47 protein-coding genes and 3 pseudogenes (1 of these 50 only partly in view) are annotated in these 57671 nt (G+C 63.0%); 20 read left to right on the forward strand and 30 right to left on the reverse strand.

The window, feature by feature from the left end:
* Together F8O05_RS10385 and F8O05_RS10390 are read left to right on the forward strand one after the other, a co-directional pair.
* Window positions 1-921, forward strand: the 3' portion of a protein-coding gene (locus F8O05_RS10385; protein WP_225735850.1) for an ABC transporter transmembrane domain-containing protein. It extends 909 nt beyond the left edge of the window; the window shows 921 of its 1830 coding nt (coding positions 910-1830); the start codon falls outside the window, past its left edge; the stop codon is at window positions 919-921.
* 168 nt (window positions 922-1089) lie between these two features.
* Window positions 1090-1386 (forward strand): DUF503 domain-containing protein, encoded by a 297-nt coding sequence (locus tag F8O05_RS10390; RefSeq protein ID WP_158052680.1) that lies wholly within the window; start codon window positions 1090-1092, stop codon window positions 1384-1386.
* Window positions 1387-1563: 177 nt separating this feature from the next.
* On the opposite strand, the gene F8O05_RS10395 is transcribed toward F8O05_RS10390, so the two are convergent.
* Together F8O05_RS10395 and F8O05_RS10400 are read right to left on the reverse strand one after the other, a co-directional pair.
* Complete coding sequence (locus tag F8O05_RS10395; protein ID WP_225735851.1) at window positions 1564-2286, reverse strand: SCO1664 family protein; 723 nt, start codon at window positions 2284-2286, stop codon at window positions 1564-1566.
* A gap of 123 nt (window positions 2287-2409) precedes the next feature.
* Window positions 2410-3048: a histidine phosphatase family protein gene (locus F8O05_RS10400; protein ID WP_158052682.1), complete on the reverse strand. Its 639-nt coding sequence runs from the start codon at window positions 3046-3048 to the stop codon at window positions 2410-2412.
* A gap of 380 nt (window positions 3049-3428) precedes the next feature.
* Between F8O05_RS10400 and F8O05_RS10405 the strand changes: the two genes are divergently transcribed.
* Both F8O05_RS10405 and F8O05_RS10410 read left to right on the forward strand, forming a co-directional pair.
* Window positions 3429-4931, forward strand: coding sequence for a sigma 54-interacting transcriptional regulator (locus F8O05_RS10405; RefSeq protein WP_225735860.1), 1503 nt, complete (start codon window positions 3429-3431; stop codon window positions 4929-4931).
* A gap of 5 nt (window positions 4932-4936) precedes the next feature.
* Complete coding sequence (locus F8O05_RS10410; RefSeq protein WP_225735852.1) at window positions 4937-7144, forward strand: vWA domain-containing protein; 2208 nt, start codon at window positions 4937-4939, stop codon at window positions 7142-7144.
* Here F8O05_RS10410 and F8O05_RS10415 read toward each other — a convergent pair.
* From F8O05_RS10415 to F8O05_RS10425, 3 genes are all read right to left on the reverse strand, one after another.
* Window positions 7141-7845 (reverse strand): response regulator transcription factor, encoded by a 705-nt coding sequence (locus F8O05_RS10415; RefSeq protein ID WP_158052683.1) that lies wholly within the window; start codon window positions 7843-7845, stop codon window positions 7141-7143. The two genes, F8O05_RS10410 and F8O05_RS10415, sit on opposite strands and share 4 nt — an antisense overlap.
* A 54-nt stretch (window positions 7846-7899) precedes the next feature.
* Window positions 7900-9318, reverse strand: coding sequence for a sensor histidine kinase (locus F8O05_RS10420; RefSeq protein ID WP_158052684.1), 1419 nt, complete (start codon window positions 9316-9318; stop codon window positions 7900-7902).
* A gap of 99 nt (window positions 9319-9417) precedes the next feature.
* Window positions 9418-9906 carry a hypothetical protein gene (locus F8O05_RS10425; protein ID WP_158052685.1) on the reverse strand — a complete coding sequence of 163 codons (489 nt, stop codon included), beginning with the start codon at window positions 9904-9906 and terminating at the stop codon, window positions 9418-9420.
* Window positions 9907-10098: 192 nt separating this feature from the next.
* On the opposite strand from F8O05_RS10425, the gene F8O05_RS10430 reads away from it, so the two are divergent.
* From F8O05_RS10430 to F8O05_RS10440, 3 genes are all read left to right on the forward strand, one after another.
* A complete protein-coding gene (locus tag F8O05_RS10430) occupies window positions 10099-10725 on the forward strand; it encodes a hypothetical protein (RefSeq protein ID WP_158052686.1) in 627 nt (208 codons plus the stop codon).
* Window positions 10726-10899: 174 nt separating this feature from the next.
* On the forward strand, window positions 10900-13233 hold the full coding sequence (gene purL / locus F8O05_RS10435; protein WP_158052687.1) for a phosphoribosylformylglycinamidine synthase subunit PurL: 2334 nt from the start codon (window positions 10900-10902) through the stop codon (window positions 13231-13233).
* Between the two features lie 243 nt (window positions 13234-13476).
* Window positions 13477-13929, forward strand: a complete 453-nt coding sequence (locus F8O05_RS10440; protein ID WP_158052688.1) for a flavodoxin family protein — start codon at window positions 13477-13479, stop codon at window positions 13927-13929.
* Between the two features lie 76 nt (window positions 13930-14005).
* Here F8O05_RS10440 and F8O05_RS10445 read toward each other — a convergent pair whose 3' ends face one another.
* The 9 genes and pseudogenes from F8O05_RS10445 to F8O05_RS10490 all read right to left on the reverse strand — a co-directional run.
* Complete coding sequence (locus tag F8O05_RS10445; protein WP_225735853.1) at window positions 14006-14290, reverse strand: HigA family addiction module antitoxin; 285 nt, start codon at window positions 14288-14290, stop codon at window positions 14006-14008.
* A gap of 402 nt (window positions 14291-14692) precedes the next feature.
* Complete coding sequence (locus tag F8O05_RS10450) at window positions 14693-15193, reverse strand: hypothetical protein (protein WP_158052690.1); 501 nt, start codon at window positions 15191-15193, stop codon at window positions 14693-14695.
* Window positions 15194-16038: 845 nt separating this feature from the next.
* Window positions 16039-16686, reverse strand: coding sequence for a DUF4143 domain-containing protein (locus F8O05_RS10455; RefSeq protein WP_192497132.1), 648 nt, complete (start codon window positions 16684-16686; stop codon window positions 16039-16041).
* Between the two features lie 763 nt (window positions 16687-17449).
* Window positions 17450-18052: a nucleoside deaminase gene (locus tag F8O05_RS10465; protein WP_158052692.1), complete on the reverse strand. Its 603-nt coding sequence runs from the start codon at window positions 18050-18052 to the stop codon at window positions 17450-17452.
* 279 nt (window positions 18053-18331) lie between these two features.
* Window positions 18332-19441: pseudogene (gene zapE / locus F8O05_RS15250) on the reverse strand (cell division protein ZapE).
* Window positions 19442-19523: 82 nt separating this feature from the next.
* Window positions 19524-20774, reverse strand: coding sequence for an ATP-binding protein (locus F8O05_RS10475; protein ID WP_158052693.1), 1251 nt, complete (start codon window positions 20772-20774; stop codon window positions 19524-19526).
* A gap of 169 nt (window positions 20775-20943) precedes the next feature.
* Window positions 20944-22233 carry a dihydrolipoamide acetyltransferase family protein gene (locus F8O05_RS10480; RefSeq protein ID WP_158052694.1) on the reverse strand — a complete coding sequence of 430 codons (1290 nt, stop codon included), beginning with the start codon at window positions 22231-22233 and terminating at the stop codon, window positions 20944-20946.
* Between the two features lie 11 nt (window positions 22234-22244).
* On the reverse strand, window positions 22245-23231 hold the full coding sequence (locus tag F8O05_RS10485; protein ID WP_158052695.1) for an alpha-ketoacid dehydrogenase subunit beta: 987 nt from the start codon (window positions 23229-23231) through the stop codon (window positions 22245-22247).
* 24 nt (window positions 23232-23255) lie between these two features.
* Window positions 23256-24125: pseudogene (locus F8O05_RS10490) on the reverse strand (thiamine pyrophosphate-dependent dehydrogenase E1 component subunit alpha); the annotation flags it as partial.
* 249 nt (window positions 24126-24374) lie between these two features.
* Between F8O05_RS10490 and F8O05_RS10495 the strand changes: the two are divergent.
* Genes F8O05_RS10495 through F8O05_RS10505 form a run of 3 tightly spaced genes read left to right on the forward strand, consistent with a single transcriptional unit; the run spans window position 24375 to window position 27149 of the window.
* Window positions 24375-25226: an ABC transporter permease gene (locus F8O05_RS10495; RefSeq protein WP_158052697.1), complete on the forward strand. Its 852-nt coding sequence runs from the start codon at window positions 24375-24377 to the stop codon at window positions 25224-25226.
* Between the two features lie 52 nt (window positions 25227-25278).
* Window positions 25279-26325: an ABC transporter substrate-binding protein gene (locus tag F8O05_RS10500; protein ID WP_158052698.1), complete on the forward strand. Its 1047-nt coding sequence runs from the start codon at window positions 25279-25281 to the stop codon at window positions 26323-26325.
* 35 nt (window positions 26326-26360) lie between these two features.
* Window positions 26361-27149, forward strand: coding sequence for an ABC transporter ATP-binding protein (locus F8O05_RS10505; protein WP_158052699.1), 789 nt, complete (start codon window positions 26361-26363; stop codon window positions 27147-27149).
* 194 nt (window positions 27150-27343) lie between these two features.
* Here F8O05_RS10505 and F8O05_RS10510 read toward each other — a convergent pair whose 3' ends face one another.
* From F8O05_RS10510 to F8O05_RS10530, 5 genes are all read right to left on the reverse strand, one after another.
* Entirely contained in the window at window positions 27344-28696 is a 1353-nt protein-coding gene (locus F8O05_RS10510) for an FAD-binding oxidoreductase (RefSeq protein ID WP_225735854.1), read from the reverse strand.
* 560 nt (window positions 28697-29256) lie between these two features.
* Entirely contained in the window at window positions 29257-30126 is an 870-nt protein-coding gene (locus tag F8O05_RS10515) for a sugar phosphate isomerase/epimerase family protein (protein ID WP_158052701.1), read from the reverse strand.
* Window positions 30123-31349, reverse strand: a complete 1227-nt coding sequence (locus tag F8O05_RS10520; protein ID WP_158052702.1) for a DUF993 family protein — start codon at window positions 31347-31349, stop codon at window positions 30123-30125. Before F8O05_RS10520 ends, F8O05_RS10515 begins: the two co-directional genes overlap by 4 nt.
* Window positions 31349-32548 (reverse strand): Gfo/Idh/MocA family protein, encoded by a 1200-nt coding sequence (locus F8O05_RS10525; protein ID WP_158052703.1) that lies wholly within the window; start codon window positions 32546-32548, stop codon window positions 31349-31351. Before F8O05_RS10525 ends, F8O05_RS10520 begins: the two co-directional genes overlap by 1 nt.
* 142 nt (window positions 32549-32690) lie before the next feature.
* The gene (locus F8O05_RS10530; protein ID WP_158052704.1) at window positions 32691-33737 is read right to left on the reverse strand and encodes a LacI family DNA-binding transcriptional regulator; all 1047 of its coding nucleotides are present in this window, start codon (window positions 33735-33737) and stop codon (window positions 32691-32693) included.
* Between the two features lie 104 nt (window positions 33738-33841).
* Between F8O05_RS10530 and F8O05_RS10535 the strand changes: the two genes are divergently transcribed.
* Complete coding sequence (locus tag F8O05_RS10535; protein ID WP_158052705.1) at window positions 33842-34960, forward strand: glycerate kinase; 1119 nt, start codon at window positions 33842-33844, stop codon at window positions 34958-34960.
* A gap of 151 nt (window positions 34961-35111) precedes the next feature.
* Here the strand turns inward: F8O05_RS10535 and F8O05_RS10540 are convergent, their stop codons facing one another.
* The 6 genes from F8O05_RS10540 to F8O05_RS10565 all read right to left on the reverse strand — a co-directional run bounded on the left by F8O05_RS10540 (window position 35112) and on the right by F8O05_RS10565 (window position 43413).
* Entirely contained in the window at window positions 35112-36674 is a 1563-nt protein-coding gene (locus F8O05_RS10540; protein WP_158052706.1) for a GMC family oxidoreductase, read from the reverse strand.
* A 67-nt stretch (window positions 36675-36741) separates the two neighbouring features.
* Window positions 36742-38220 carry an aldehyde dehydrogenase family protein gene (locus F8O05_RS10545; protein ID WP_158052707.1) on the reverse strand — a complete coding sequence of 493 codons (1479 nt, stop codon included), beginning with the start codon at window positions 38218-38220 and terminating at the stop codon, window positions 36742-36744.
* A 2-nt stretch (window positions 38221-38222) separates the two neighbouring features.
* Window positions 38223-40529 (reverse strand): choline BCCT transporter BetT, encoded by a 2307-nt coding sequence (gene betT / locus F8O05_RS10550; RefSeq protein WP_225735855.1) that lies wholly within the window; start codon window positions 40527-40529, stop codon window positions 38223-38225.
* A gap of 161 nt (window positions 40530-40690) precedes the next feature.
* Entirely contained in the window at window positions 40691-41611 is a 921-nt protein-coding gene (locus F8O05_RS10555) for an SDR family oxidoreductase (protein ID WP_158052708.1), read from the reverse strand.
* A 38-nt stretch (window positions 41612-41649) separates the two neighbouring features.
* Entirely contained in the window at window positions 41650-42324 is a 675-nt protein-coding gene (locus tag F8O05_RS10560) for an FHA domain-containing protein (RefSeq protein WP_158052709.1), read from the reverse strand.
* Window positions 42325-42480: 156 nt separating this feature from the next.
* Complete coding sequence (locus F8O05_RS10565; RefSeq protein ID WP_158052710.1) at window positions 42481-43413, reverse strand: DMT family transporter; 933 nt, start codon at window positions 43411-43413, stop codon at window positions 42481-42483.
* A 51-nt stretch (window positions 43414-43464) separates the two neighbouring features.
* Here F8O05_RS10565 and F8O05_RS10570 point away from each other — a divergent pair, with 51 nt between their 5' ends.
* Window positions 43465-44145, forward strand: a complete 681-nt coding sequence (locus tag F8O05_RS10570) for an alpha/beta fold hydrolase (protein ID WP_192497134.1) — start codon at window positions 43465-43467, stop codon at window positions 44143-44145.
* Between the two features lie 160 nt (window positions 44146-44305).
* A complete protein-coding gene (locus tag F8O05_RS10575; protein WP_158052712.1) occupies window positions 44306-45805 on the forward strand; it encodes a CoA-acylating methylmalonate-semialdehyde dehydrogenase in 1500 nt (499 codons plus the stop codon).
* 142 nt (window positions 45806-45947) lie between these two features.
* Here the strand turns inward: F8O05_RS10575 and F8O05_RS10580 are convergent, their stop codons facing one another.
* The gene (locus F8O05_RS10580) at window positions 45948-47465 is read right to left on the reverse strand and encodes a PucR family transcriptional regulator (protein ID WP_225735861.1); all 1518 of its coding nucleotides are present in this window, start codon (window positions 47463-47465) and stop codon (window positions 45948-45950) included.
* A 124-nt stretch (window positions 47466-47589) separates the two neighbouring features.
* Between F8O05_RS10580 and F8O05_RS10585 the strand changes: the two genes are divergently transcribed.
* The 4 genes from F8O05_RS10585 (at window position 47590) to F8O05_RS10600 (ending at window position 52125) form a co-directional block, all read left to right on the forward strand.
* Entirely contained in the window at window positions 47590-48915 is a 1326-nt protein-coding gene (locus F8O05_RS10585) for an aspartate aminotransferase family protein (RefSeq protein ID WP_158052714.1), read from the forward strand.
* A gap of 75 nt (window positions 48916-48990) precedes the next feature.
* Window positions 48991-49308, forward strand: coding sequence for a helix-turn-helix domain-containing protein (locus F8O05_RS10590; RefSeq protein ID WP_158052715.1), 318 nt, complete (start codon window positions 48991-48993; stop codon window positions 49306-49308).
* A 2-nt stretch (window positions 49309-49310) separates the two neighbouring features.
* A complete protein-coding gene (locus tag F8O05_RS10595; RefSeq protein ID WP_158052716.1) occupies window positions 49311-50534 on the forward strand; it encodes a type II toxin-antitoxin system HipA family toxin in 1224 nt (407 codons plus the stop codon).
* A 208-nt stretch (window positions 50535-50742) separates the two neighbouring features.
* Window positions 50743-52125: an aspartate aminotransferase family protein gene (locus tag F8O05_RS10600; protein WP_158052717.1), complete on the forward strand. Its 1383-nt coding sequence runs from the start codon at window positions 50743-50745 to the stop codon at window positions 52123-52125.
* Between the two features lie 151 nt (window positions 52126-52276).
* Here F8O05_RS10600 and F8O05_RS15305 read toward each other — a convergent pair whose 3' ends face one another.
* Complete coding sequence (locus F8O05_RS15305) at window positions 52277-52576, reverse strand: hypothetical protein (RefSeq protein ID WP_192497135.1); 300 nt, start codon at window positions 52574-52576, stop codon at window positions 52277-52279.
* Here F8O05_RS15305 and F8O05_RS15310 point away from each other — a divergent pair.
* From F8O05_RS15310 to F8O05_RS10610, 3 genes and pseudogenes are all read left to right on the forward strand, one after another.
* Window positions 52523-53137, forward strand: a pseudogene (locus tag F8O05_RS15310) (FAD-dependent oxidoreductase); the annotation flags it as partial. The gene F8O05_RS15305 and the pseudogene F8O05_RS15310 overlap by 54 nt on opposite strands.
* A gap of 53 nt (window positions 53138-53190) precedes the next feature.
* A complete protein-coding gene (locus tag F8O05_RS15065; protein WP_225735864.1) occupies window positions 53191-53715 on the forward strand; it encodes an FAD-dependent oxidoreductase in 525 nt (174 codons plus the stop codon).
* Window positions 53716-53854: 139 nt separating this feature from the next.
* Complete coding sequence (locus F8O05_RS10610) at window positions 53855-55012, forward strand: FAD-dependent oxidoreductase (RefSeq protein ID WP_158052719.1); 1158 nt, start codon at window positions 53855-53857, stop codon at window positions 55010-55012.
* Window positions 55013-55027: 15 nt separating this feature from the next.
* On the opposite strand, the gene F8O05_RS10615 is transcribed toward F8O05_RS10610, so the two are convergent.
* From F8O05_RS10615 to deoC, 3 genes are read right to left on the reverse strand one after another with little or no spacing between them, the layout of a single operon-like run.
* Entirely contained in the window at window positions 55028-56437 is a 1410-nt protein-coding gene (locus tag F8O05_RS10615) for a D-arabinono-1,4-lactone oxidase (protein WP_158052720.1), read from the reverse strand.
* A gap of 8 nt (window positions 56438-56445) precedes the next feature.
* Window positions 56446-56790: a chorismate mutase gene (locus F8O05_RS10620; protein WP_158052721.1), complete on the reverse strand. Its 345-nt coding sequence runs from the start codon at window positions 56788-56790 to the stop codon at window positions 56446-56448.
* A gap of 24 nt (window positions 56791-56814) precedes the next feature.
* A complete protein-coding gene (gene deoC / locus F8O05_RS10625; protein WP_158052722.1) occupies window positions 56815-57528 on the reverse strand; it encodes a deoxyribose-phosphate aldolase in 714 nt (237 codons plus the stop codon).
* Between the last annotated feature and the right edge of the window lie 143 nt (window positions 57529-57671).

Below are 57671 nucleotides of genomic sequence, written 5' to 3' on the forward strand. Positions count from 1 at the left end.
GCGGAAGTCGCCTCGATCATGACCCTTCTCGGAGTCATGGCCACTCCCCTGTCGGATCTCGGCCGCGTCGTCGAGTACCGCCAGAACTACCGTGCCGCCCGGCACATCCTTGCCCCAATGCTCGCGGCAGCAAATGACCTCAAACGGGAGGAGCGTCGCCGTGAAAAAGCCTGGAAGGCTGAGAAGCCGAAGCCCGTGGCCGGCCATCGCGGGCTCACGGTTGAGGGGCTTTCGGCGAGCGGGGTCACGCTGCCGCCGCTGGACGCAAAACCTGGCGAGCGCATCCTGCTCGACTCCGAGCATCCCTCGCATCTGCAGGCGACAATCAAGGCGCTCCTCGAGGCGCACCATGACGCGGAGACGCAAGCCCCGAGGCTTCTGGTCAGCGGGTTCGATTTCGCGAAGGCCCCCGCGCGCAAGCGCCGCGAGCTCGTCGGGTTCGCGTCAGATCGCATCCCACTCGAGCGCGGTTCGGTGCAGCGGCTCGTGTCGTATCGCGACCCGAACGCGATCGTCGGCGAGGTGCGGTGGATGCTGCAGCGCGTCGGCCTCGGGCCTCGCGTCGATAATTCTCCCGCGGGTCTCAACACGAAGCTCAAGAACGGCGGCAGCCCGTGGAATTCCGCCGATGTCGCGCGGCTCAAGCTCGCCCGATCGCTCCTCGGCGCCCCGCCGCTACTTGTTGTCGAACACATTGATGCCGCGCTCGACGCATCCGGCCTCGCAACTCTTCGCGAGATCCTCGATGGCTACCCCGGCGTGGTCCTGTTCGCCTCGCAGCATCCGGAACAGGTCGTCTCACACTACCGCGCCTGGCAGCTCGACGGGCTGGATGCGAAAGCTCGCGCCCTCACAGCGGCGACAGTCGGTCGCGAGTCGGGTGCGGCCGCGGACTTCGAACCGGATCAGGACGACGAGTAGGTTGACTCCGTCGCTGCTGAGAGTATGAGGGCATGCCTAAACGGAAACGGCCCAAGCAAAGATCGACGAGTTGCTCGGGACCGAATAGAGCGGCGGTGCCCGCTCCAACAGGGACCTGACACCACCCCGCCGAAGCATCCACTCAGAAGAATCTGTGATGCTGCCAGGATGTGGATCGGTTGGATCGAATTCGATGTACTGCTGGGCGACGTGCACTCGCTCAAAGAAAAACGCTCTGTGGTGCGCCCGATCATCGCCGAGATCCGCAAGAAGTTTCAAATTAGCGTGGCGGAAGTCGGGCATCTGGACCTGCACCGTCGAACCGCACTGGGTGCATCTCTCGTTGCTGCGGACAGCACGCACGTCACCGAAGTCCTCGACGAGGTCGAACGCCTCGTGGCTAATCGCCCGGAAGTAACGCTGCTCTCCGCGCATCGACGATTACACAGTTCCGATGATGAATAACGGCTTCGCATCATCATGACGGGCGTTTGCGCTATTTCGGCGCAGCCGCACCACCGAGCCATGCCATTAGCACCGAACCGGGTTGTTCCTTCACCCCGGCTCAGTGCGTCGACCCCCGCTCGACGCCGTTGCGCCCCGGCGCGACACGGATAGCGCGTGGCGAAACCAGCATCCGACTTAGACCAGCGGCCAAGGGAAACGACGTCCGGTCACATCGATCGGGAACTCGCGGGCACCGAAAAGGTAGCGCGCGCGGCCCTGTATGGCACGGACTTCGGGCCCGCTCAGCAGCTCAGCGACTTCACCGGGCACCTCATCGATGAGGTTTCCGACGGCATCGAGCAGCTCCGCGGCGATCGGTTCGCCCGCAAAATCCCAGATCACGGTGCGCAGCTTGAACGTCGCCGAAAAGCACAGTCCGTGGTCGATTGCCCAGATCTTGCCGTCGCTTCCACGCAACACGTGGCCCGACTTACGGTCGGTGTTATTGGTGAGGAAATCGAACACGGCGATACGGCGAAAGTCATCATGCAGCGCCGGATCCTCATAGAGCGTGAAGTAGTGTTCCCAGCCCTCCGAGTCGCTCGAATCAACGAACCACTGCAGGGAACCCACGCCAAAGGGCGCATCCTCGCGAATCACCGTCGGCGGCACGATCCCCCAGCCCAGCGCTTCACTCAGAAGGTACGCGGCACGTTCCCGACGGTAGAGCCCGGGTGGAAAATCGTGCAGCGGAGCCTCTCCCAGTTCCGGCTTGTAAATCGCCCTGCCCGAACAACCCAACGCATCCCGCGCCCCCAACTCGACAAGAAACGTCTCGTTGCTGCTGTCGACCAGCTGTCCAAGCAGTTCAATCTCGCCCGCAGCCAACAGCGCCAGCGCATCGCGCTGTCCGGCCACGTCGTTCTGCGCTTCCCTTGGCTGCGTCGCGCTAGCCGTGAAAGTCGACTTCAGCGCGCACGCTTCTGTCTCTCCCGAACCCAGCTCGTCCCGCTCCACCCCGCTCATCCCAGTCGCCACGCCTCACGCCGCAACGAGCTCAGCCAACGACGAGTGCGTCGAATTCACCGTGAGCACAACCGGCTCGCTCCCGTCCCGATACGCGACCGCCGACACCGAGCACGGGCTCACGCTCACGCGTTGCAGCGCATCCAGCGGCATCCCAAGCGCATCCGACAGGAACACGCGGATCGGGTCTGCATGCGAAAAGCACACGACCGTGCCACCCACGTGCGCCGAGCGGATGCGCTCAATCGTGGCGCGCATCCGATCGCGCTGTTCGACGAAACTCTCGCCACCCGGGAACCGAAACGTCGAAGGTTCCCGCTGCACGGTCTGCCACTCGAGGAGTTTCGCGAGATCACTCAGCGCCCGACCGGTCCAGTCACCGACATTGGTTTCGAGCAGCCCCGGCTCTTCAAGCACCGGCAGCCCGGTGCTGGATGCGGTGGGTTCGGCAGTCTCCAGCGCACGTTCAAGCGGAGACGAGTACAGCGCGTCGATGTGCAGATCGGCGAGGCGTTCGGCCACGCGCGCGGCCTGCTCGCGTCCCTTTTCGGCAAGATGCAGACCCGGCGCGCGGCCGGGCAGCTCCTTGCCCGTGGTCGGGGTCTGGCCGTGGCGGACGAGCAGGATGCGGGTGACTGGGATTTCGGGAGACATTGTCGCCAGGGTAGACGGGATGCGTGGGAAGTGGGTTTGCGTTCGGGACCCCGGCCCGGGCCGTGGACGCGTGTCAAAAAAGTGCATGGATTCGGCGCGACACGCGGCAACACGCCGAGGGAAGGGCCGTTACGTGCACTTTTCCGACCGACGCGTGCACACTTTTGACCAGCACACGGGCACTGACGGCGGGTAGGCAGCCGGATGCGCGACGGCAGCAGGTGGGCAGGCAGATGCGGCGGAGCAGGCGGCATCTGCACGGCGGCACGGCTGGCGCGGATGCGCGGCGGGCGCCGGATGCGCGGCGAGGCCGGCAGCCGGGCACCGCCAACCGCCACCAACAGAGCGACCTCGGAGCGGGGTGGGTTAGCGTGGCGGGTGTGAGTGAGCAGCCGCAGATTTCCACGCTCGGGGAGCTCCGAGACAGTGGCCATACGTACCGTCCGCTTCGCGAAGAGCTTCGCGAGAACCTCCTTGACGCGCTGAAAGCCGGTGAATCCCCCTGGCAAGGCGTGCACGGATTCGAGAACACCGTGATTCCGCAGTTCGAGCGGGCCATCATCGCCGGGCACGATGTCGTGCTCCTCGGTGAGCGCGGGCAGGGAAAGTCCCGCCTGCTGCGCACCCTGCCGAACCTCCTCGACGAGTGGTCGCCGGCGGTCGCGGGCTCGGAGCTGAACGAGCATCCATTCGAGCCAATCACCGAGGCCACCCTCGAGCGCATCGCGACAGAGGGCGACAACCTGCCCATTATCTGGCGGCACCGCAGCGAGCGGTACGTCGAGAAGCTCTCGACGCCGGACACCTCGGTCGCCGACATCATCGGCGATGTCGACCCGATGCGGGTGGCCGAGGGCCGCCGCCTCAGTGACCCCGAAACCATCCACTACGGCCTCGTCCCGCGCGCGAACCGCGGCATCGTCGCCCTCAACGAGCTGCCAGACCTTGCCGAGCGCATCCAGGTGTCGCTGCTGAACGTGATGGAGGAGCGCGATATTCAGATCCGCGGGTACGTCCTGCGGCTGCCGCTGGATGTGCTGGTGGTCGCGTCGGCGAACCCCGAGGATTACACGAACCGCGGCCGCATCATCACCCCGCTCAAGGACCGCTTCGGCGCTGAGATCCGCACCCACTATCCGCTCGCGCTCGCCGACGAGGTCGCGGTGATCCGGCAGGAGGCGCATCTGGCCGCGGCGGTGCCGGATGTCGTGCTCGAGATCCTCGCGCGTTTCACCCGCGAGCTGCGCGAGTCGAGCGCGGTCAACCAAGCGGCGGGTGTCTCGGCGCGATTCGCGATCGCGGGTGCCGAGACGGTCGCGGCGGCGGCTCGCCACCGCGCCACGATACGTGAGGGTGAGGATGCGGTGGCTCGCCTGGTCGATCTTGAAACGGCCGTGGATGTGCTCCGCGGCAAGGTGGAATTTGAAGCGGGCGAGGAGGGTCGCGAGGCGGAGATCCTCGAGCACCTGCTGCGCATCGCCACAATTGAGACGGTGCGCGAGCACTTCCGCGGGCTCGATTTCGCGCCGCTGGTGGATGCATTTGAAGGGCAGCGGACGATCTCCACCGGTGAGCGGGTCACGGCCGCCGAGTTCCTCGCGGAGTTGCCGGAGTTGCCCGAGACGCCGGAATCAGCCGCGTCGCCGGAATCAGTCCGGCCAGCCGCCGCGCCAACCACGTCCGCATCCCACGAAGCCGCCGAGGCAGCACCCGAGAACCCGACCTCAGCCGAGCATCCAACCCTGTACGACCAGATCGCCGAGCGCCTGAACGCCACGACCGAAGGCGAACGTGCGGGCGCCATCGAGCTCGCGCTCGAGGGCCTCTTCCTCTCGCGCCGCCTGTCGAAGGCGCGGGACTCGGGCGAAACCATCTACGGATAGTCCTTATGGCAACCCGCGATCATGCCTACCGATACGGCCGCTATGAGGACGGTCCGGATCCGCTCGCGCCGCCGCTCGATCTCAGCGAGGCGCTCGAGTCGGTGGCTGAGGACATCATGGCGGGCTACTCCCCCGAGCAGGCACTGCGCGAGTATCTGCGCCGCGGTGGCCGGGACCGCACTGGTCTCGATGACCTGTCCGGGCGCATTCAGCAGCGACGCCGGGAACTGCTGGAGCGTCACAATCTCGGCGGCACGCTGCAGGAGGTCAAGCACCTGCTCGACGAAGCCGTCCTGCAGGAGCGTGGCCAGCTCGCGCGCGATGTCACGATGGACGACACCGATCGCGCTTTCCGCGAGTTGCGGCTGCAGGAGCTGCCGGATTCCCCCGCCGCCGCGGTCGCGAATCTTGCCGAATACGACTGGCAGTCGCGGGATGCGCGCAAGACCTTTGAGCGCATCCGCGATCTGCTGGGCCGGGAGCAGCTCGAGGCGCGTTTTCAGGGCATGAAGCAGGCGCTCGAGAACGCGACCGAGGAGGATCGCGCGGCGATCACCGAGATGCTGCGCGATCTCAATGAGCTGCTGGACAAGCATGCGCGCGGCGAGGATACGCCGGAGGAATTCGAGCGTTTTATGGCCAAGCACGGGGATGCGTTCCCCGAGCAGCCGCAGTCAATCGAGGAACTCATCGACGCGCTCGCGAAGCGGTCGGCCGCGGCCCAGCGGATGCTGAATTCGATGACGCCCGAGCAGCGCGAAGAGCTTATGGCGCTGTCCCAACAGGCCTTTGGTTCTCCCGAGCTCATGGAGCAGCTCGCCCGGCTCGATTCCGGTCTGCAGTCGCTGCGCCCCGGCGAGGATTGGTCCGGCTCGGAGCAGTTCGAGGGCCAGGAAGGGCTCGGCCTCGGGGACGGCACCGGCGCGTTGCAGGATCTCGCGGACCTCGACCGCCTTGCCGAGCAGCTCGCGGGCGCGAGCGATCGCTCGCCACTGTCGACGATCGATGTCGATGCACTGGCTCGCCACCTCGGGGAGGATGCGGCGGTGTCGGCCCGCGACCTCGCCGCGATCGAGCGTGCGATGCGGAATTCGGACTTCCTGCGTCGCGGGGCCGACGGCGATCTGCGACTGTCTCCGGCTGCAATTCGGCGGCTCGGGCGGAGCCTCCTACGGGATGCGGCAAACCGATTGTCTTCCCGCACCGGTCAGCGAGATACCCGCCATGCTGGCGCGGCCGGGGAGCAAACCGGCGCGAGCCGCCCCTGGGAATTCGGCGATTCCGAGCCCTGGGATGTCGGCCGCACCATCACCAACGCGATCGTGCGCGGCGCGCCCGATCTCCGAGTAGCCCCGCAGCCAAACCCCGACCTCCGAGTAACCCCGCAGGCAAACCCTGATCTCCGAGTAACCCCGCAGGCAAACCCTGATCTCCGAGTAGCCCCGAAGGGGCGTATCGAGGAGCCGCCCCCTGAAGGGGGCTTCGATACGGTCGCTACGCTCCCTACTCAGCAAACGACAAGAACCTCTCAGCCAACGAAGGAGCCGCCTCGGCGAACGAAGGAGCAGCCTCGGCGAACGACAGGGCCGCGCATCCGCATTGAGGTTGGGGACGTGGAGGTCCGCGAGACCGAGGCGCGCACCCGTGCGGCGGTGGCGCTGCTCGTCGACACCTCCTATTCGATGGCTGCCGAGGGCCGCTGGTTGCCGATGAAGCGCACCGCGCTCGCGCTGCATCAGCTCGTGGCAACGCGGTTCCGCAATGACGACTTGCAGCTCATTTCTTTCGGCAGGCTCGCGCAGCAGCAGACCGTGGAGTCACTCACCGCAATGCCACCGGTGCACGAGCAGGGCACAAACCTGCATCACGCCCTAGCGCTCGCGAACCGGTTCTTCCGCGCGCATCCCGGTACCCAGCCGGTGCTGCTGGTCGTCACTGACGGCGAACCGACCGCGCACCTGCTGCCCGGCGGCACGCCCTGGTTCAACTACCCGCCCGACCGCGAAACGCTGGCCGCGACGATCACCGAACTCGATCGAGTCGGCCGTTTCGGAGCGCAGACAACGTTCTTCCGACTCGGCGACGACCCCGGCCTCGCCCAGTTCCTCACCGCCATGGCTCGCCGGGTGCAGGGCACCGTGGTGGCGCCTGACCCCAGCGACCTTGGCGCCGCCGTAGTCGGCGAATACCTCCGCAATCGCCGCGACCGCTAACCCTCCGGCACGTAGTGCTTATCCTCGACGAGGCGGTAGCCGACTCCGCGGACGGTCGCGAAGCGGGATGCACCGAGCTTGTTTCGCAGGTATCGCACGTACACATCCACGACGTTGGATGCGGTGTCGTGGTCGTAGCCCCAGACATTACTGAGCAGCTGCTCGCGCGTGAGTGCCTGGCCCGGGTAGCGCAGGAACATTTCAGCGAGATCGAATTCCCGCGCGGAGAGCTCCACGGTCCGCTCGCCAATGGTGACGAGGTGCCGCACCGGGTCCAAGGTGAGATCGACATGCCGCAGTAGCTGCGCATCCGGTTCGGGCAGCTCGGGCTGCTGCGCGGCTGCATCCTTCATCCGCAGCCGCACGCGCGCGACCAGTTCCGGGAACCGGAAGGGCTTAGGCACATAGTCGTTCGCGCCGCCGGTGAGCCCGGCGACGGTGTCCGCTCCGGAGGTGCGGGCGGTGAGGATGATCACCGGCAGTTCCTCATCGACGAGGCGGATCTTCTTCAGCACGTCGAAGCCGTCCATGTCCGGCAGTCCGAGGTCGAGAATCACCAGTTCAAAGTTGCCGGTCAGCGCGAGCCCAAGGCCTTCGGCACCGGTGGCCGCGGTCTGCGAGGTGAAGCCCTCGATCGCGAGGCCCTTCGACACGAAATCGCTAATGCGCGGCTCATCCTCGATGATCAGGATCTGTGGCACGGTGTACTTCTCCTTAAGCGGCCGGGCTGCGGTGTCGCTGGTTGAGGGGTCGAATTACGCATCCCGGAGCGGAAAGCTCATAGTAAAGGTCGAACCGAAACCCAAGGTTGACTGCACCGACACTTTGCCGCCGTGAGCGCGGACAATCTCGGTGACAATATTGAGCCCGAGCCCGGAACCCTCCGCGCGAGTCGAGTTCCCGCCACGCCCAAAGCGCTCAAAGATCCGGTCGATATCGTCCTCGCTGATGCCGATCCCGCCGTCGTGAATCCACAGTTCAAGCAGTGGACCTTCAACCGTTGACTGTCGAACTCGCGACCCAAAGATCACCTCGGCCCCCGCATCCGAATACTTCACCGCGTTATTGGCGAGCTGCAACCAAGCTTGGGTGATGCGCTGACTGTCGAGGTCGTGCACGATCTGCGCGGTCTCTGCCACCGACCACTTCCGCTCCCCCAGGTGCGAGGCCTTCTCGAGCACATCTCGCGTGAGCGCATCAATATCGGTGGGCGCGAGCGTCACAAAATCCGGCCGGTCGGCCTTCGCGAGAGTCATGAGGTCCTCGACGAGGCGGGCGACGCGGTCGAGTTCGTCGAGCGAAATCTCCCGCACCTGCTCGACGTCGGATGCATCCTGCGCGTTCATGAGTTCGAGGTTGCCTTGCACGATCGTGATCGGGGTGCGCAGCTCGTGACCCACGTCATCCAGCAGCTGCCGCTGCGAGCGGAAGGCGCACTGGATGCGGTCGAGCATTTCGTTAAAGGTGCGGGAGAGGTCGGCGATATCGTCCTCGCTCGTCACCGGTACGCGGCGGTCGAGATCCTCATCCGAAATCTCGGCGGCCGTGGCCTGCAACTTCCGCAATGGCGAGAGCTGTCGGCCGATCATGACCGAACCCAGGAGCGCCACGATCGCGATAACTCCGACACCCGTGATCGCATAGGTGAGGTAGATCGCATCCAATTCCGCGAGCGCATCGCTGTAGTTTGTGGCAAAAACGAGCAGGCTCGGCTCGGCATCATCCGCAAAATAGATCGGGATGAGCGCTGCCCGATAGGTGGCCTGCGAGGTTGAGAACGTCTGGATCAGCACATCCTGTTGAAAGGTTTCGGGCTGGACGTACTCGAGTAACTGCTCGACGAGCTGCGCATCGTCCTCGAGCCGCAGCGGCACAATATCGTTCGCGCGATAGGTGATGCCGGTGCTATTGAGCCCGATCATCGACTCGTGATTGTCCGGCCAGTGCCTGGTCATCGCTGTGAAGACGAGGTTGTCCGACTCGACGAACGGCTTACCGGTCTCGGGGTCGACACCTTCCGAGGCGAGGATGCGCACTTCCTCCACCGAGCTCGCAAGCGACGCGTCGATGCGGTTTTGTACCGCCGTGCGCTGGAGCGCGTAGGACACGAGCCCTGATACGGCGACCGCAAGGAGCGTCAGCACAACGAGCAGGATGACGATGCGAGTGCGCACCGCAAGGCGGCGCCATCGGGGAAGGCTCGTCTTGTGCCGCTGTTGCGCCGCCCGAGGTGTCGCCGCTTTCGTGGCAGCTGTCGAGCTCAACGATCACACTCAGTCGTCATCATCATCGTCATCGTCGTCCCAGTCGTCATCGTCCCAGTCGTCGTCATCGTCGTCGTCGCCATAGTAGTAAGAGCCACCGCCACCCGAGCCGGACCCACCCGGTGCCGGCTGTGGCGCCGGAACTGGCACGCCCGCGCCGCCGCCCTGGAGCGGGTCACGGTTTGAGGCGCCACCGTTCGCGTCCGCTGCGCCGTCCGAGGTCGCATCCGGTGTCGTGGATGGGCTGGGGGTCGGGGATGCAGTGGGTTTGGGAGTCTGCGACGAGGTCGGAATCGGGGTCGACGGGGTTTCGTTCCCCGCCAGATTGTCTCGCTCCTGCCCCGTTTCGGTGGCGGGCACGAGGGGGCCGAGGTTGACGGAGCTCGAGGAGGCCGAGGAGAAGCTCATTCCGAGGGCGATCACGAGCACGCACACGGCCAGGAGCGCGGCAACCAGTACGCCGATGCGCCAAGGCGGTGAAGTGAATCGTTCTCTCATGTCTTCCAGTGTGGTCTGGCGTGATGAGGCGCAAATGAGAAGCACTTGTCTGCGGATGAGCGGCCGATGAGAAACAGGGTCGCGAAGGTGTGAGGAACCTGGATGCGTCATTGACCCATTCGATTGGGGAGCGGAAAATGGACAGTCCATTGGCGAAGCTGCCGGTGGAGGAACGAAGCGGGTGATTTCACCATGTCCAAGATCCGATATATGACCGTGGCGCTGCTCGGTGCGGCGTCGCTTCTGCTCAGCGGTTGCGCGGGAGGGTCCGCACCGGAAGAAACCGATCCGGTTGGCTCCGTCCCGGTTGGTTCAGACCCGGTCGACACGTCGATGCCAGCCGAGACAACCGACCCCGCACCCGAAGCTGGCGAAGGGGATGCTGATGGGTCAGCATCCGAGACGACCTTGCCAGACGGGTGGGAAGACCTCGTGACCCTCGCGGTAAACGACCTCACGATCGAGTGCGAAAACTGGTGTGGCTCGCCCGAGCAGGATCAGTTTGCGGCGGTCAACTGGAGCGCGATTACCGACCAAGAGAACCTCTATAAGTTCCGCGTTTACGAGGGCGAAGGGCTCGAGCTGAACGTGATCACCGAGGACCACGAACACTGGCCGGCCTGGTCAGACGTGATTTCCGCGAACCCCAACGGGCAGTTTGTTGAGGTCATACCAATTGTGATGGATGTTGACCGGGCCGACTGTTCCGGCAGCGACTGCGTCGCCGCCGGCGAGGTCAACACCACCGAGGGCGTGCGCCTGCTGTACGAGGTATCCACCGGCGAGGCGGTGTATGCGGGGATTAGTGGGACGGACTAGCGGTCAGTTGGCTTCACGGTCGCGAGGTGCACGCTGAGGCCGCCACAGGACTAGACTCATCGGGAGGTGAAACTGCGCACTAATCCGTAGCGTCTTGCAAGGTGACTTGCGCAGCCGACCACCAACCGCATCCGCGACCCGCAACATCAGCCCCCGCATCCGTCAGCTACGGGCATGAGTACTTCTAGGAGCCGTCTGTTGAGCACCCAGCACGTTCCCGACACCGTCGAAAACGCGAAGGCCACCCCCGATCAGGAACAGCCGTATGAGTCACTCGGGCTCAAGCAGAACGAGTACGAAGAGATCAAGAAGATCCTCGGCCGCCGCCCGACTTCGGGTGAGCTCGCGATGTACTCGGTGATGTGGGCGGAGCACTGCTCGTATAAGTCCTCGAAGAAGTACCTGCGCCAGTTTGGTTCGAAGACCAACGAGAAGATGCAGGAGCACCTGATGGTCGGCATGGGCGAGAACGCCGGTGTGCTCGACCTCGGTGATGACTGGGCGGTGACCTTCAAGGTCGAGTCGCACAACTCCCCCAGTTACATTGAGCCGTTCCAGGGCGCTGCGACCGGCGTCGGCGGTATCGTCCGCGACATCATCTCGATGGGTGCGCGCCCGGTTGCCGTGATGGACGGCCTGCGCTTCGGTCAGATCGACCACCCCGACACCGCCCGTGTGATGCACGGTGTCGTCGGCGGTATTTCCTTCTACGGCAACTGCCTGGGCCTGCCGAACATCGGTGGCGAGACCTGGTTCGACCCGATTTATCAGGGGAACCCGCTCGTGAACGCCCTCGCGGTGGGCGTGCTCAAGCACGAAGACCTACACCTGGCGAACGCGCGCGGTAAGGGTAACAAGGTGGTCCTCTTCGGTGCCCGCACCGGTGGCGACGGCATCGGTGGCGCATCCGTACTTTCCTCGGCGAACTTCACCGAGGGCGGCCCGACCAAGCGCCCCGCGGTGCAGGTTGGCGACCCCTTCGCCGAGAAGGTGCTCATCGAGTGCTGCCTCGAGCTGTTCGCCAACGACGTGGTGGAAGGTATTCAGGACCTCGGCGCCGCCGGTATCTCCTGCGCGACGAGTGAGCTCGCCGCGGCGGGTGACGGCGGGATGCACATCTCGCTTGACAACGTCCTGCTGCGTGACCCGACCCTCACCGCCGAAGAGATTCTGATGTCAGAATCGCAGGAACGCATGATGGCGATCGTCACGCCCGAGAAGCTCGACGCCTTCCTCGAGATCACCAAGAAGTGGGAAGTTGAGGCGAGCGTCCTCGGCGAGGTCAACGACTCCGGCCGCCTCACGATCGACTGGCAGGGCGTGCGCATCGTCGACGTCGACCCGGTCACCGTTGCCGAAGACACCCCCGAATACGACCGTCCGGTGTCCCGCCCGAGCTACCTCGACGCACTCCAGGCGGACCGGGCTGAGGACCTGCCCCGGGCATCCACCGGCGAAGAGCTGCGCGAGCAGTTCCTGAAGCTGCTCGGCGACCCGAACGCCGCCGACCCGGCCTGGATCACCGACCAGTACGACCGCTACGTGCTCGGCAACACCGCATTCTCGTACCCCGAGAACGCCGGTGTGGTGCGCGTGGACGAGAAGACGGGCCTCGGCGTTGCCCTCGCGATGGATGCGAATGGTCGCTACGCGCAGCTTGACCCCCGCACGGGTGCGCGCCTGGCGCTGGCGGAGTCCTATCGCAACGTGGCTGCGACCGGTGCCGAGCCGATGGCGGTTTCGGACTGCCTAAACTTCGGTTCGCCCGAGAACCCCGAGGTGATGTGGCAGTTCAAGGAGGCCGTTGAGGGCCTCGCGGACGCCTGCCTCGAGCTGTCAATTCCGGTGACCGGCGGTAACGTCTCGTTCTACAACCAGACCGGCGACGACCCGATCTTCCCGACTCCGACCGTGGCTGTGCTCGGCAAGTTCGACGATGTCGACCGCCGCGTGACCACCGCCTGGCAGGAAGAGGGCAACAACATTTACCTGCTCGGCGTCACCCGCGAAGAGCTCTCGGGCTCGATCTGGGCGGATGCGGTGCACGGTCACCTCGGCGGTCTGCCGCCGCAGGTCGACTTCGGTGTGGAGGCGGAACTCGCTGACCTGCTGCAGGGTGCTTCGAAGCAGGGACTTTTGGACTCGGCCCACGACCTCTCAGAGGGTGGCCTCGCACTGGCCCTTGCCGAGTGCGTGACCCGCTGGGGCGTCGGCGCGCGCATTGTGCTGGATGAGCTGCTGCAGCGTGACGGCGTGGATGCGACCACGGCGCTGTTCTCGGAGTCGACCGGTCGCGTGCTGGTGTCGGTTCCGCGTGAGGACGACGTGAAGTTTGCCTTCATGTGCGAGGCCCGCGGCTTCCCGATGCTGCGCATCGGCGTCTCCGACGGTGTCGGGGCGGATGCCGTGCTCGAGGTCCAGGGCCAGTTCACCATCCCCGTGGCTGAGATCGCCGCCGTGCGCGAAGCTACGCTGCCCTCGCGGTTTGGGGAACGCGTCACCGAGTAGTTCGCACCGGTCCTTGAGTAGCGGCCGAAGGCCGCGTATCGAAAGGCCCGCCGGAAGCACCAGAGCTCCCGATCCCTGAGTAGCGCCCGCAGGGCGCATATCGAAGGGCCGGGAGCTCTTCTGCGCCACGGGTGCCCCTCGGAAAAGTGCACGCCACGAAGTTTCTACCGGCGAGTCGTCGGTGTGTCTCGCGTAGCGTGCACTTTTCTGACACGGCCAGCCGAGCAGATTAGGGTGTGCGGCATGGCAAGGCTGCTGATCGTCCACCACTCGCCCACCGCATCCGTGCGCCGAATTGCGGATGCAGTTCTTGCGGGCGCACACAACGACGAGATTGAGGGCGTCGAAGTTGTCGAGCGTGCGGCTCTGGACGCAACCGTTGAGGATGTGCTTGCCGCCGACGGATACTTGCTCGGCACCACTGCCAATTTCGGCTACATCTCTGGTGCGCTGAAGCATTTCTTCGACACCACGTTCAACGCCACACACGAGATCACGGCAAAGCGGCCGTTCTCATACTGGATCCACGGCAGCTACGACACCTCCGGCGCCGAAACCGCGCTGAAGTCGATCACGACTGGTTACGGGTGGACGCTGTGTGCGGAACCGCTGGTGTTCACCGGGGAGGCCGACGCGCAGCACTTGGAGCGGGCGGACGAACTTGGGGCTACGGTTGCGGCGACGGTCAGCGGATGATCGGGGCGCCCGGGCGAAATTTTGCGGAACAATCAATCTTTCAAGATCAGTGCCACGTGCCGACAGCCCAGTTTGTCTAAGACGCGAGTTTGAGTTCGCTCACCCTGCTGAGATCAACCTGATCACGGGCAATCCAAAGGTCATATGCATCCTGCATTGCGAGCCAACTCTCGGCACTCCGACCAAGCGCCTTCGATAGGCGCAGCGCCATCTCGGGTGTGACACGGCTCGTGCCGCGCAGCACTCGACTGAGCGTTGATGGCGAGACATCGAGTTGAGCCGCTAGCTCACGCCCGCTCACCTCGAAGGGCTCCAAATACACTTCGACGATGAATTCGCCGGGGTGTGGGGGATAATGCATCGGCTTCAGTGTGTCCATCAGTGGTAATCCTCGTAGTTCAAGACGTCAGCCTCTGTGCCGAGAGGGGTTAATCATGTATCCAGGCCAGCGAGAACATCGATGGGTGATACCAACTACAAGCAACCAGGCTGCTACCCAGGGAAACCCTAGCGATCGGAGAGAACAGCACGATCGAAGTAGCTCCCGGCGAATCGCTGAAATTTCGCTATGCCAGTCTTCGGCAGACAATAGTGGCCGCTGGGGCACTAAGCAAATGACCCAAGCCAGGAGCTACCGCATCTATTGTCGTGGTCCTGACCTGGACCGCTGTTTCGGAGTTAGGATTGACGCAGCACGTTCTACGCCATGGTTGAGAGAAGCGGTCGACCAACTCGACACCGTGTGCGACCATCAGCTATCTGCCTAGTACAAGTAGGGCTCACATTGACTAATAATTTCAGTTACAGACACCTTAAAATTTGACATCTTCAAATCGGCAGTTCCACCGCCCCGCTTCAGCTCTAACATTGTTTCGAGCGGATCAATAACCGCAGCTATGTAGGGAGCAATTCCTTCATTAGCGTTTTGATAAGCGGTGGTCAACGCATCCACAACCTCGTCAAGTTCCTTGATTGAAACAACGGTGTGATCAAAATCTGCTTCTGACAACTCCGCCATAAGTTCAACCGCATCAGCAATTGGCCCGTCACTGATGTCTGACCCAAACAACAGTTGGCAGGTCGTTGCGAGTGACACAGGGGGCAGATCTGATTTCGGTTCTAGCATTGATTCCTCATCAACTGCGGCAGCTTCAACGTTGGGTTCTGAAGCAGGTTCATTCGCGACGTCTCTACCACCGTCGGATGCGCATCCCAGCAAAACTAAGAGCAGACCTAGTACGGCTACAAGCGACACATGTCTCACGACGAAACTTCCCTCTTAATCTGTTTCTTACGGCCAATACATCATTCAATGAATTTCCGATACAGCGAGAATTTATGCTATCAAGTTCACAGTTAGTGTCGCAGCTTGAGAAGCCGCCTTCACTGCGTGCTCCAGACCGCATTCTCCCCGAGCACCTAGCGTCTCCCGGGAAAATTCAAGAGCCTCAATTTTTGAGAAGACCAACCAGCATACGAATGCGTCTCTGCTCAAAGCCCCCGGCCCAGGTCGCAATCCTCACGCTGTCGCGGAACGTGGTGACGTACGTGATTTTGATGCTTAGCAGGATTATTCGACTAGGCCGCATACAGATCCTGGGCAGTCTCAAAGATCGACATATTGAAAAAGGTTTTCCACGGATCGGTCCATCATGAGACCGGCGTCGCGACCTACGTTCTGCTCAAGTTCACGTTTCAAATTAAAGAAGTCACTAACAGGTTTTCCCTGCTGTGTTGGAATGACACTAAGCAATCAATGTCGCTCTTGTCGAGATCGAATTCCACCATAAGTATCGACCCAAAAGCTCGAATTTGCGAGACACCATATCGCACACAGGCCCGATGGATCGCCTCAACAACGAGCGGCACTGCGGTCTCCATTGCTTCAGTTTGACAGATCCGCCACCAGCGCAGCGCTCCTGATTTGGGCCGGAACTCTTCTGGCGGAAGCTCCGTCACCATTTCTACCGGGAGCTACTAGCTCGAGCTGGTGATCACCGCGTGTTGTAGGTCGTGATCTGCCGCGCGTCCGACACCGCTTCAGCAGCGGGTCCCACTCAACACCCTGTCGTCGATCAACAGATAGTGCAGCAGGCTGGTCGAGGCAGGCTACGGCGCTAGCGCCCCAATTGCTACGACGTTGATTCCATCAGGCCTGCGATAGGAAGGACCCGATGAAGTGACAACAGTCAGGGAAACCGGTGGTGTTTCGGTTTGCTCAGCAAACCTCTTGAGGCTTTCGGCCGCCAACTCGACGGTCTCCGGTGAAGCCCCCAACTTAACCTCAAATCCAGCCCAAGCCCGATCAGGAAGCTGAACGACGGCATCCACTTCTCGCCCGTACGAATTACGCGCGTGACACACGACACCCCGAAGAGGCTGTGCGAATACCCTTAGGTGTTGTACGACCAAAGACTCAAAAAGCTGCCCCGTGTACGCAGGATCGGCCATCAAGCCATCCACATCCACTCCGAGTGCGGCGGCCGCGAGCGACGGATCCGCAAAGTGGCGTTTTGGTTCCTTTCGGAGCGTCGCACCGGATCGAAGGTGCGCCGACCAAGCAGGCTGATCTTCAACGGCAAAGATTCGTTCCAACGCTGCGAGGTAGTCCATGAGGTTCGCGCTGACATCGCTTGTTGAAAGACCGCGAAAGCCGGGCCAGCCCCCAACAACCATGCGTTCTAGCAGTTCCCAGTACCCCAAGCCTGGGTCCATCGCTCGAGGTGCTTCTCCCGCCAGCAAGGCTTTCGTGCTCACATCATCTGTGCTGTGGTCTGTTTCGTGCATTGCATTGGCCGCATACGCACCCAGGCAAATTTCGCGGCACCGGTGTGACGCGTTGCATCAGCAAGTGGCGCTGTGGACCCCGTCAGCAGAAATTGCCCAAATTCTTGACGTTCATCTACTTGCCCGCGCACTGCATTCCAGAGGTTTGGCACGAGCTGCCATTCGTCAAGGAGCCTTGGCGTTGCGCCTTCGAGCACCAATGCCGGGTCTATTTCGGCCGGCTGGAGGGATGCCGGGTCTCAGCATAAGTAAACAGTGCTCGCGGCTCGCTGCATTGCCGTTGCGGTTTTGCCACACGCTCGAGGGCCTTCAATTCGGACGGCCCCGGCTCGGCGAAGCGCGCGCTCAACTTCATCGTCGACCACTCTCAACTCGTACTCGGGCACCGTGAGATCGTCTCCTTCACGCCTCGATTCGCGATCTGGAGGGACACGGCTCAAATCGAGTCGTCAGTTTAGACACATTCCAGTCGTCAACTTGAAGATCCTGATGCCGTCACCTTGGACCCGGGGTCCCGAGGTTCGTGGTCGCTCTACGGGCAGTGTCCTCTAGTTACTCCGAAATGTTTGACCTGTAGGTCAGCAGTACATCCACACCTAGGAGAAGCTCACATGCGCCCGAATCAGATGACCAACAAGTTATGATTTGCGCCTTGTCATACCATTAGCAGGCCACTTACGCTCCCATTAGCAGGCCTTTTACGCTACCTTTAGCCGCACTCGACGTCACACGATCACCGCGCGTTGTAGACCGTAATCTCTCCCGCACCCAGCGCCGCGCGGTACTCGCGGAAGACCTCGAGTGCATCCGCTTTCGCGAGACCGTCGAGGGCCCGGATGCCGCGTGCCTCAAAGGCCCCTGCCCAGTCCTCGACCATCGGCCCCTCGTCGAAGGTTGTGATTTCTTCCACTTCAGGACCGGAGCCCGCGAGCGCCAGGGTCGTGATGCCCGACCACATCGCCGCACCATAACACTGCACACAGGGGCGCCAGTTCACCACGAGTTCGTGTTCGGGGCGGCCCTGGGCTCCGAGATTCCAACGACCAAGCCGTGCCTGCGCAAGCCCCAGAGCTACCACCTCCGCGTGTGCCGAAGAGATACCGCTAGAGAGCACGACATTCACGCCAACCGAAACAATCCGACCGGTTCCTGCATCCACTACCAGCGCAGCAAAGGGACCGCCACTTCCTTCGCGCCAATTGCGCGCTGCGAGCCGATTCACCAGCGCAATTCGATCTTGTCGCTCAGGTAACGTATCCGGCACGTCGCTGAGCTCCTTCGCAACCCAGTCCGGGAGCGAAATCTCGAAGGACGATGCAAGCGGTGGGAAGTCCATGAGACATAGCTTGCGACCATTACCCGCGAAGGACCTGCACACCACAAGATTGATGTGGATAGGAGTCCAGACTCGTCGAGAAGTGTGACGTCGCACGATATGGCGAACTGCACTGCAGCGCGGTGATAGGCCAGCGCGATGAGGGCCGAGTTGTGTCACCTTCCTTGTACGTATGTCAGAAAAGTGCACGCCACGGGAGCGTGGTGGGCGTGTCGTCAGCGTATCGCCTGTGGTGTGCACTTTTCACAAAGTCGCAGGCGAGGCGGCAGGATCGAGAAGCTAACCAGCTCGCAGCATGGCCAGACGGCTTTCGGCGCGGAAGAGGTCGGCGGGTGGATGCGGCACTTCTGCGAACGCGCCACGGTCGACTTCGGCGATCACTATGAGTCGGCGGTCGGCGTGCACGAGCACGTCGATGAGTGAAACAAGGCGCTGCCGGGCTTGGCGGCTCGCACGGGCAAGCGGCGGTACACCGGTGAGGACCCAGTCATCAAAGCGCTCGGCAAGGTCGAGATAATCTTCGGCAATCGAGGTGACCTCGAGCAGATCCGCGAAGTCGAACCACACCTCGCGGTCCCGTACAGCCATCGCGCGAAGGGCGCGGTGGCCGTCGAGCACGGTGGTCGATTCCCCGGTCGAAGGCAGTACGAGTCCGTCGGGCAAACGCGAGGCGGCTTCCTCAAGATTTGCCGCAATAATCCAACGGCCCGACGCGAACTTTGTGGCCGCAGCTCCGCCCGCACCACCAACCTCACGTCGATAGTCGGTGCCGCCATCGATGATCCTCACCTCGAAACAGTCACGAATCAGCTTGATGGTCGGTTCGACCACATGATGGTAAATGCGGTTGTCGAGCAGTTTCTCGGGCTCATAGTTCGAGGTGGACAGCGTCGGCACACCGCGCTCCACGAGCGCCCCGACGAGGCGGTTAAGTAACGCCGCCCCACCCGGGTCATGCACGTGAAGTTAATCAAAGAAGAAGAGACGAGTGCCGTCCTGTAGCTCGGCAACGGTCTGTTCGATAGCATCCCGCGCGCTCAATCGCCCCGCGAGACTGCGTTGCAACTCCTGGAAAAAGGTGTGGAAGTGCACGCGCCGCTTAGCTGAGTCCGGAAGCGGCGCGGCGACAAAAATCTCGTTCATGAGCCAGGTCTTGCCGCGCCCGGCGGGGCCATGCACGAAGTAACCGGCCGAGGAGGATTCCGCTCTGAGCCCACGCTCGAGGTAACCCGAGACATCCTCAAGCAGCGATTGCTGGCCCGCATCAAGCACGATACCCTGCGCATCCACCGAAGCCGTGACCGAGCTAACAATGGTGCTGTCAATGGCTCCAGCTGCGGACCTCTGATCGCCCTCCGAGAGGGTTTCACCACTCGCATCAGCCATCATGTCGCCGCCGCGCGGCTATCGCTTATCGCTCACGTCTGGGGATTGTAGATCAACGCACCTTTAGTTCACTTGCCGAACCGAACTACATCCCCAGCAATGCAAGTGGAACAACCGCCACGCCGTCTTCGCGACGGTACGCCGTGGTCCCTGATGAGATGACGACCAGGTCGGCAACTCGATCGGAAAGTTGCTCCCGAAGCCAAAGCAGGTGCCGAACATCCTCGTCGCGAATCGCCGCGGCGAGCTTCACTTCAATCGCAACAATTTGTCCGTCCAGTCCCTCCACAATGAGATCGATCTCGCGGTCCCCGTTACGGCTTCGCAAATGCCCCACTCGCGCACCCGCAGCTTGCGCTGCAGCCCGAACGCTCAGCGTCGCGAGTGATTCAAACAGTGGCCCAGCCATTCCTGCGCCGCGCGAGGTCATGAGCTGTCGCTCACCGATCCCCAGCAGACGTAACGCCAACGCGGGGTCTGCAAGCTGATGCTTTGGAGCTTGTCCCAGCCTTCCAAGTTCATTCCCGACCGGCTGCCAGCCCTCAACCTCATCGAGTAACCAAAGCTGAGTGAGGTGATCTCGGTATGCGATAGTCGTTGTTTTAGCGGGTTGTGCTCCGTCACCGGCAGTGGATGCGGCCAATATTTTTGCATAGCTCGTTGTTGACGACGATGCTGCACCGTACGAAGCAAGCCATCGACGAAGCGTCACAGGTCGACGAACTGAATACCCGAGTTCCGGAAGATCGCGGTCAATCACCCGCTGGATATAAGAGTCAAGTTGACCAAGACGCATTCGCTCGGGAAGCCCCCGAATACCGGGGAACCCGCTCGCAGCGATTTCATGAAAGTAGTCGCTAACTGAAAATGTCGAGGTGCCATGAATCTTCGAGTCACTCTGTTGTAGCAGTGATCCGAGACTTACGGTCGGGTCCGCCACTCCCCGCTCAAAGAGCGACATCGGCCGCATTCTCAATGAAAGGATGCGTGCGGCACCGCTATGCGTACCACCGGCATTCATCGGCGTCGCACTACCGGTAAGAATGAACCGGCCCGGCGGCGCATGACAGTCCACCTGACGCCTGACGGCATCCCATACGTGCGGAAGGCGCTGCCATTCGTCGATCAACACCGTCCCCGCAGGTAACGAAGACAGAGTGGTGTCGGCACTCAGTAGTTCTCGCTGCTCAGGGTTGTCCAAGAAATAAGCAACGCTTGACCTCCGAGCGGCCGTTTCTGTCTTGCCAACACCTTTTGGCCCGTCAATCGCTAACGCTGCAGCGTGGGGTAGAAACTCATCCAATTCGGAATCGATCGCACGTAGAAGATAAGTCACACCATTACGCTACCTTTAGCAGTTCTTATACGCTACCGTTAGCAGGGTTGTTACGCTACCTTTAGCAGGGCTTCTACGCTACCGTTAGCCGCGCATAGTTCACCCGCCGGACGCTGGGGACGGAGCGACATTTTGGTTCCGTCCCCAGCCATTTCGTCCGAGCTTTCCCCTACAGCAACTCTCGCGGCCGCTCGAGCAGACGCACAACCTCTTCGAGGAAGAGCGCTCCCGGATAGCCATCGATCACGCGGTGGTCGATGGTCAGGCTGAGGGTCATCTCCTGCCGCCAGGCGAAGCCCGAGCCGAAACGCACCGGCACCTCTCGCGAGCGCCCGATGCCGAGGATCGCCGACTCCGGCGGATTGAGAATCGGCGTGAACGAGTCAATCCCCTGCCCGCCGAGGCTCGTGACAGTGAAGGTTCCGCCGCTATACGCATCCGGCCCTAAGCCACCCGACCGCGCGCTTTCCGCGAGTTCGCGCACGCGAGTGCCGAGCTCGGCGAGCCCGAGCTCATCGGCGTCGCGGATCACTGGCACGACAAGTCCGTCTTCGAGCGCCACAGCCATCCCGATGTTGACGTTTGGGTCCCGCACGAGGGTATCCCCCTCGATTCGCGCGTTCACGCCCGGATGCGCACGCAAGGCGAGCGCGCAGGCGCGGATCACCGCATCCACGTACCCCGGCTTTCGGGCACCGCCGCCGATTGTCTCCCGCAGCTGCGCGAAATCGGTGACGTCCGCGGTCGTCGTAAGCGTCAGCTGCGCCGTGTCGCGCAGCGAAGCGCTCATCCGCTCGCCGATCACTTTGCGCATTCGGCTGAGCTTCTCCGTGCCAGCTCCATCGGTGGATGCAACGGGTTGCGGTTCCGAGGAAGTGCCAACAGGTGCGCTGGATAGCGCACCTGAGGAGACTGCCGAAACCGAGGAGCCCGACGGTTGTACTGCCTCGACCGGCGCAGGTGTGGATGCGCCAGCAATCGCCGCTTCGACGTCGGCCACCACGATCCGACCGTTGGTACCGGTTCCGGTAATCGACCGCAGGTCGATGCCCTTTTCTTTCGCGAGTTTGCGGGCGAGCGGCACCACCCCGGTCACGCGACCGGAGGCTGCCCGTGCGGCTGCCGCATCCCGCGGTACCGAACCCGCAGAAGGCAACCCATCCCCAGCATCCGCCGAGACCGAAACCGAGGTCGGCCCAGCACCACCGGCACCCGCATCCCCCACCGCAAGAATCTCCACCAGCACCGTATTCACCGGCACCGTCTCACCCTCGGGCACCAACGGCGCCCCAAGCATCCCGGCCTCCGGAGCAGTAACCGTATCGGTCACCTTTGCTGCTTCAATCTCGACGAGTTCCTGGCCGGCGGCGACCGTATCGCCCTCGGCCACGAGCCAGGTCGAGACGGTCCCTTCGGACATTGCCATGCCCCACTGGGGCAGCTTCACTTCGATAGTCATGCTGCGACCCCCTATGCCAGCACGTCGCGGACGGCCTGTTCGACCTTCGCCGCGTTCGGGTAGAGCGACATCTCCAGTTTGGAGTTGTACGGGATGTGCGTGTGCGGTGTCACCACGCGCTTGATCGGCGCTTCGAGATCCCAGAATCCGTCCTCGGCAACCAGCGCCGAGATGTGGGATGCAATGGAACAGACATCGTGCGCCGGGTCGACGATCACGAGGTGGCCGGTCTTCGCGACCGAGGCGAGAATCGCATCCAGGTCGAGCGGGAAGATCGTGCGCGGGTCGAGTACCTCAACCGAGATGCCCTCTTTCGCGAGCGACTCGGCCGCCGCCATCGACGCAGTGATCCCGCCCGAGATGCTCACCACCGTGACATCCGTACCCTCTCGCTTGATATCTGCTTCACCGAGCGGAATCGAGAAGTCCTCGCTCGCATCCGGCACCTCTTCTTTCACGCCACCTTGCGTGAAGTCTTCGAAGACCAGCACCGGGTCGTTGGTTTGGATCGCGGTTTTCAGCAGGCCGTACATGTCCTTCGGCGTGGAAGGCGTCACGATCTTGAACCCGGGGATGGTCGCCATCGTGTTGTAGGGCCGGTCGGAGTGCTGCGCCGCATTCGAGACCATGTACATCATCGGCATTCGCACGGTGATCGGCAGCGTCGCTTGGCCGCCATAGAGGTAGGTGGATTTCGCGATGATCGAGGTGAGCTGATCCATCGCGACGTAGAGGAATGGTGCCATTTCGATTTCGACGATGGGGCGCATCCCCACCATCGCGGCACCCGCCCCGGCACCGACGTAACCATTCTCGGAGAGCGGGGCGTCTCGCACCCGCTCGTGACCAAATTCATCCACCAGCATGCCGTTTTTATTGCCGGTCGTGCCGAGGATACTCCAGCTGACGTCGAGGCCCATAATGAACGCCTTTTCGTCTCGCTGCATTTCTTCGCGCTGCGCTTCGACGATCGCGTCGAGATACGACAGTGTGCGCATGAGTTTCGCCTTTCTGCTGAGCGTCTAGCGTCGGATCTCGACGGGTTCGGTGAATACGTGGGTGAAGGCTTCTTCGACCTCTGGTTCGGGCGAGTTGCGCGCGAATTCGATCGCGGCTTCGACCTCGGTTTTGATCTCGGCTTCGATGTCGACGAGGATGCTCGGGTCGAGTCCCAGCTCTTCGGCGCGTGCTCGGAAGAGCATCAGCGGATCCTTATTGTCGCGCCAGTCGTCGATTTCGGATTGTTCGCGATAGTGCTCGGTGGGAAGCCCGACGGCGTGGTTTTCGTAGCGGTAGGTGCGGGTTTCGACGAGCGACGGACCTTCGCCCGCCCTGGCCCGGTCGACCGCTTTCTTCACCGCTTCGTAGACCGCGAGGAAGTCCTGCCCGTCGACGATTTCGCCGGGCATGTTGTAGGCGACCGCGCGTCCCGCGATCGAGTCGGATGCGACCACCTTGCGCCACGCGGTCAGCTCGCCATAGCCGTTGTTTTCGCAGACGTAGACGGCGGGCAGATCCCAAATCGAGGCGATATTGAGCGACTCGTGAAAGGTGCCCTCGTTGGATGCGCCGTCGCCGAAGAAGCACAGCGCCACCTTCCCATCATTCTGCAGTTTCGAGCCGAGCGCGGCGCCCGTGGCGACCGGTAGCCCCGAACCCACAATCGAGGTCTCCCCGAGTGACCCGACCGAGAAGTCGGACAGGTGCATCGAGCCTCCCTTGCCCTGGTTCACCCCGTCTTTGCGGCCCATGAGTTCGGCAAGCAAGCCTTTGATATTCGCGCCCTTGCCGATCGGGTGGCCGTGCGATCGGTGCGTGCCGACCATGTAGTCGCTGTCTTCGAGCGCCAGACAAGATCCCACAATGGATGCTTCCTGCCCGGTTGAGGTGTGGAAGGCGCCATAGAGTTCGCCCTTGAGTAGCCACCAACCGGATGCAAGTCGCTTCGTCGTGGCTGCACGTTGGTTGAATCACATGGGAAACAAACGGGAAAACGACCGGAAAGCATTCACCTACACCCCACCCCACAGATTCGCTTCTCAATAAAGAGTTGCTAGGCAGTAGCCCGACAGGCTATATTTGCCACATTGGGAAAGCGGTTACCCACTCGACCACTTACAACGATGTAAGGAGACCCCCGCATGAGCAGCGCAACCACAGCCACCCCGGTGATTGATTCACCGCAGAACAAGCGGCGAACATCCAAGCCGAAGGCAAGTTCCTGGCGCCAGTCCGCATCCGGCTACCTCTACCCCACGATCTTTGTCCTTATCGCATTCGTCGCCTGGTGGGGCGCGACCTCCGCGGGCCTCGTCGCTCCCTACATCCTCCCCTCACCAGCCGACACCTTGGCGGCCTTCACCGACAACGTCGCCTACCTCTGGCAGCACACCCTCGTGACCACCTGGGAGACCGTCCTCGGCTTCCTGATCTCAGTGGTCGTCGGTATCGCCGTCGCGATCGTGATGGTCTACTCGCGCACCCTCGAGCGCACCTTCTACCCGCTCATCCTCTTCGCCCAGGTCATCCCGAAGATCGCGATCGCGCCGCTGTTCATCGTCTGGCTCGGCTTCGGCCCGCAGCCGAAGATCCTCGTCGCCGTGCTGATGGCCTTCTTCCCGATCGTGATCGCGGGCATCTCGGGCCTGCGCACCATCGACCCCGAAATCCTTGAACTCACGAGCACCATGGGCGCATCCCGCTGGAAGACCTTCATGAAGGTGCGCTTCCCGGCCGCCCTGCCCGAGCTGCTGTCCGGTATGAAGATCGCCGCCACCCTCGCGGTCACCGGTGCGGTAGTCGGTGAGTTCGTGGGCGCCAATGAGGGGCTCGGCTACGTGATCCTGCAAGCCAACGGCAACGTCGACACGGCCATGCTCTTTGCAGCCCTGATCATCATGTCGCTGCTAGGCATCCTGCTGTTCGCCGTCATCCTCGTGGCCGAACGCATCCTCGTGCCCTGGCACTCCTCACGACGCAACCTCGAGCAGTAACCCGCTGCGCGCATCCATTTCACAACAATCAACACAATCTGAGAGGCAACCAATGTCAAAGAAGACACTTCGCACCACTCTCGTCGCTGCGGCGGCCGCCGCGGCACTGCTACTCACGTCCTGCTCGGGCGCGGGCGGCACGAGCCCCACGACCGAAGGTGAAGCAGCAGGTGAACTCACCGATGTGACCCTCATGCTCAACTGGTACCCCTACGGCGAGCACGCTCCCTTCTATTACGGGGTCGAGCAGGGCATCTTCGAAGAGCACGGCATCAACCTGAACATTCAGGCGGGCCAGGGCTCAACCAAGACGGTGCAGGCAACCGGCCAGAACCAGGTCGACTTCGGTTGGGCCGATACCCCCGCGGTGCTGTCGAATATCGACAAGGGTGTGGGAGTGCAGAGCGTCGGCGTGTTCCTCCAGACCACGCCTTCCGCGGTACAGGTCTTCGCGGATTCCGGCATTACCGAACCCGCCGACCTCGTGGGCAAGACCATCGCGACCTCCGCGGGTGACGCCCCGACCACCACCTTCCCGCTCTATCTCGAGGCCGCGGGCCTCAACCCCGACGACGTCATCCAGCAGAACCTGGATGCGGCGGGCAAGATGGCAGCGATGATGAACGGTCAGGTCGATGGCCTGATTGGTTTCGCCCACGATCAGGGCCCGACCATCGCTAATGAGAGCGGCAACGAAGTTGTCTATCTGAAGTACTCGGATGTTGGCCTGAACTTCTTCTCGAACGGGCTCATCGCGAGCAACCAGATGATCTCCGACAACCCCGAACTCGTGCAAGCCATGGTCGACGCGACCTCCGAATCCTTCGAAGCCGCTGTTGCCGACCCCGAAGCTGCCGTCGCGGCGATGGACGGCAAGGACCCGCAGATGCCGGTCTCCGAAGTGCTCCTCGAGCAGTGGACCGCAACCGCCGAGCTGCTGTCTTCACCCACCGCTGGAGACGTCGTCCCCGGCACCAACTCCACCGAAGACTGGGAGGCCACCATCGAGGTGCTTGCCGAGGCAGGCCTGATCGAAGAAGCAAAGCCCGTGGACACCTACTTCAACGCCAGCTTCGCACCCGCGGGAGGCACTGAATGAGCACCCTAATCACCGAAAATAGGACCAGCACTCCCATGAACTCTGACGGCAACGGCATCCTGCTCGACGTCGACAACGTCGGCATCAAGTTCGAAACCAAGCGCCGCAGCGTTGAGGCACTGCGAGACGTCAACCTCGAGGTTCAGCAGGGCGAGTTCATCTCGATCGTCGGCCCCTCGGGATGCGGTAAGTCGACGCTACTGCGCGCGGTCGCGGGCCTGACGGTGCCAACTTCCGGTGGCATCCAGCTGCGCGGCTCGGAGGTGCAGGCGCCCCGACAGGATGTGGGCTTCGTGTTCCAGCGCCCGGCGCTTTTGCCCTGGCGGGATGTGCGCGGCAACATCATGCTGCAGGCCGAGATGCGCGGGCTCGACAAGAAGCAGGCCACGCGTCGCTGTGACGAGCTTTTGGAGCTCACGTCGCTGACCGACTTCACGAAGGCACTCCCCCACGAGCTTTCCGGCGGGATGCAGCAGCGCGTTTCGCTCTGCCGCGCGCTGCTGCACGACCCCGACGTGCTCCTCATGGATGAGCCCTTCGGTGCGCTGGATGCGCTCACCCGCGAGCACTTGAACGTCGAGTTGCAGCGCCTGTGGGCACAGACCGGAATGACCGTGCTGCTCGTGACCCACTCGGTGCCGGAAGCGGTCTACCTTGCAAGCCGCGTGGTCGTGATGGGCCCGCGGCCGGGCCGCATCATCGAAGAGTTCGAGGTCGACCTGCCGCACGAGCGCGAATACGAGCCGACGCTCGAAGACCCGCGCTTCCACGCGGTCGCCGGCCGCACGCGCGAGCTCCTCGGCAGCCCGATGGGTGGCGACTAAGTATCTTTTGAACGCGGCGACCGGCCTGCGGGATCTGTTCCCGCAGGCCGGTCGCCTTTTTGTGTGCGCGGAGCGTTCGGCGGTCGCCTGCCCGTTAACTCGTCACTCGATGCTGTGCATGCGGCTCGCCACAGCATCCATCGACGAATTAACGGAAGACCCTCCCGCTGCTCCCGCGGCGTTCGGCGGGCGCGTTAGTATGCGCGGCCCGGAGTGAGAATCCCTGCGGGGTCGAGCGCCGCCTTGATTGCCCGTTGCACTCGCAATTCATCATCGCTGAATTGCAAGGGCAACTCGTGAAGCTTGACCGCCCCAATACCGTGTTCGCCGCTGATCGTCCCACCGAGGTCCAGTGCCAAGCGCGCAATATCCTCGATCACCACTTCGGCAGCCGCATAGCCTTCCGGCGTGTCCTCCGCTTCGACGGTGGGGTGCAAATTGCCGTCCCCAGCATGCGCGACGATCGAAATACCTCGGTCGTGCTTCTTCGAAAGGTCCGCGATCCCGCGAAAAACCGCTGCCAATTGAGCCACCGGTACACCCACGTCGCAAGACACTCGCAGTCCCTGCGCCGTGAGCGCAGGGTTCGCCAAACGACGGGCCTCGAGCAGGTCATCCGATTCGGAGATCGCCCAATCTTGCCCACCGTGCTGCCGACAAATCTCGACAATAGACTCAGCAGCAGCCTCAGCATCCACCCCCACAGTTTGGCCGACGAGGAGTGCCGCCCCTGGGACTCGCAGGCCAGAAGGCGCAAACGCCTCGATCAGCTCAACACTGCGAGCGTCAAGCAGTTCGAGCACCTCCAGCTGCACTGCGCTGTTGACGATGGCGGTAATGGCACGCCCGGCCGCTTCGATATCGTCGAAGTTTGCGCGGAAAGTCCTTGGTTCCCCCTCCGGCAGCGGTTTCAATCGGACGGTCGCCGACGTGATCACCCCGAGCGTGCCTTCCGAACCCGTGAAGAGGCTCGTCAGGTCAAGCCCAACGGTGTTCTTTCTCGTTCGCGCACCGGTGCGAATCACAGTGCCGTCGGCCAGCACTACCTCCAGTGCGGCAACGGAATCGCGCGTCACTCCGTGTGCAATACAGCGAAGCCCACCCGCATTCGTCGCGATATTCCCACCAATGGTGGAGGTGCGCGCGCTCGCAGGATCGGGGGCAAAGAACAGCCCGTGATCATGCGCAGCAGCATCGAGGTCAGCGGTGACCACCCCGGCTTGCACGTCCGCGAGCCGGTTTTCGACATCGATATCGAGGATGGCGTTCATCCCCGCGAGCGAAACCACCAGCCCGCCGGGATAGGCGACCGCCCCACCCGAGAGCCCTGTACCCGCACCGCGCACGGATACTTTCACTTCGTTTGCATGCGCCCAGGCAAGCGCAGCGGAGACATCTTCGGTTGATTCGGCCTCGACTAAAGCAAGGGGCATGCCTTCAGGCGCATATCGTGAGCTGTCACGGGCAGCTTCAGCGAGCGCAACGGGGTCAGTGATCACTCGATCACCGAGGGCATGTTGCAGCGAGGTGAGGACGGAGGTAGACAAAGACGTTCCTTTCGGTAAGTGAACGCGGCGCATATTTGAGAACCGAGCGAACTAACGGGATGTGCTGGAGAAAGGGCTCTTCGATTGTTCAGCTTCATGCTCCGGGCCGAGTGGGATCCCGCTTCGGTCGCGGAGCAATAGGGATGCAGTCAATCCAATCACGGTCATACCGGCCAGGTAGAGGGTCACGGAGAATCGGGGTCTGATCCCGCAGGCCGATCACCTTTTTGCGCGCGAGCAGTCCCCGCAGCAGTCGGCACCTACCTGCCAGCCCACCCACCTCCCACAGACCCGTCACTCGATGCTGTTTTCGGGGCCTCCGAGAGCACCTATCGACGAGTTAGCGAACCACCCGCTCAGCGATCCGTCACTCGATGCAGTTTTCGCGGCTCTCAACAACATCCATCGACGAGTTAGCTTCGGTGTGGCACCGCCGAAGAACCCAGGCACGCAGAATGCCCGCCTCCGAAGAGGCGGGCATTCTGGTTGTTCATGGACTCATGCGACCATGAACACCCAGCTCGAAATCGCAACAAAGAAGCCGGGCGGGGATGGCGCAGCTACGCCAGGGCGAACTCCGTGAGGTGCTCGCCCACCGCGGCATCGAACTTCTGAACCATCTCAGCGACGGCATCATCGTACGACTTCGCCCACAGGTCGGCGTTGAAGACCTCAACCTCAACGTCGCCCGCGTAGCCCGCGGCGTTTACTAGCGCGGTCAACCGCGCAAAATCGATCACACCGTCACCCGGCAGGTGGCGCGCGAGAAGCACATCCGCCGGCAGCGGTGTCTGCCAGTCGCACACCTGATAGGAGGCGATCCGGCCGTCGCGACCGGCTCGGGCGATCTGCGCCTCAACATCCGGATCCCACCAGACGTGGAACGCATCCACCACCACGCCAACCGCAGAACTACCGACCCTGTCGGCGATGTCGAGCGACTGGCCGAGGGTCGAGAGCACCGCGCGGTCCGAGGCATACATCGGATGCAGGGGCTCCAGCGCGAGCGTCACCCCGGCAGCCTCTGCCTCGGGCGCAAGCTCGGCGATGCCCTCCTCGAAGCGGGCCCGAGCATCCTCAATCGTGCCGCCCTCGGGCACGCCGCCCGCGACCATCACGAGCGTCGCAGACGATCCGGGCGCGCCAGCTTCGGCGAGCACGCGCGTCTCTTCGATCGCGACGCGGTTCGAATCGAGCGCAGCCTGGCGATTATCCGGCGAGGTCAAGAATCCAGCGCGGCAGTTGCTCGAGAATCGCAGCCCCGAGTCGCGCAGCAGCTGCGCCGCGCGCTCGAGCCCGACCTCGGCGATCGGTTCGCGCCACAGACCGATGCTCTGCAGCCCCTGCCGCACGCTCACGTGGAGTGCTTCGGCAAGCGACGCGTGCTTGATCGTGCCCTGATTCAGCGAAAGTCGCGAGTGCGCGCTCATGCTGCGTCTCCCTTCAGAAGTCCGTCGAGGCGGAGCATTCCGTGCCAGCGTTCGAGTGCGAGCTCCGGGCGTTCCAGCGCGCCGGATGCGTTCGCGAGTTCAACGATGCGCGAGAGGTGCGGCAGGCTGCGTGCCGAATGCAACCCACCCACCATCCGGAACGCATCCTGGTGGCCGTTGAGCCAGCTCATGAACGCAACGCCGGTCTTGTAATAGAACGTCGGGGCAGCGAAAACTTGCCGCGATAGTTCCTGGGTCGGAGTGAGGATGCGCGAAAACTCGGCTTCATCGCCCCGGTCGAGTGCCTGGATCGCGGCGGATGCATTCGGTGCCAGCACGCTGAACGCGCCAAGGAGCGCATCCGAGTAGCTGCCGTCGGCGTCCTCGCGAATCAGCTCGACGTAGTTGAAGTCGTCGCCGGTGTACATCGTGACGCCCTCGGGAAGCCGCGAGCGCACGACCCGCTCAGCCTGCGCATCCAGCAGGCTCATCTTGATGCCGCTGACGCGAGCTGCGTGCTTCGTGACGATCTCGATGAGTGTGTCGGCCGCGCGTTCCCACGCGGGGTCGCCGAAGTAGCCCGCGAGGCTCGGGTCGAAGGCGGTGCCAAGCCAGTGGATCACCGCTTTGGTCGACACCTCGGAGAGGATGCGGTCGTACACGCGCACGTAGTCGGCCGGCGACTGGGCGGCGCGGGCGAGGTGGCGGCTCGACATGATCACGGGGATCACGCCCTGTTCCTCGGCAAAGTGCAGCTGGTCGAGGTAGGCCGCCTCGATCTCGTCAAGCGAGAGCGTCTCCTCGGTGCGGCCGTCGGTGTTCACACCCACGGCCACGCGGCCCCCGTCCGCACGCGCCGCTTCCGCGGTGCGGGCGATCAGCTCGCGGGTCGCGGCCGCGTCGAGGCCCATATTGCGCTGGGCGGTGTCCATCGCATCCGCAACGCCCAGGCCCCAGGCCCACAGCTGGCGCCGGTAGTCGAGGGTCGCATCCCAGTCGATATCGGCGGGTGCACCGGGCACCGTTTCGCTCGTGACCTTCGGGATGACGTGGGCCGCGGCGAAGAGCTCGCGGGACTTCAGGCCGTCGGTGGGTTTCTGGAATGCGGGAGCGGCGAGTAGGGATGCGGTGTGTCGCGATCCGTCGGCACCGAGCAGTTGCAGGGTGGCACCGGTTTCGGCGCGGTCGGATGCGAGGGTTGCGGATGACTGTGTGGCGGTCATTAGGCACCTACCGGTTCTGCGACGGGCGTGGATGCGGCCTGGTTCGGTGCGATGGCGCGCTCGGCGAGCGCAACCCGGCGCCCCTCATCGTGTGAGGCGAGGGCTGCCTCGGCGAGGAGCATCCCGTCGGCTCCCGAACGGAAGTCGTAGGTGTGGTTGCCGTCGTCGAGCACGTAGCGGAGGAACTCGATCCACTGCAGCTTGAAGCCGTTTTCGGTGGGGTCGTTCTGCGGTACCTCGATCCAGTCTTCGGCGTAGTCGTGGGTGTCGGGGAGGTCCGGGTTCCAGGTTGGCTTCGGGGTGGCATTTCGCGGCTGAATCTTCGCGCCGAACAGGCCCACCACGGCGCTGCCGTGCGTGCCGTCCACGTGCAGTTCGACGAGCTCGTCGCGGTTCACACGGACGGTCCAGCTCGAGTTGAACTGCACGATCGGACCGTTCTCCAGGTCGAAGATGGCGTAGGCGGCGTCGTCGGCGGTGGCCTTGTAGGTCTCGCCGCGCTCGTCCACGCGCTGCGGGATGTGGGTGCGGGTTTCGGTGTAGACCGAGGCGATCTTGCCGAAGAGGTTCTCGATCACGTAGTTCCAGTGCGGGAACATGTCGACCACGATGCCGCCGCCGTCTTCCGAGCGGTAGTTCCAGCTCGGGCGCTGTGCATCCTGCCAGTCACCCTCGAAGACCCAGTAGCCGAATTCGCCGCGGACCGAAAGGATTTCTCCGAAGAAGCCGGAGTCGATTAGTCGCTTGAGCTTGAGCAGGCCCGGCAGGTAGAGCTTGTCGTGCACGACCCCGTTCTTGACCCCCGCTGCTTCGGCTTCGTCGGCGAGCGCGACGGCCTCGGCGTAGCTTTCGGCGGTGGGCTTCTCGGTGTAGATGGCCTTGCCTGCGGCGATGGCCTTGCGGATCGCGGGCACGCGCAGCTTCGTGACGAGTGCGTCGAAGTAGACGGGGAAGCCCTCCGCCGCGAGTGCCTCGTCGAGGTCGGTCGTGTACTTCTCGATGTTGTGTTTTTCGGCAAGCTCGCGAAGCTTCTCTTCATTGCGGGCGACGAGGTAGAGCTCGATCGGCTGTCGCGAGCCGTCGGAGAGCGGCACCCCGCCCTCGTCGCGCAGCGCGAGCAGCGAACGCACCAGGTGCTGGCGGTAGCCCATCCGACCGGTCGCTCCGTTAACGATGATTCCGAGTGTTTCCTTGGCCATGTCCGTCCCTTCGTCTGAGTTCTCTTCGTCGAGATATCTGCGGTGGCGTTGAGGTAACCATATGGGAAAGCGCTTACCCAATGCAAGTGGAAAGAAAAATTGCCCCCGAAACCTCAGCTTCAGGGGCACTGGTGAGCCGCGTTTAGGCGGATGCACGCTCCCGCACCGGCGTGCTTTCACGGACAATTACCGAGGTGTTTACCTTGAGAACCTGCGGATCTCGCGCAGCGTCAGGGTCAATCGCGAGCTTCACAGCGCGATAGCCCATGTCGGCAAGTGGTGCCACGACTGTGGTCAGCGTCGGGGTCACATCCCGCGCCGTATCGATGTCGTCAAAGCCTGCGATGGAAATATCTTTTCCGGGAGTTTTCCCAAGGTCGCGCAGCGCGGTCATCGCTCCAATCGCCATCACATCGCTGGTGGCGAAGATCGTGTCCACTTCGGGAACGCGCGAGAGCAGGGTACGCAACCCCGTGTATCCACCGTCACGCGAAAACTCCGCCTCGACCACCGCATCCGTCTCGAGCGAAGTGCCCGACTCTTCAAGCCCCTCACGGAACCCGGCCACGCGATCACGGTTAGTCATGAGCCGCTGCGGGCCGGTGACAATGCCGAAGCGCTGGCCCCCGCGCTCCACCAGCACCCGGGCGAGTTCCCGCGCGCCCTCGCGATTCGCGAGTTCGACCACGTCGAAGGGTGATGGCGACTGCGAGATCAGCACGACTTTGCCGCCAGTCGAAGCGAAGGCCTCGAGCTGCTCGTCCAGGAGCGCCTGATTGGGGTCGGCAACACTCCGCGAACCACTCAGGATGATCGCGCGCGGCCGCTGGCTGCGGAAGGTGCGCACAATATCGAGTTCGTTCTGTGGGGTGTGATCGGCAGCGGCGAGCGTCACCACGAGGCCAGCCTCGTTGGCACCACGCATGACCCCGGCAGCAATCGCGCTGAAGAAAGGGTCGGCGATATCGCTGACCACCACGGCCACCGTGGAGGAGGCCCCCTTCGCCACAGCCTGTGCCGAGAGATTCGGCAGATACCCGAGCCGATCGGCAGTCTCCTGCACCCGCTTGCGGATATCCTCACTCACGCGCCGCGTACTGCCATTAATGGCCCGCGAGGCCGTCGCGATTGACACCCCGGCGGCCTTTGCAACCTCGCCAAGCGTGACCGGCTGACCCTTTGCGCTCATCCCAAGCCCCCTTTCCAAGCTGTGCGGTGCGCGCCATTGCGCCTAGCACGAGCATATCGGGAAACGGCTTTCCCAAACACCACAGGAGCAGATATCTTGTCCTTATGCAGCGCCGCATTGTTATTGCACCAGACTCCTTCAAAGGCACCGCCACCGCTTCGGAAGTTGCGGCGGCTATTGCGCGGGGATGGCGTTCCGTACGCCCCGAGGACGCCATCGAACTGTTGCCGATGGCCGACGGCGGTGAAGGAACAATCGATGCGCTCGAGGTTTCCGATCCGGGCTCGGCCCGCGTCGCTTGCACGGTGCGCGGGCCGGTCGGTGAACCAACTTCGGCGGAGTTATTGCGCCTGAGCGACGACTCTTGGCTGGTTGAGCTTGCGGAGACCAGCGGCATCGACAAGGTGGCCGAGGTCTCGCGCCTCACTGCCCGGCTCGCGACAACCTTCGGGCTCGGTGAAGCGATTCGATACGCGACTGTGCAGGGTGCGAAACGGGTGCTCGTCGCACTCGGCAGTAGCGCATCCACTGATGGTGGAGTAGGTGCGCTGATGGCGCTCGGGGCGCGGTTTGAGACCGCGGAGGGTGAGCCGATTCCTCTCGGAAACGCTGGGCTCGCGTCAATCGAACACGTTGATCTGTCGTCGATCGATTTGCTGCCGCCGGAGGGCATTGTTGCATTGACCGATGTCACGAATCCGCTGCTGGGGCCGGAGGGTGCTGCGGCGGTGTTTGGCCCGCAGAAGGGTGCTTCACCTGAGGATGTGCGGGAGTTTGACGCTGGACTCGCGCACCTCGCGGAGGCGTTGGGCACTTCCAATGCCGAAGTGCCGGGGGCAGGAGCTGCGGGCGGGACCGGCTACGGGCTGCTCGCTATCGGCGCCGAAATTCAGGCGGGTGCGCTCGCCATCGCGGATGCCATTGATCTTCCCGCGCGGATCGCGGAGGCCGACCTCGTCATCACCGGCGAAGGCAGCTTCGATGAACAGTCGCTCGCCGGGAAGGTGCCCTCGGCGGTACTGAACCTCGCCGCAGAATCGGATGTTCCGGTTGTGGTCGTTGCGGGCCGGGTTGCCGAAGGCTTGGTTGGCAGCCAGTTTGGCCCGAGCCAGGCGCACTCCCTCACCGAACTTGCCGGTAGCGACCTGGCGGCCATGACGGAGACCGAGCGCTGGCTCGACGAAGCCGGCGCCGCGGCGGCGCGAGAGTTTGGGGACGCGTAGGTCCGGTGACTCTTCCGTCCCCGCAGTTTCTACGGCTCCGACACAGCGGGGTTCGAGGGGATATCCCCTCGAACCCCCGCTCTCCAGGAGTCCCGCAAACTACGTAGTGCTACCCACGCTGTTTTCAGGCTCCGGCTGAGTCCTACAGCGACTAAGCGTCGGCCTTGATCAGGTCCGCCGCGCGCTCGCCCATAATCATCACGGTGATGTTCGGGTTCACGGCGGTCAGCTGCGGCATGGCCGAAGCATCCACCACGCGCAAACCCGTCACGCCCTTGACACGAAGCTGCGGGTCGAGCGGCGACATTTCGTCATCCGCGGCGCCCATGCGGCAGGAGCCCGCCGGGTGGTAGACCGTGTTGTGCGTCTTCGAGACGTAGTCGGCGATCTCTTCGTCGGTCTGCACTGCTTCCCCTGGGAAGAGCTCGCGGCCGGCGAACTCCGCCATCGCGGGCTGCGCGACGATCTTGCGTGCGAGCTTGATGCCCTCGACCGCAATCCGCATGTCATAGCCTTCGGGGTCGGTGAAGTAGCGCGGATCAACCTTCGGCTTGTCCCGATAGTCGATTGACCGCAGCCGCACCGTTCCCCGCGAGCGCGCGTGCGTCACATTCGGCGTAAGTGCGAAGGACTCGTCTGCGGTGGGGTAACCCTGGCGCATCGTGTGCATGTCGAAGGGTACGCAGCCGTAGTGCATCATCAGGTCCGGCAGCCCGTGGTTGCCGCCCTCGTCAACCTGCGTGAAGATGCCGATCTCCCACCACTGCGTGGCGTCTCGAGTCATCGGCACCTTCGACTCCCAGCTGATGACCGCTTCGGGGTGATCCTGCAGGTTCGAACCGACACCGGGCGAGTCCACCCGCACGTCAATGCCCACCTCGCGAAGGTGATCGGCCGGGCCGATTCCGGAGAGCATCAGCAGCTTTGGCGTATCGATCGCGCCGGCACACACGATCACTTCACGCCGAGCGGTCACCGTCTTGCGGCGGTTCTGCGGGTTATCGCTGTACTCAACACCGACCGCACGGTTGTTTTCGTCAAACAGCACCCGGCTGACGTGGCGACCGGTGAGGATGTGCAGATTCTCGCGATCGAGGTTCGGGTGCAGGTACGACACCGAGGAGGAGCCGCGAGTGCCGTCGGTCTTCGAGTTGATCTGGAAGAAATCCGCCCCGTGCGAGACAGTTTCGGCACCGTTGAAGGGCTTGCGGGGAAGACCCTGCTGCTCGCAGGCGTCGAGGATGGCCACCCCGACCTTGTCCTTCGGCGGCACGCTCATGAGGTTGATCGGACCGTCGGTACCGTGGTGGTCTCCGGTGCGGTCGTTGGTCTCGGCACGTTTGATGAGCGGACGAACCGTTGCCGCATCCCACCCCTCGGCACCAAGACGTGCCCAGTTGTCGAGGTCCTCAGCCGGCGGGTGGAAAGCGATGCAGGAGTTGTGCGAGGAGCAGCCGCCGAGCACTTTCGCGCGAGCATGGCGCATGAACGAGTTCCCGTTCTCCTGCGGTTCGATCGGGTAGTCCCAGTCGAGGCCCGACTCGAGCAGCTCGGGCCAACGCTGCAGCGTGAGCACCTCGTCCAGGTCGACGTCGCTCGGCCCCGCTTCCAGCAGCGCAACCGACACGTTCGGGTCTTCGCTCAATCGTGCGGCGACCACCGCCCCCGCCGAGCCACCGCCGACGACAACGTAATCGTAAATTTCTTCAGTCATGTCCTAATCCCTTCCTTGACGACAAAATCAGTTCGGCCCGATAGGCCAGCCAATGCATCCACTACGCCTAGCGTGGGAACCATCCCGAGACCGCCGGTTCGGTATTCTCGTACAGGTGCTTCGCTTCGACGTACTCGCCGAGGCCGGTAGGCCCGAGCTCACGCCCGACGCCCGACATCTTGAATCCGCCCCACTCGGCCTGCGGTAGGTACGGGTGGAAGTCGTTGATCCACACGGTGCCCGCACGAATCGCACGCGAGACGCGGTTCGCAACGCCTCGGTCGGAGGTCCACACGGCACCTGCGAGACCGTATTCGGTGTGGTTCGCGAGCGCGATCGCTTCCTCTTCGGTGGAGAAGGTTTCCACCGTGATGACCGGGCCGAAGCCCTCTTCGATCACGACGGACATGTCCGCCGTGCACTGGTCAAGGATCGTGGGTGCGTAGTAGTAGCCCTGCTCGTGTTCGGGGCCACCCCAGTTGCCGCCGACTCGCAGACGTGCACCGCCCTCGATGCCGCGGTTGACGTAGTCGGTGACCTTGTCGCGGTGCTCCTTCGAAATAAGCGGACCAGTTTCTGCCTTCTCGTCGAACGGCCCACCCATGACAATGTTCTCGGCGTGCTTGACGAGTTCGTCCACGAATTTCTCGGCGATCGTGTCCTGCACGATTAGGCGGGTGCCAGCCGAGCAGACCTGTCCGGAGTCAACGAAGGCGGCGTTCAGTGCGTTGTCGACGGCAGCATCGAAGTCGGCGTCGGCAAAGACCACGTTCGGGTTCTTGCCTCCGAGTTCCAGAGCAACCTTCTTGACCGACTTCGCCGCGCTCTCGGCAATCTTGCGACCGGTCACGAGCCCACCGGTGAACGACACGAGGTCAATATCAGGATGCGAAGACAACGGCGCCCCGACTTCCCCACCCGCACCGAGTACGAGGTTCGCGACGCCCGCAGGCAGCCCGAGATCCTCAAACACCTGCATGGTCAGGATCGTGGTGTGCGGGGTGAGCTCGGCGGGCTTAATCACAAACGAGTTCCCGGCCGCGAGCGCCGGCGCAAGCTTCCACGCGGCTTGCAGCAGCGGGTAGTTCCACGGCGTGATCATGCCGCAGACCCCAACGGGCTCGTAGACGATACGCGAAATCACACTCGAGTCACCCGCATCCACCAGGCGCCCCGGGTGCTGGTCGGCGATCTTCCCGAAGTAGCGGAAGCAGGAAATAATGTCGTCCATGTCGCCCTCGGCCTCGACCAGGCGCTTGCCGGTGTCGAGCGCCTCAGCGCGAGCAAATGCATCCTTGCGGGCGAGGATCTCGTCGGCGACCTTCAGCAGGAAGTCACCGCGCTCCCCCGCGGGCACGTTTGCCCAAACTCCGGAGTCGAAGGATGCGCGGGCTGCGGCGATCGCGGCCTCGGTGTCGGATGCGGTGGCTTCCGACACGACGCCGACCTCACTGCCGTCGGCAGGGCAATAAATCGTTCGGGTTTCGCCCGAAGAGGAGGGGAGCCAGGACCCATTAATGAATAGCGTGGCGGTCTGTTCGCTCATGGTTATGCTTTCGCTCCTTGGTCAGTATCGGGGTCAGTATTGGTGTTGCTGCCGCGGTTCGGCTCACTCGCGGGCACCTCTTCGACCGTAACGAGGGAAGCCGATTGGATATCCAGCTTCAACGCTTCGGTGTCTGGGCTCAGCTGGTCGCTGTCGTCCCATTCCTCGGGGATTTCAACTCCAGGAATTGCCGTGGGCGCCCCGCCGTTACCGATCGCGGCCATGTACGCCATATGCGCGTCGTAAGCGTCGAGCACATCCGCGATGACCTGTTCCTTGGTGTAGCCGTAGATGTCCTTGCCCTGCGAGCCGGTGGCCGAGAAGATCTCCACCTTGAAGAAGATTTCTTCCACCGCGGAGAGGTTCGTCGCGTAGTTCGGCACGTTGTAGGCGACGGGGTAGGCCTGGTATTTGAATTCGTCTTGGTGCGGGAATCGCACGAGCAGGTCGATATACGGAATTGGGTATTCCGGATGCTCGCCCCGCTGGCAGGTCACGTCGGCTCCCAGCTTCCGCAGCTCGGCAGCGACCTCTTCCACGGCCGGGGTGGCGACCTCGTCGATGTATTTCCCGGCCTGCTCAGCGGTAGCCCAGTTCATCCGGCGACGCAGTCGCTGACGCCAATTCTTGTTGGCGACGTGGTCACCCGTGCGGCTGGATAGCATGCCGGGGAAGGCAGCCCTCCGCGCATCCATATTGCGGCTCTCGGCGCTCAGAACCCGGTAGAGGCTGAACATCATCAAGTAGACGACAATCGAGAACGGCAGACCGATGACCACGGTCGCGGCCTGCAGTGTGTAGACGCCGTCAATGAAGAGCATCGCGAGGGTGAGCGCACCGGTGACGACGGCCCAGAAGATGCGCAGCCAGGGCGCGCCATCGGAGTTTTCGCCTTCGGTCGCGGGCTTCGAGGTGAGGTTCGCCATCACGAGCGAACCGGAGTCGGCCGAGGTGACATAGAAGAGGAGCCCGGTGACCACCGCAAGGCCGATGCTGAAGGTGGCGCCGGGGTAGTTTGCGAGCAGGTTGAAGAAGCCGGATTCCGGCAGGCTGATCGCGAGTTCGAGGAATTCGCTGTCGCCCGCGCGGAAGAAGTCGATCGCGGCGTTTCCGAAGACCGAGATCCACAGCAGGATGAAGATGAACGGGATGATCAGCACGCCCAAGATGAACTGGCGCAGCGTGCGGCCGCGCGAGATGCGCGCGAGGAAGAGGCCGACGAAGGCGGCCCAGGCGATCCACCAGGCCCAGAAGAAGAGCGTCCAGTCCTTCATCCAGTCGCCCGATGGGTACGCCTCGGAGCCAGCGGTGTAACCGAAGGTGTTCATCATCATGCCGCCAAAGCGGCTCACAAAGTCACCGATGTTCTGCACGAGCTGGTTGAGCAGCTGCGGGGTGTTCCCCGAGAACAGCACGAAGAGCATCAGGATGATGCACAGCACCACGTTGAGTTCGGAGAGTCGGCGGATGCCCTTGTCGACACCCGTCACGGTCGAGATAACCGTAATGCCGACGGCAATCGCCATCAGTGCGATCTGGACCGAGATGTTGTTCGGGATCCCGAACATGTACGACAGCCCGAAGTTGAGGAACACCACACCAATACCGAGCGAGACCGCGATACCGAAAATCGTGCCGAGCACAGCCGCCACGTCAACCGCGTGGCCCGGGATGCCTTTGACTCGCTTCCCGAAGATGGGCGCGAGGGCAGAACGGATGCTCAGGGGCAGGTGGTACCGGTAGGCAAACAGGCCGATGCCCATACCCATGAGGGCATAGAGTGCCCAGCCGGGGATTCCGTAGTGGAACATCGTCCACAACGGCGCCATCCGGGCCGCTTCGTCGGACATGGATTCAACGTCCGGCGGGGTGAGGAGGTTCGTCGCCGGCCCCGAGATGCCGAAGAACATCAGGTCCACACCGATACCGGCGGCAAACAGCATTGAAGCCCAGGTAAACATGTTGTACCTGGGCTTCGAGTGGTCGGGGCCGATCTTGACGTTGCCGACCTTCGTGAGGGCGACGACGAGGACGAAGACGACGACAATCGTGACGGTGAGGACGTAGTACCAACCGAGGTTGGTACCGATCCAGTCCATCGAGCCGAAGATGACGGTTTCTGCTTGGCTTGGGAAGAGCCAAGCCCAAATCGTGAAGCCAATGATGATCACCGCGGTCGTGATGAACACGGGCCAGTTGACCTTGGGGTAGGTCTTCTTTCCGGGTGGGGATGCTGTCGCCGGTTTGGGTTCACCCCCGCCCTGAGAACTCAAAATTGGCTCGTTTTGCGGATTCGCGGGGATGTCCACGGGATTCCTCTCGGTGGGGTCCTAGATAGGCCTTGAGGTGAGGATGAATGCTCACAGGATGCTCACGAGGCTAGCAAACTGCTGATTCAAGGCTCATTTTCGTGACGAAACTGCGGCTTTTAGTGGACTGTCCCGCGCGAAACGGTGGCGTTACGGCGTGGCTATGGCGAGGGCGTTCCGCCGTTCACATTCAACGTTTCGCCGAGCACATAGCTCGACTCGGGCGAGGTGAGGAAGACATATGCGGGTGCGAGTTCGGTCGGTTGACCTGCCCTTCCGAGCGGGGTGTTCTTGCCGAACTCCGGAAGCTTCTCTTTCGGCTGACCGTCCGAGACCTGCAGCGGTGTCCAAATCGGGCCCGGGGCAACCGCATTCACACGGATGCCGCGCGGTGCGAGTTGCTGTGCGAGCCCCTTCGAGAAGTTGTTGATCGCGGCCTTCGTGGAGGCGTAGTCGAGCAGCGGTTCCGAAGGCTTGTACGCCTGGATGGACGTGGTGTTCACGATCGTTGACCCCGGCGGCATGTGTGGGATGGCAGCCTTCGAGATCCTAAAGATCGCGTGAATATTGGTCTCGAAGGTGTTCGTCCACTGCTCATTTGTGAGGTCGGCGATGTCCTCGATCGCGATCTGTCGACCCGCGTTATTGACCAGCGCATCCAACCCACCGAGACCCTCTACCGCCTGCTCAACCAGCGAGACACAGAATTCCGGGTCGGAGATATCGCCGGGGATGAGTACGGCACGCTGGCCGCAGTCTTCGATTACGCGCTTGATCTCTTGCGCGTCGACTTCTTCAACGGGCAAATACGACAGCGCGACATCGGCTCCCTCGCGGGCGAATGCGATCGCCACAGCGGCGCCGATGCCGGAGTCGGCGCCGGTGATCAGTGCCTGTCGACCTTTGAGCCTGCCCGTCCCGCGGTATGAATCTTGGCCGCGGTCAGTGCCCGGGATGAGACGGGCATCGAGCCCGGGCTCGGGTTGGTCTTGCACGGGCGGGGAGATGGAGGGATAGCGCGTGACGGGGTTCTGGAAGGTGAGTTGATCGGTCTGCTGTGGTTGGTCCGGGTGTTCTGCCATGGTGGCTCCTTCTCGGTAAAGTCAGGCGATTCCGCGGGTCAGGCGATTCCGCGATTGTCCGGATGCTCTTCCAACGCTGCGTCCAAGCGGACTTCTTCCTTGAGCGCTTGACGGTGCTCATCCCGATAGTCAGGCGCCTCATCCTGTTTCGGTTGTCGCGAGAGTTCGCCGCCCACGCGACCACCGAAGGGTCGACCGTGATCGGCATATTCACTGCGCTGGAACGAGAAACCGTAGTCACGAATCACGAAGATTCCGCCGTGACGCAGTCGCGCACCCGTGGGAGCATCGTCCGTCGGGGACGCCTCGCCAGCGGATGAGGTTTTGGTGTCCTCGAGCGAATCGAGCACGTACTCATCCGTGTCGGTGTGGCTAATGCGTGCGTGGTGCGGGAGCAGCCCCATGAGCACGATGTCGTTATCGGGGGCAGAGCCAATCGTCGTCACCTCGCGGATGAGGTGGAATACCGGCGGGCCCTCTTCGCTTTCGACCCCGGTCATCACAATGCGTGGGTCACCGGCGCCGTACTCACTGTGCGTGGTCGGGCCTTTACCGTAATGCGGCGGATCGGCGTGCGGCGGATGTTCGGAGATATCCGGATGACGCTGCGGGTTCACCTCGGCGTCGAGATCGGCAGGATTGTCGCTGAGCGGATCGCGGTCAGCAGCGTCGCGGTCAGCCGAGTCACGGTCAGTGAAGTTGAGATCGGACATGGTTGCCTCCTCAGGATCGAGCTCCCGATTCGCGGAATCATCCGCGCCCATAGTTTGGGTGTTTTTCGGGAACCCTTTTCACGGTAGAGACTCACCTGGATTAGTCCCTCCGAGTCCCCTCCGCAAACCATCGGTGCGAAGTGGCAATGTGCCTTACTACTTGGCGCGTGACCCCAGATGCGCGACCGTGATGCCAACGAACGCGAGCGCGGCCGCGACTCCGAGCATCCAACTCGCGTGACCCGAGGCGAGGTCGAAGATCAGCGAGCCCAACAGCTGGCCGCCCACGAGTGCGAGCGAGAGGACGAAGACACCGATCGTGCGCACGACGGAGGCGATAAGGAAGAGGTAGACGACGCCGATGATGCCGCCGAGGTAGAGCCACCATTCCGTGGGGAAGCCGGTGAAGTCAACCCAGCCGAGCGCAGAACTCAGAAGCGACGCTGCGGCGAGGATGATGAAGCCAACAATAAAGTTCAGCAGCGACGGGCTGATCGAGTCTTGGGCATGCGACCGCACCGTGCCGGTAATGCCGAGCTGCAGTGCCAGCAAGAAACCAGAGCAGGCCGAGAACAGCATCAAGCCGACCATCTCGAGGTCCATACCCGCGTCGATGCCGATCAGCACCACGGCCAGGATTGCGAGCGTTGCGCCGATCCCGCGCATCCAGGTGATGCGCTTTTTCGGTGCACCCATCAGGCCGAAATGATCAACCGCGAGCGAGCCCAATAACTGACCGACGACCATCGATGTCATCAACACCGCGACACCCAAGAAAGGCACTGCCACGCCTTGCGCCAGCACGAAGGACGCTCCACATGCGCCGCCGAGAAGACCCCACCAGGGCAGCTCCCGGCCACGTACCGCGGTGGCGATGCGCCGAACACCCTGGCGCGCATCCTTGCGGAAAAGCGTGATGACGATGAGAAGCAGCAAGCCGACCCCGAATGAAATCGCGGCAGCGTGGGGCCCACTGCCGATCGCGGCGGAGAGTGACCCGTTGATGCGCGATTGGGTGGCGCTACCAACGCCCATGAGCACCGTCAGAACAAGAACGAGGTTACGCAGCCAGGGCTTTGGAGTGGTCACAGACGCACTCTAGTTGGAAACACGCAGTGCAACTGCGGCAAGATGGGGTCCATGAGCGCAATTCCAGTCGAGTTCCTCCACGGCCTAGGACAGTCCCCGAGCGACTGGGATGCGACGATTGCCAGCTTGCCCGAATGGCTCGACCCCGCGACAACCACGATTCCTTCGTTCAGTGCGCCGGCGCACAAGCCATTCTCGCTGAACGAGGCGGCGCGTTGGGTGCTCGCGGATGTCGCGGATCGCAGTGAAGAGCCCGCGGTGCTTGTCGGGCTCTCGCTCGGCAGTCAGGTCGCGATCCGCGCCGCATCCCTCGAACCGGGGCTTGTGTCGGGGCTGATCCTTTCCGCACCGCTGGCTCGCCCACCGAAGGCGATGCTGAAGATCCAGCGGGCGATGATGGGGATGCTGCCGGAGCGTGCCGTCGCCGGTCGCCCAATCGAGGAGGGCGGCTCGGGGCTCACCAAGGAAGACATTTTGGCAGTGCTCGATACCTTCACCGATTTCGATCTGCGGCCGGAGCTCTATCAAATTCAGGTGCCGACGCTCGTGGTGGTGGGTGGCAATGACCGACTGAACCGAAAGTCTTCGGGTGAGGTGGTGGAGTCGATGCGGGATGCGACCCTGCAGGTGATCCCCGGCGCTGGCCACGAATGGAACCGAACGCATCCCGAGCAATTTGCCGGAGTGGTGACAAACTGGATTCGCGCGACCTTTGGCGACGCTGTTTCGTAAGTCTGCATCCACCAATCTCAGCAAAATTACAGCTACCATCAGGCCTTTGCCAAACTGGCAAACATTGTCCTGACATTTCGACACAATGACGGTGCACAAAGTTTGTCAGGACATTTAGAGTCGTTCACGAATGAATCAATCGCTTTGCGAAAGGAACCTCATGAGCGACCTTCCGATCCTCGGTCACTGGATCAACGGTGCTGAAGTAGCGCCCGCCGATGCGCGCACCTCCCCCGTCTTCGACCCGGCTCTCGGTGTTGAGACCAAGCGCGTCGTCCTCGCCGAGCAGGCTCAGGCTGACGAGGCCGTAGCCAACGCCCACGAGGCATACCTGAAGTGGCGCGACGTTTCGCTCGCCCGCCGCACCGCGGTCATCTTCAAGTTCCGCGAGCTGCTCAACGAGCGCAAGAACGAGCTCGCCGAGATCATCACCTCGGAGCACGGCAAGGTTCTCGACGACGCACTCGGCGAGATCTCGCGTGCCCAGGAAGTCGTCGAGTACGCCTGTGGCATCACCAGCCACCTGCGCGGCCACTTCTCGGAGCAGGTTTCGACCGGCTTCGACATCCACTCGGTCCAGCAGCCCATCGGTGTTGCCGCAATCATCTCCCCCTTCAACTTCCCCGCCATGGTGCCGGGCTGGTTCTTCCCGATCGCGATCGCTGCGGGTAACGCAGTGGTCCTGAAGCCCTCGGAGAAGGACCCGACCGCAGCGAACTGGTTCGGTGAGCTCTGGAAGGAAGCTGGGCTTCCCGACGGCGTCTTCAACGTCCTCCACGGTGACAAGGTGGCAGTGGATGCGCTCCTCACCCACCCGGATGTCGCTTCGGTTTCCTTCGTGGGCTCGACCCCGATCGCGAAGTACGTATACGAGACCGGTACCGCACACGGCAAGCGCGTGCAGGCACTCGGTGGCGCGAAGAACCACATGCTGGTCCTCCCCGACGCTGACCTCGACCTCGTTGCCGACTCGGCAATCAACGCTGGCTTCGGCTCGGCCGGTGAGCGCTGCATGGCGATCTCGGTTGTCGTGGCAGTAGAGCCGGTTGCCGATGACCTCATCGAGAAGGTTGTTGAGCGTATGGGCAAGCTGCGCGTGGGCGACGGCCGCCGCGGCTGCGACATGGGCCCGCTCGTGACCAAGCAGCACCGCGACAAGGTTGCCGCCTACGTCGACGTTGCCATCGAAGACGGCGCCAAGGTTGTCGTTGACGGCCGCGGCATCGAGGTTGACGGCGAGAAGGACGGCTTCTGGTTCGGCCCGACGCTGATCGACCAGGTCCCGACCACCTCGCGCGTCTACACCGAAGAAATCTTCGGCCCGATCCTCGCGGTTGTTCGCGTGAAGACCTACGAAGAGGGCGTCGAGCTCATCAACTCGGGTGCCTTCGGTAACGGCACCGCGATCTTCACGAACGACGGTGGTGCGGCACGCCGCTTCCAGCGCGAGATTGAGGTCGGCATGGTCGGCATCAACGTGCCGATCCCGGTACCCATCGCCACCTACTCCTTCGGTGGTTGGAAGGACTCGCTCTTCGGCGACACCAAGGCACACGGCGCCGAAGGCGTGAAGTTCTTCACCCGCCAGAAGGCCATCACCACCCGCTGGCTCGACCCGAGCCACGGCGGCATCAACCTCGGCTTCCCGCAGAACGACTAAGTTCAGTGCCGGACACTGAGTAGACGACGCAGTCGCCATATCGAAGTGGCATGCGTCGATACGCTTCGCTACTCAGCAATCGGATTGCGACAGGGCGGATGCGCACCCCACCCCGGGTGCGCATCCGCCCTTCGCTGTCCGGCTAGTCTGCGAGCTCGAGCGCGAGCCACAGCTCCGCTCGCGCGCCGAAGCTCTCGAGATCCAGGCCCGTGATCTCCTGCACCATCGCGATCCGCGAGCGCAGCGTGTGCCGGTGCATCCCGAGTTCACGCGCCGCTGGATCCCACGCGCAGTTATGCGAATACCAGGCCCGCAAGGCAGCGAGCAGCTCGTCCCCGTCGGGGCGCGCGCGAACCTTGCCGAGCATCCGTTCGGCAAGCACCCGGCCGTCGGATGCATCCAGCCAGGAGAGCATGCCGCGCTCGGCGAGCTTCTCGAAGTCGACGATCTCGCCGTCGCGTTCGGCACGCCGGACCGCGTGCTGAGCGTTCTCGCGACCCTTGCGCATTTCGCGTACCCCGACCGATCCGGAGACTCCAGCCCGCAGCCCCTCTCGCGCCACGAACGCGAGCGGGGCCTTCTCGTTCGAGGGGTAGAGCACAAGCAACTCCTCGCCGATTTTCGCGAAGGCCACATCGGTCGTGGCGGCCATCAGTTCGAGTTCGGTGAGGATGTGGTCCCAGTCGTTCGTACCCCGCACGACCGCAACGCGAATGCGCCCCTGCGGCGACCAGGTGTCCATGTCGCGCAGCGCACGCATCGCCGCTTCGGTCGACCCGGCGAGGAAGAGCTCCATGATGCCGGTGCGCAGGCCGCGGCGGGTGTCGTCGAGCGCGCGGCTCTGTTCGATGGCGATGGATGCGATGCCCACCACCGATTCGACCAGGTCGCTCCCAGCCGGGTCGAGCGGCAGCCGAGTGCCGATCGCGAGGACTCCGCGCAGGCGCGTGCTTTGGCCGATGGTCTGCAGGGTGATTTCGCGTTCGCCCACGCCGCCGAGGCTCGTCGCGGCAGCACGACCACCCCGAAGCTGCGCCGTGACCGCATCCTCGAGCTCCTCGCGCACCTCTTTGGGGACGGCGTGTTTGGTGCGCACCGGCACGAGCTTGCCGAGCGCATCGTAAAGCGCGACCCAGCACCCGAGCTGAGACTCGAGTTCGCGCAGCGTTGCCGAGAGCCCGTCGGGCCGAAGCGCCGCGCGACCCACCGCGCGCTGCGCTTGGATCGACCACTGCATGCTGGCGTTGCGCTCCTCCGCGATCGCATCCGCGAGCTTCCGAATCACCCGAATAAAGGGAGTGGATGAGGGCACCAGAATGAGCGGCAGGCCGGCGTCCGCACAGGCTCGCACGATCGGCTGCGGCACCGACTGATGGACTACGTTCACCGCGAATCCGAGGCCAACGATGCCCGTTGATTTCAAGCGATTTACGTAGGCACGAACGTCCTCAGCGAAGGTGGTCGGCGCATCCTTCGGGTGGGGGAACTGCCCGCCGTCGGTGAGCAGCAACTGCCCCGGCTCGAGCCAGGGGCTCGGGTTCATGAGATCAGAGGAGTGCGCCCAGCTGATTTCGGCGTCGAGTTGCTCGTCGGTGGAGGGGTCGCCGGGGAGGAGCCTGAGCCCGAGACTAGATTCGGAGAGTAAGTTGCGAAGCGTCATCACCACGCGACCAGATTAGCCGAAGTGGCAAAAATGCCTCCCTGATCCGACAATTCCGCGGTTGGAGATCGAACCGGATTCGAGGACGCTGGAGCGAGTAACGAGACAAGCCAAAGGAGTCGCCATGTCTGCCACTGCATCCACTCACGCGAGCAACGCCGAGGTTATCGCCCACGATGTCGACCATGTCTTCCACTCTTGGTCGGCGCAGGCGAAGCTCTCCCCGATCGCGATTCGTAGGGGTAATGGATGCACGGTGGAAGATTTCGAGGGCCGGGAGTACCTCGATCTTTCGAGCATGCTCGTGAACGTCAATATCGGCCACCAGCATCCTCGCGTCATCGAGGCAATTCAGCGCCAGGCCGCGGAGCTTGCGACCGTGGCTCCCGCGAACGCGAACCCGGCTCGGGCGCGCGCGGCCGAGCTCATCCTCAGCCACGCCCCCGAGGGCTTCAACAAGGTATTTTTCACGAACGGCGGGGCGGATGCGAATGAGAACGCGATCCGTCTCGCGCGCCTCCACACTGGTCGCGACAAGGTGCTCTCGCAGTACCGCTCGTACCACGGCAACACAGGCGCGGCGATCGTCGCGACCGGCGACTGGCGGCGCGTGCCGAACGAATACGCCACCGGACACGTCCACTTTTTCGGACCCTATGCCTACCGTTCTGAGTTTTGGTCGTCGGACGAGCAACAAGAGGGTGAGCGGGCGCTGCAGCACCTTGAGCGGGTGATCCAGTCGGAAGGCCCCGAGTCGATTGCCGCGATTCTGCTCGAAACGATTCCGGGCACGGCGGGCATCATAGTGCCGCCGGCGGCCTACCTGCCGGGGGTGCGTGCGCTCGCTGACAAGTACGGCATCATGCTGATTCTGGATGAGGTGATGGCCGGGTTCGGTCGCGCGGGCGAATGGTTCGCCTTCGACGCGTTTGACGTTAAGCCCGACCTCATCACGTTCGCGAAGGGTGTGAATTCGGGGTACGTGCCGCTCGGTGGCGTGGTCATTTCCGAGGAGATCGCGGCGCAGTTTGATGAGCGAGTCTTCCCCGGCGGGCTGACTTACTCTGGGCATCCGCTCGCCTGCGCATCAGCCGTCGCGTCGATGGAGGCGATGGCCGACGAGGGCATCATCGAGAACGCGCACCGGGTCGGTGCGGAGGTAATCGGCCCCGGCCTCCGCGAACTGGCCGAACGATTCGAGGTGATCGGCGAAGTGCGCGGCCTCGGGGTGTTCTGGGCGGTCGAGTTTGTGGCGGATGCGCAAACGCGTGAGCCGATCTCGGAGGAGTTCATGGGCCAGTTGAAGAACGCCATGCTCGAGCGCGGCGCCCTCCCCTTCACCTCCGCAAACCGCCTGCACTTCGTGCCGCCCTGCGTCATCACCGACGAGGAAGCCCGCCGCGGCCTGCGCACCCTCGCCGATGCCCTCGCCGCGGTTGCCGCTGGCTGAGTGCCCGCCGAAGGCGGTGTATCGAAGCCAGCAAGAGCGTCATATCTGATATTTACCAGTGCTAACCTGTCAAATATGACCGATTCACCTCGACTCCGTCGACCAACACCAATCGCGATCAAGCGTGGTTTGGCCGACTTTGGCGAGCATTTTTCGGAGTGGCGTCGCCTCCAGAACCTCTCCATTGCGAACGTCGCTGAGCGATCCAACGTCTCCGAGTCCACCATCGCCCGCCTCGAACGTGGTGAAGGTGCATCGCTCGAAAACATCCTTCGCATCGCCCGAACCCTCGGCATCCTCGAACACTTAATCACCGCATCCGATCCCTGGAGCCACGACCGAGGCAAGCTCCTCGCTTCATCTCAACTTCCCAAGCGCGGCGGGCGGAAGTAATCATGGCTCCGAGACGAGTCGAAGTTTGGCTACCGCTCAATGGTCAGGATGTGCTCGCCGGGCACCTATTCGCAGAAACCATTAGGGGGCGGACCACCGCGTCGTTCCGGTTCTCGCCCGAATATTTGACCCAACCAGGCGCTTACAGTTTCGACCCAGCATTTCAGCTCAATGAATCGACTCAAGTTCACCCACAGGGGGGACTTTCCGGCACCTTCAGTGACTCACAACCGGATCGCTGGGGACAAAGGCTGATTCAACGCAATAGATCAGCTCAAGAGAAGTCCGCACCCACCGAGGTCGACTACTTGCTCGGCGTTGATGATCGATTGCGTATGGGGGCAATCCGTTTCCGCGAACCGGGTGGAGATTTCCTGGCCCCCAGTGCGGGCTCAGAAGTCCCACCACTCATCAACCTTTCCGAACTGGCTCTCCTTGCTGCGATGGCAGAGTCCAGCGATACAGCGTTTGAGCGTCTCGCTGAACTCACGCGGGTCGGCAGCAGCCTCGGCGGCGCCCGCCCAAAAGCCAATGTGATCGATGGTGACGGCAATATTGCCATTGCGAAATTCACCTCGGTGAAAGATGACGACAGCACCATCGCATGGGAATTTGTTTCGCTAAATATGGCCGAGAAATGCGGCATCAAGGTACCAAAGTCTCAGCTTTTGCGGGTTTCCGGCCAGCCCGTGCTGCTGATGGAACGGTTCGACCGCATAGGTGACCAACGCATCCCTTATATGTCAGTCATGACGTTGTTACAGCTCACTGACGGTTCGGATGCACACTCCTGTTATGTGGAAATTGCCGAGGAACTCCCGTCACGCCAAGATCGGCACGAGTTATTCCGTCGAGCCGCTCTTGGTCTACTCATTGGGAACACAGACGATCATCTTCGCAACCACGGGTTACTTAGACACGAAGGAACCTGGCGGCTGAGCCCGGCCTTCGACATCAATCCTGGAACGCAAAAGTCAGATCACGCCACGCCCATCATGTTTGGTGAGGACGATACTGTCGCGACTCTGCTCAACTATGCCGACTACTTCGAACTCACCGACAGTGAAGCACGCCGGTCACTCCGGTCTGTTGCCGACGCTGTACTCTCGTGGCGAGCCGAAGCCCGTCTTGCCGGCATCAGCGAGAGCGAGTGCAATCGCTTCAAAGAAATATTTGAGAGTCCACTACTCACGGATGCTGAACGAATGACCCGCGCTTCCGGATAGCGAATGCGATAAGCGTAACCCGACATTGAAATTGGCCAACAACCTGTTGGCCAATTTCGGCCTTCTAAACATCCCCGCGATAGACTGGCTCCGTTGCGGCACTGCCGTCGCAACGAACCGTGTCGCCGACGCCAGGCCGGTCTGCGACATCAGCTGCACAACAACCTTTCTGATAGGTGCCAGGCCGACCGGGAAGCAGCACATTCACATGGGCACCCCTATTAATCGCGCTCGAATTGACGAACTCATCGCCGTCGAAGCCGGAAAACTCAACGCCAAGACGCAAGAATCTAAGCGGTTCTTCGAGAACGCATCCCGCCCGCTCTCTGGCGGCGTCGCATCCTCCTACCAAGTCCACGAACCGTGGCCGATCTATGTCGAGCGGGGTGAAGGTCCGCGCATTTGGGACGTCGACGGTAACGAGTACTACGACTTCCACAACGGCTTCGGCTCGATGGTGCAGGGCCACGCGCACCCCGCGATCGGGAAGGCGGTCGCCGACCGTTACCCCCTCGGCACGCACTTCGCGGCGCCGACTGAGGATGCGATCGTCGTCGCCGATGAGCTCGCCCGCCGCTTCCGCCTGCCGAAGTGGCGCTATACGAACTCGGGTTCCGAGTCGACGATGGATGCGATCCGCATCGCTCGCGCCTATACCGGTCGCGACACGGTCATGAAGATTTTTGGCTCGTACCACGGCCACCACGACACGGTGATGGTCGATATCGGTGCGGTTGAGGCCGCCGAGCGCGGCCCGCGCGACAACTACGCATCCATCTCATACGGCGGCGGCATCCCTGACGCTGTCGTGCAGATGACGGTCGCAGTGCCGTTCAATGACGCCGACGCGATGGAGGCGCGCATCGAGGCACTCGACGCCGAGGGACGCAAGCCCGCGTGCGTCATCATGGAGGCTGCAATGATGAACCTTGGCGTCGTCCTCCCCGAGCCTGGCTACCTCGAATGCGTCCGCGAGATCACGCAGAAGCACGGCATCGTGCTCATCTTCGACGAGGTGAAGACCGGCATCTGCATCGCTGCCGGTGGCGCGACCGAGAAGTACGATGTCACCCCCGACATGGTCACCCTCGCGAAGGCACTCGGCGGCGGGCTCCCGGCCGGCGCGATCGGTATGTCGGATGCGCTTTCGCAGGTTGTCGAGGACGGCACGGTCTACCAGGTGGGCACCTACAACGGGAACCCGTTGACGCTCGCCGCAACGCGAGCATCCCTCTTCGAGGTGATGACCGACGAAGCCTATGCTCATCTCGCGCATCTCAATGACCGCATCCTCGCTGGCTGCGATGACGTGATCAAGCGGTATGACCTGACCGCCTACACGGTCGGGATTGGGTCGAAGGGCTGCGTCGTGTTCTCAGACACGAAGATCGTTGACTACGAAACCTATTGGGCGAACCAGGCGAACGCCGGGCCGCTCGCCGACCTCGCGTGGCTGTTCAACATGAACCGCGGCATCTTCATGACCCCGGGCCGCGAAGAAGAGTGGACGCTTTCGGTCACTCACGACGATGCGGCGATCGACGCGTTCGTGTCCGCGTTTGACGAGCTCGCGGCGGCACTGCGGGCGTAGTTCTAGCGCGATTGGCCGGCTCCAGGCATAATGGAGCCGGCCAATCCGTTGTTCTTCACTTACAAGCTCTATGGACCTGAGCCTGGCACGGGTTCCGAAACGAGTGACGGCGAGACTTCGATATAAGTGACAACCCTCGCGTTAGGCACTGTTACCGGCCGCTGACGATATTTGCCAGGCGTGCTGACCAGTGGGTTTCCGGCTTGTCGAGCGCGTATTCACGGCTGTCGGAGTAGCCATAGACCTTGTAGAGCGCATTCGTACCGAGCCACCGCACGGGCTCAACTTCCCAGTTGCGGGCAGTGCGGCCGGTCCACGGCAGTCGGGTGAGTTCGGTGTCTTCACCGAGGATGAGGTCACGCATAGTGCGGGCCGCGAGGTTCGTGCCGGAAAGCCCGTGGCCGACGTAGCCGCCCGCCGAGAGAATCCCGGTCTGCGCGTCGTAGCTCACCGACGCGCACCAGTCGCGCGGAACGCCCAAGACGCCGGTCCAGGCCTGCTCGAGTCGAACATCCCTCAGGGCTGGGAAGAGTTCGCCGAGGCGCTTCTTCAGCTGCCCGATGGCCGAATCAGCCATCTCGCCGTGCCGGTTGAAGCTCGAACGGAAGTTATAGGGAACGCCGCGGCCGCCCCTACGTCTGGCGAGGTGCAGGCGCTCGACGACCTGAGCATCCAGGACCGCCTCGACGCCCTCGACATCGACCCCGATGCCCGCCACGCGCTCGAGTGCATTTGGGTCGGGCACGCGAACGCGCCGCTCAACGAGGCTGCACTCTCGTATGCCCTGCGCTGGACGGCCGCCTCGGGCGGCCACTGGCAGGTTTCGCACGAGGCCTCGGCGACGTACCGCGCCGAAGGCGGGATGAACAGCCTCTCGAGTGCGCTCGCTGCGGATGTGCGCGGCGAGATTCGGCTCGGCACACCGGTCGCGTCGGTGACGCAACAGGACGGTTTCGCGATCATCGAGACCGTCGCGGGCCATCGCATCCGTGCCCGCCGGGTCATCAGCACGCTGCCGATCAACGCGGCCGAGGGCATCACATTCTCACCTACACTGCCGGATGCATGGCAGCAGCTTTCCCGCGAAAAGGTCGCGTCGAGAGCGTCAAAGTGTGGCTGCGCGCCAAAGGCCGCCTGCCGCGGTTCGTCGCGTACTCGACGCAGGATGCGCCCCTGTCAGTGCTCAAGGTCGAGTTCTATGGGACCGATACTGCGGGCGAAGAGTTCACCGTCGCCGTTGGATTCGGTGCGGACGCCTCACGGCTCGACGCAACCGACGTCGCCTCAGTACAGGATGCGGTGGGTCGCTTCGGCCTCGACCTGCAGGTCACCGACGTGGCCGCGCACGACTGGAATAACGACTCCTATTCGATGAATACGTGGGCAGTATTCCGGCCGGGGCAACTCACGCGTGAACTCACCTCGCTGCAACAGTCGCACGGATTGTTGCACTTCGCGTCGGGCGATATCGCGAACCTCTGGGCTGGGCACGTCGACGGCGATCGAGAGCGGGCTGGCAGCCGCCCGGGCTGTCGCGGGCGAACTGCGCGCATCCGACAGCCCCAGACGTGTCGAAACCGGCCACGCTGAGCGGCTCGTCGAGCCTAATCTCGCACCCAAACTCGCGTAACGCGCGGTCACTCGCCCTCGGTCAGCACCGTCACTCGATTAGATTGATTCCGCGCAGCGTCCGCGCCGGGCGAGCGCAGGCTAAACCAGAGGAATCACCGTGGAATCATCCAAGTACGTCGTCATCGGAGCCGGTCTGATGGGTTCGTCGACCGCGTGGCACCTCGCGAGCGGCGGCCAGGAGGTCACGCTCCTCGAGCGCGATGTTCCCGCGGGCGCGTTCGGATCCTCCCACGGCTCCTCACGCATCTTCCGCTACGCCTACCCGAATGAAACCTATGCCCGCCTCGTCAAGGAGGCCGCCCCGCTCTGGTCGCAGCTCGAGCGCGAAAGCGAACGGACGCTCTTTCAGCAGGTCGGCGCGCTCGATTTCGGTGCCGAACGCAACCCGACGCACCTCTCCGAGGTGCTCGACCGGGTGGGCATCGAGCACCGGCTCGTCGAAGTTGAAGAGGCTCGCGAGCGCTGGCCGCAATACGCTTTCGACACGGACGTAATGTGGCAGCCCACAGCCGGCGTCGTCGACGCCGAGGGTGCGGTGGATGCGATGGTCACCCTGGCAGCGAAGGCCGGCGCGCAGGTCCACACGCACTGGGAGGTTGCCGAGGTCGTTGAGGCACCCACGACCGGCTACATCGTTCGTTCAACCGAGGGCCGCGAGATTCACGCGGCTGAAGTGATCGTCGCCGCGGGCGGGTGGTTGCCGAATATTCTGCGCCGACTGTCGCTCCCCAAGGGCTTCTTGGATGCGCTCCCCACCTTCGAAGTTCGGCAAGAGCAGGTCTTCCACTTCCCGTACGAGGAGGTGCTCGACGACGCTGACTGGCCGACGCTCATCCACATGTTCCGTGAGGGCGACGCGTTACGCGGAGATGAGACAAAGCGCGCGATCTACGCACTGCCCGGTGGTCGCAACGCCGAGAACCGCGGGCTCAAGGTGGCGCTCCACAACGGCGGCAAAGTGTTGCCCTCGGCCGCGCAGCAGGACGGCAAGGTCGATCCGCGAAACCGCGACTGGGTGACTCGTTACGTCGAACGTTACGTGCCCGGCGTCGTCCCCGAACCCTACGCCGAAGCGACGTGTCTGTTCACGAACACCCCGACCGAGGACTTCATCATCGAGCGGGTCGACGGCATCACGGTCGTGTCGACGTGCTCGGGTCACGGTGCGAAGTTCGGGCCGTTGATCGGTCTGCTCGCTTCGGGCGTTGCGACCGGCAACGGATCAGTGCCGCAGGAGTTCCGGGTGCCTCGGTAGGCAATGGGATACGAACTACTCGCCGATCGTGCGCTCGAGATAGTGGTTGTCGAAGACGCGGTCGGGGTCGACGCGGTCGCGGAGCTCTACAAACTCGTCAAACTTCGGGTACAGCTCACGCAACTGCGGCGCCCGCAGCGTATGCATCATGCCCCAGTGCGGGCGACCGCCAGCAGATTGCAGCACCTCTTCCACCACACCGAAATACTCGGCGTAACGCTCGCGCACATAGCGGTGCACGGCAATGTACGCCGTCTCGCGACCGTACCCAGGTGACAGCGGCACGTCATCGGCTGCGCCGCACCGCACCTCGATCGGGAACGACACCGTCAACCCGTGCGCTTCGATCTGACGACGAATCTCGTGGACGACATCCGGGCCATCTTCGAGCGGCACCGCGTATTCGAGCTCGTTGTAACGCATCCGCTTCGCGTTGCCGAACATCGCGACCGAGTCCTCAACGTACTGCCGAGAACCGGTCAATGAGGAAGTGAACTGCGAAAGCTTCTGCACCATACCCGGCGCCACGGTACCGACCGAAGCCGCCAAGCCCTGCGCCCAATACTGCACGAGTTCTTCGTCAAAGAACTTCGCGGCGTTCTTGCCTCCGAGACCTTCAGGTTCTTCGCCCTCTGCGAGGCGGCGGTGTGATTTCACCAGTGCCTGCTCAGAGTGCGGGAACCAGAAGAACGAAAAATAGTCCGCGGCTCGCGCGCGCTCGACGTAGGAGTCGAGCACTGCATCCAGTGGCTCGGCCGACTCGTTGGCCTCCACCCGGAAGGTTGGGACGCATTGGATCGCGACCTCGACGATGATGCCGAGCGCCCCGAGCCCGAGACGGGCGAACTCGAAAATCTCCGGATGCGTGCGCGCATCGCAATAAATAATCTCGCCATTCGCGAGCACAAGGCGCAGGCCCTTGACCATCGAGGAGAGCCCGGAAGTGCCTAGGCCCGTACCGTGCGTGCCGGTCGAGATCGCCCCGGCAATCGTCGGCGAAGAAACATCGCCCTGGTTCTCAAGGGTCAGGCCGTGTTCGGCGAGGAGGTCGTGAACCTCGTGCATCCGGGTGCCGGCGCGGAAGGTGGCGACCCGCGTCTGGCTGTTCACCGAGACAAGACCGCGGTAATCATCGAAGTGCAGCCGCAAGCCTTCGGTGCCCGCGATGTCGTTAAAGGAATGCCCCGAACCGACCGTCTTCACTTTGAGGCCAGAACCACCGGCACCGATCACGAGCGCCCGCACCGCGGTTTCGCTCGTCGGCCCTGCCGCCAACTGCGAGGTCTCGGTGACCCCACCGGACCAATTGCGCCAGGTGTTCCCGCGACGCTTCGGCAGCGAGGTCGCGGGACGCGTCGACAGCTTCTTGGCGGGCTTATTACCCTCGGGAGTCGAACCCTGCTGGTCACCTTGAGAATCGGTCATGGGAGGGGTTACTTTGCGGAACTCTGGGAAGCGGCGGCTTCAGCGATGCGTTGGTGGTGGTGAATGACTTCGGCGATCACGAAGTTCAAGAACTTCTCGGCAAATTCCGGGTCGAGGTGCGCGTCATCCGCGAGTTCGCGGAGGCGTGCGACCTGGAGCTTTTCGCGTTCCGGGTCGGAAGGCGGCAACTGGTGTTCAGCCTTGAGCTTGCCGACCTCCTGCGTGCAACGGAATCGCTCCGCGAGGATGTGAATCATCGCCGCGTCGAGGTTGTCGATTGACCTGCGAATTTCGCCCAGTTTTTGTAGGGCTTCCTGCTGGTCTTTCACCGTCGCTGCATCCTCGTGAGTCATAGCTTCGACTCTATCGAATATGTTCTATGCCTCGGGCGCTTCTGCGAGCACCTTTTTGCCTGATGACATCCCGAGTCGACTCGCGCCGGCCTCGATCATGGCCATCGCATCCTCGTAGGTGCGCACCCCACCCGACGCTTTCACGCCAATGTCGGGGCCAACCGTTTTGCGCATGAGCGCCACGGCCTCGACGGTCGCGCCACCCGCAGCGTGGAATCCAGTCGAAGTTTTGACGAAGTCCGCACCCGCAGCAACGGATGCTTCGCATGCCTGGATGATTTCGGCATCCGTCAGTGCGGCCGACTCGATGATCACTTTGAGAATCGTCGGCGAAGGAATCGCGCGGCGGACCGTCGCAATATCCTTCTCGACCAGCTCCGGATGCCCGGCCTTGAGCATCCCGATGTCGATCACCATGTCGATTTCGTGCGCACCTTCGGCAACCGCGCGGGAGGCCTCCACTGCTTTGAGATTCGAGTGGTGCTTGCCTGAGGGGAAGCCAACTACGGTCGCAACCTGCGGCTCGCCCTCGGCGGGCTCGTAAGGCTCCGAGTCAGGGTCGAGACCAACCCACGCGGCGCCGATCGGCAACATGTTTGGGGAGACGCACACCGCGTATGCGCCGATCTCGCGGGCCTCGCGGTAGAGCTCTGCGACGTCCTCGTTCGTCGCGTTCGTCGCGAGCAGAGTGTGGTCGATGTACTGCGCCAATTCGGCGCGGGTGAGCTTGAGGCTCATTGCGGCTCCTTGAAAAATTGGATGCGTAAGAAAAGGCCACGCAAGGACGGCACGAGTCAATCACGCGGCCCTGGTGGGTGGCTTGAAGCGCGCCGGTCGATGCGTGCCCCCTCGATACGGGCTACGCCCTACTCGGGGAGCGG

The sequence above is a fragment of the Gulosibacter chungangensis genome, from assembly GCF_008831155.1.
Classification (GTDB): domain Bacteria; phylum Actinomycetota; class Actinomycetes; order Actinomycetales; family Microbacteriaceae; genus Gulosibacter; species Gulosibacter chungangensis.

Bases quoted from the DNA above. Each gene is read 5' to 3' on its own strand.
- F8O05_RS10390 (WP_158052680.1), top strand. From the start codon at position 1,090: ATGTGGATCGGTTGGATCGAATTCGATGTACTGCTGGGCGACGTGCAC.
- F8O05_RS10400 (WP_158052682.1), bottom strand. From the start codon at position 3,048: ATGTCTCCCGAAATCCCAGTCACCCGCATCCTGCTCGTCCGCCACGGC.
- F8O05_RS10410 (WP_225735852.1), top strand. From the start codon at position 4,937: ATGGCAACCCGCGATCATGCCTACCGATACGGCCGCTATGAGGACGGT.
- F8O05_RS10425 (WP_158052685.1), bottom strand. From the start codon at position 9,906: ATGAGAGAACGATTCACTTCACCGCCTTGGCGCATCGGCGTACTGGTT.
- F8O05_RS10430 (WP_158052686.1), top strand. From the start codon at position 10,099: ATGTCCAAGATCCGATATATGACCGTGGCGCTGCTCGGTGCGGCGTCG.
- purL (WP_158052687.1), top strand. From the start codon at position 10,900: ATGAGTACTTCTAGGAGCCGTCTGTTGAGCACCCAGCACGTTCCCGAC.
- F8O05_RS10440 (WP_158052688.1), top strand. From the start codon at position 13,477: ATGGCAAGGCTGCTGATCGTCCACCACTCGCCCACCGCATCCGTGCGC.
- F8O05_RS10445 (WP_225735853.1), bottom strand. From the start codon at position 14,290: ATGCATTATCCCCCACACCCCGGCGAATTCATCGTCGAAGTGTATTTG.
- F8O05_RS10465 (WP_158052692.1), bottom strand. From the start codon at position 18,052: ATGGACTTCCCACCGCTTGCATCGTCCTTCGAGATTTCGCTCCCGGAC.
- F8O05_RS10480 (WP_158052694.1), bottom strand. From the start codon at position 22,233: ATGACTATCGAAGTGAAGCTGCCCCAGTGGGGCATGGCAATGTCCGAA.
- F8O05_RS10485 (WP_158052695.1), bottom strand. From the start codon at position 23,231: ATGCGCACACTGTCGTATCTCGACGCGATCGTCGAAGCGCAGCGCGAA.
- F8O05_RS10495 (WP_158052697.1), top strand. From the start codon at position 24,375: ATGAGCAGCGCAACCACAGCCACCCCGGTGATTGATTCACCGCAGAAC.
- F8O05_RS10500 (WP_158052698.1), top strand. From the start codon at position 25,279: ATGTCAAAGAAGACACTTCGCACCACTCTCGTCGCTGCGGCGGCCGCC.
- F8O05_RS10505 (WP_158052699.1), top strand. From the start codon at position 26,361: ATGAACTCTGACGGCAACGGCATCCTGCTCGACGTCGACAACGTCGGC.
- F8O05_RS10515 (WP_158052701.1), bottom strand. From the start codon at position 30,126: ATGAGCGCGCACTCGCGACTTTCGCTGAATCAGGGCACGATCAAGCAC.
- F8O05_RS10520 (WP_158052702.1), bottom strand. From the start codon at position 31,349: ATGACCGCCACACAGTCATCCGCAACCCTCGCATCCGACCGCGCCGAA.
- F8O05_RS10525 (WP_158052703.1), bottom strand. From the start codon at position 32,548: ATGGCCAAGGAAACACTCGGAATCATCGTTAACGGAGCGACCGGTCGG.
- F8O05_RS10530 (WP_158052704.1), bottom strand. From the start codon at position 33,737: ATGAGCGCAAAGGGTCAGCCGGTCACGCTTGGCGAGGTTGCAAAGGCC.
- F8O05_RS10535 (WP_158052705.1), top strand. From the start codon at position 33,842: ATGCAGCGCCGCATTGTTATTGCACCAGACTCCTTCAAAGGCACCGCC.
- F8O05_RS10540 (WP_158052706.1), bottom strand. From the start codon at position 36,674: ATGACTGAAGAAATTTACGATTACGTTGTCGTCGGCGGTGGCTCGGCG.
- F8O05_RS10545 (WP_158052707.1), bottom strand. From the start codon at position 38,220: ATGAGCGAACAGACCGCCACGCTATTCATTAATGGGTCCTGGCTCCCC.
- F8O05_RS10555 (WP_158052708.1), bottom strand. From the start codon at position 41,611: ATGGCAGAACACCCGGACCAACCACAGCAGACCGATCAACTCACCTTC.
- F8O05_RS10560 (WP_158052709.1), bottom strand. From the start codon at position 42,324: ATGTCCGATCTCAACTTCACTGACCGTGACTCGGCTGACCGCGACGCT.
- F8O05_RS10570 (WP_192497134.1), top strand. From the start codon at position 43,465: ATGAGCGCAATTCCAGTCGAGTTCCTCCACGGCCTAGGACAGTCCCCG.
- F8O05_RS10575 (WP_158052712.1), top strand. From the start codon at position 44,306: ATGAGCGACCTTCCGATCCTCGGTCACTGGATCAACGGTGCTGAAGTA.
- F8O05_RS10580 (WP_225735861.1), bottom strand. From the start codon at position 47,465: ATGACGCTTCGCAACTTACTCTCCGAATCTAGTCTCGGGCTCAGGCTC.
- F8O05_RS10585 (WP_158052714.1), top strand. From the start codon at position 47,590: ATGTCTGCCACTGCATCCACTCACGCGAGCAACGCCGAGGTTATCGCC.
- F8O05_RS10590 (WP_158052715.1), top strand. From the start codon at position 48,991: ATGACCGATTCACCTCGACTCCGTCGACCAACACCAATCGCGATCAAG.
- F8O05_RS10595 (WP_158052716.1), top strand. From the start codon at position 49,311: ATGGCTCCGAGACGAGTCGAAGTTTGGCTACCGCTCAATGGTCAGGAT.
- F8O05_RS10600 (WP_158052717.1), top strand. From the start codon at position 50,743: ATGGGCACCCCTATTAATCGCGCTCGAATTGACGAACTCATCGCCGTC.
- F8O05_RS15065 (WP_225735864.1), top strand. From the start codon at position 53,191: ATGGCAGCAGCTTTCCCGCGAAAAGGTCGCGTCGAGAGCGTCAAAGTG.
- F8O05_RS10615 (WP_158052720.1), bottom strand. From the start codon at position 56,437: ATGACCGATTCTCAAGGTGACCAGCAGGGTTCGACTCCCGAGGGTAAT.
- F8O05_RS10620 (WP_158052721.1), bottom strand. From the start codon at position 56,790: ATGACTCACGAGGATGCAGCGACGGTGAAAGACCAGCAGGAAGCCCTA.
- deoC (WP_158052722.1), bottom strand. From the start codon at position 57,528: ATGAGCCTCAAGCTCACCCGCGCCGAATTGGCGCAGTACATCGACCAC.